Genomic DNA, 57,047 nt, shown 5'->3' on the forward strand with positions numbered 1-57,047 from the left:
TCTTCTTCGTCCTGTCGGGGTTTGTGCTGACCTGGTCGATGCGCCCGGGCACTTCCCGCACCACCTTTTATTGGCGCAGGATTTCGCGCATCTATCCGCTGCACCTCGTCGCGCTGGTCCTTGCGATACCTGTCTTCTATTCGCTACATCCCGACCCCGCCCAGTGGTGGGTCAAGCAGTGGTCGCTTCCGGTCATTGCCCTGTCGGTCGTTGTCCTGCAGGGCTGGTGGCGCGATCCCGTCATCCTCTTTTCGGGGAACCCCGCCGCGTGGACGCTCACCGCGGAATTCTTCTTCTACGCCTTGCATCCGTTCCTTGCCGCCATGTTGTGGCGGGTGCGCCGGCGCGGCGCATTCGTCGCGGTCGGCGCGATAGCGGCGCTGAGCCTGGTCGCCCGGATCGCCGCCATCGCCTGGCCCGCGGGTTGGTTCGCTAACCTTCCCTGGCCGGTCTTGCGAATGAACGAGTTCGCCCTGGGAATGGCGCTGGCGTGGGCGATGCGGTGGGGTTTCGCGGCGCGCGTACCGCCCTGGTTCGTCGCGGCCGGCGCGACAGCGGCGTTCGCGGCGCTGACGTACCTTCCCTCCCTGGGCGGAATCGGCCAATGGGTTCCCGAAGTTGCGACCGCAATCAGCGCGCTGGCGATCGTGTCGGTGGCGAGCCGCGAGATGGCCGGTGGCGCCCGGTGGCTGCGGTGGCGCCCCATCGTCGTTCTGGGCGAGTGGTCGTTCGCGTTCTACCTGATCCACGCCACCATCCTGTACGCGGTGCGGGAGGCGGGGGGCTTTCAACCGTGGGGAGCCCCCACCGCTGTCACCGTTGTCGCGTTGGCCGCGGTGGCGATCGCGGGCGCGGGCGCGCTGCACACACTGGTCGAGCGCCCCGTCGAATCCCGGTTGCGCCGCGTGTGGCCGGCGGCGCCGCGCCCCCGGTAGGAGCCGGTCGGCTTTGCTACGTTAGGGGCGTGCGCATTCTCATCGTCACGCCGTGGTTCCCCACCACCGCGCTGCCGCATTCTGGGGTCTTTGTGGTGCGCGACGCGGTCGCGCTGTCCGGGCGGCACAGCGTCCGCGTCATCCACCTCGTTTCCCCACAGCACCTGGGCCCCGATCCGCGATCCGCGCGCGTGCGCGACATCCCGGTCACCCGGGTCCCCATGTCCAGGGCGAATCCGCTGCACTGGTTGCGGGCGGCGCGCACCGTGCGCGCCGCCGCCCGGGCCGCCGACGTCGTGCACACGCAGGCCATATCGGGCCTGCTCCCGTTCGCGCTGGCGCGCCCGAGTCGCACGGCCGCGTGGGTGCACACCGAGCACTGGTCGGCGCTGACGACGCCGGGTACCCTGCCGCGTTGGGCGCGACCGTTCATCCGGCCGATCTCGCGCCTGCTGGCCCGCCCCGACGTGGTCACCGCCGTATGCGAGCGCCTCGCCGCCCCGATCCGCGCCGTCCGCACGGGGCCGGTTCGCGTCATCGGTTGCGTGGTAGCGGCGCCGGCGGGCCTCGTCGATCTTGCGCCCCAGCCCGGCCCGCTGGCGCTGGTTGGTGTCGGCGCCCTGGTGCCGCGCAAGGGTCCGCTGATGGCCGTAAGGACCGTGGCGGAACTGGTCGATCGGGGTGTCGACGCGCGCCTGACCTGGGTCGGCGATGGCCCGCAGCGGGCGGATGCGGTCGCGTTGGCGCGCGACCTCGGTGTCGGCGAGCGGCTGACGCTCACCGGCTCGCTCGACGATGCTGGGGTCCGCGCGCGCCTCGACGCGGCCCGCCTCATGCTCATTCCGACGCTGGGCGACAACTTCTGCACCGTTGTGGCCGAGGCCCTGAGCCACGGCCGACCGGTGGTTTCCGGGATAGAAACCGGGGCAAGCGAGTACACGGCACCCGCGGTCGGGGCCTTCGTGGCGGATCAGACCCCGGGCGCGTACGCGGATGCGGTGCAGGCCGTCCTGGCCTCGACAAGCAAGATGAGCGCGGCGGATGTTGCGGCCACTCTGGGCGATCAGTTCTGGCCCGCCAACGTGGCCGGCGCCTACACGCGCATCTACGAGGACGTGGTCGGCGGCGCTTTGCGGCCCGCACCGGGCGGCACCCATGCAAAGTGACGAAGACCTGGACGTCGATGTCATCATCGCCGTCCACAACGATCGCAGGCCCCTGGAGCGTGCCGCCGCCTCGGTGCTGGAGGCGACCCGCGCCCGCGTGCGGGTGACGGTGGTTGCCCACAACACCGACCCGCGGGCCATCCGGGATCGCCTCGGTGCCCTGTATGCCGACCCCCGCCTGCGGTTGCTTGCGCTCGAAGACGGGATCCCCAGCCCTTCGGGGCCATTCAACCTCGGGTTGGACGCCGCCACCGCGCGGTACACCTCACTGCTCGGATCGGACGACTACCTGGCTCCCGGCGCCGTCGATTCGTGGCTTTCGCGCGCGGCTCAATGCCGCGCGAATGTTGTTATCGCGGCGTTGCGACACGACGACGGGGCCCGCGTGCCCACCCCGGTTGTCCGTCCGCGCCTGCGTTCCACGCTCGACGTCAAACGGGACCGGCTCATGTACCGTTCGGCGCCGCTGGGTTTGGTCGACCGATCGGCCTTCGGGCACCTGCGCTTCGCGGCCGACCACCCCGTGGGGGAAGACCTGCCGTACGTGTGCCAGCTTTGGTTGCAGGGAAGGGTCGCCTACGACCGGCGCGGTCCGGCATACATCATCGGTTCCGAGGCAACCGACCGCGTAACCTTCACGCCGCGTTCGATCGCCGACGAATTCAGGTACTTACCGTCCATCCTCGCCGCGCAATGGTTCACCAGCGCCGCGATCCCCACGCAGTCCGCGATCGTCGCGAAGTTCCTCCGGATCCACGTTTTCGGCGCCATCTATTACCGCTCCGATCCCAGTTGGTGGGACGGCGCCGAACGCGAACACCTGGCCCAGGTCACGTGGGCGCTGATTCGCGAGGGACACGGGATCGAACGGGTACTGTCGCGCGCGGACAACGACGTCATCGCGGCCGCCCTGGACCCGGCCGTTCCCGCCGCCCGACTCGTGGCGGCCGCGCGGCGGCGACGCCGCTTCACCCGCCCCGCCGCGCTCATCCCCGCGCGCCCCGCCAGCCTGCTGCACCGCGAGGCGCCCCTGCGATTCATGGCCGCGTCCTACCTGGGCACGCTGTAGCCTCGCCGCCCGGCCCCAACCGGGGCGCCGCCGGGCACATGCCCCCTGCGTCGCCAACCGACCTAGGGCGCCGCGCTCAACCAGCTCTCCAGGGCCGCGCGCGCGCCGCGGCCCGTGTGGTATCCCTCCACAAACGCGGGTCCGGCTTGCGCGGCGCGCACCCGGTGCAAGTCGCGCTGCGCCGCGATACCAACCAGCACCTCGCGCAGCGAATCCACGCTCGCTTCGACTATGGGAAGTTCCTTCCCGGTTGTCTCGCAGACGTAACCGCGCACCGCCTCGCTCACGTGCCCCACGACCACGCGACCGGCGGCCATCGCCTCGCAGGCCGCCACCCCGTAGTCGCCAACCAGGAACTGGTCGACCACCACGTCCGCCGCCCCGTAGAGACCGGGCATTGCTCCGTGCGACACGCCCGTGGCGGGGCGGTAGTCGATGATGCCTTGCGCGTCCAGCTCTTCGAGGACCGGCGCGATTTCCCGCGTCCCCTTGATCCGGCCGGATGACGGAATATGCGCAACTATCAGCCGGCCGGTCGCATCGCCTAGGTTCCGGGCCCCCGCGCGCACCCACCGGTCGGTGGATATGGTCACGGGCAGCACGGTGGCTGCGGGTACATCCGCCAACAGCCCCGCCGTCGACACAAAGGTCGGCGCATCCACCTCGCGCAGCACACCCAGGTTGTGGCGAACTCCCGCCTCGACCTTGTCCAGGTCCGGCCACCCGGTGCGGAAGGGAGACCAAGGTTCATTGACCGCGTGGCGCGAGGGCAGGCGAACGTCGGTGCCGTGCGCAACCATGGCCACGTTCACGCCCCTTTCCCGCAGCGCCCCGACCTGCCGCACGACGTCCCCCCCAAAGGCGCCGCCCAGTATCCGCAATTCCGCCTCGATCAGCACGTGCGTGAACGTCCGGGCGATCCAATCCAGGGTTTCGCGTTGCCAGCGGCGCGAATGCGCGGAAATGCGGTTCGGCACCACCCAATCGGCAGCGAAAGAGAACGAGTTGCCCGTCCCCGTTACCATCGCGACCGCCGAGGTCAGCGGGCGCGCGCCCACGGCGCGCGCCCAGGCCGCTCCCTGTCCCGCAAAGTTGGCCGGCCCGATCAGTAGCCGGGTGTCCTCGCGGGCAACCCGCGGGGGCGCGGGGGCCTTTTCTCCCGCCCGCCGCGCCTGCACCAGACCGGCGCCGTCTCGCGCCCAACGAGGCAGGTAATGCCAGATCGCGGCCCTAGCGTTCACAGTCGAATCCACTCCCTGTTCAGGATCTGCGCGCTGCGCGGTCCGCTGTGCACCCCGCGGACAAAGGCTCGGCCCGCTTGCCCCAACTCTTGCCACGCGGCTCGCCGCTCGATCAGCTCGACAATGACGTCCGCAATCGAAGCGACGGTGGCCTCGACAATGGGTAGATCCGCGCCGGTTGCGGCACGCACCCGGGCGCGCACGGGATCTGCGACGTGCCCGACGACCACCCGACCGGCGGCCATCGCCTCGCAGGCGGCGACGCCGTACGACCCCAGGCGGAACTGGTCAATGACGATATCGGCGCTCGCGTAGAAGTCCGGCATTCTTGCGGTCGGGATGTCGCGGGCGGTCACGTAGCGGATCAGCCCGGAGCGATCCAGATCGCGCAGCGCGGGTTCCACCAGGTGCGTTCCCTTGATCGCCGCGCGGCTGGGGATGTGCACGACGGTGGGGATGCGATCTAGCGTCCCGGGCGCGGGCGCATCGGATTGCGCCCAGCGCTCCACATCGACGACGACCGGGCACCAGGTGGCGTACGGAACGTCCAGCAACAGATCTGGGGTTGACACGAAGACGGGCACCCCGAGGCGGTCGAGCAGGCGCCGGTTGGCCAGGGCATCGCGCTCGTATTTGTCGATGTACCAGTGGGGGTCCAGGTAGGGTGACCACGGGGTGAGGCGTTGGTGGCGCGACGGTAACCGGATGTCGGTTCCGTGGCACATCATGGCTATCGAAGCGCTGCCGAGCGCGGCGACTTCGCGTTCGATGTCGCGGTCGAATAGCCGCCCGAACAGCGGGCGCTGCGCCTCGAACATGACGTGGGTGAATCCGCGAGCTGCCCGCAACTGATCGGTTTGCCACCGCGTTGAGAGTTGATAGACCGGGACCGGCACCTCCCGATCTGCCGGGAAGCTGAACCCCGCGGGTTCATCGACGGCCAGGTTGCGGGCCGCCAGGGTTGGCGCGTAGGCGCTCTCCAACGCCCGCGCCCACAACCACCCTTGTCCCGCATAGTTGGTGGGTCCGATCAGCACGGAAACGTTCGCGTCCGGCGCCTCCAAGGCCGGCGGCACCGACCCCGGATCGACGCTCCCGTGAGCGCGCGCCGCCAGGCGCCCCAGCGGGCTCGCCGGATTCTCGGCAACCCAGTCGATCGCGCGGTTCACCGGTCGCGGCAGGTGCACGCGGTGCCGCAGGAAGAAGGCGACCGCGCGGTTGGCGGCCCTCGTCGCCGCAGCGCTGGCCCCGCCAACCCAGGCCCGGATCCCGCGCCTCACCGCGGCAGCGCCAATCGCACCAGGCGCCGCGCGCGGGAATCGACGGCGAGGGATAGCCACGGACGCGCCGCAATGAGTTGCGCAAACCGGGGGCTTCGCAGGCGCGCGGCCCGTGCCACATCGCGCGCGCTTGCCTCCGGTTCGTCGGCGTCGATTCCGCAGACCACACCCGCAATCATCGCTTCGGGAATCGACAGATAGCCCGTTGCGTCCGGGGCCAGTTCGCTCAGCCACTGCCCCACCGCCAGCAGCGATCTCACGTCGTTCTGCGCCCACGCAGATGCGTCAGGGCGCCCGCGCACCGCGGTGACGACGCTGGTGCGCCACAGCTTGATGGCGATCGCCCGGCGCTGGCGTATCGACAACTGCCACGGCCAGGGAGCGGCGGCCAGATGAACCAGCGCTATGGCCTCCTCGTGGAAGGGGCGCGGAATCAACGTGACGCGCTCGGGGGCGTCCCGGCCGATCACGTACGCGGGCATCCCCACGCCCGCGTCAACGTAACCCCGGTTGCAGGCGGCCAACCCCAATTCGATGTCCTCGCCGGTCGCCGCCGTCGGCGTCAGCCGCACGCCCAGATCGGCAACGAACTCGCGCCGCAGCAGCCCCAGCGGGGCGGTGCGGTAATCGAGCCGGTCCCGAACGGGATCCAACCGCCGCACGCGGCGGTACCGCAGCAGCGGTTCGCGCCACAGCGGGCCGCCATCTTCGCGGATCGCCGCCATGAGGTAATCGGGCCGCCACCTGCGCACATGCTGCGCCCAGGCGGCGATGGCCCCGGGTTCCAGGTAGTCGTCGGATCCCAGTAGCCCAACGTAGTCGGCCGTCGCCGCATCCAGGCCCGCGTTGAAGGGACCGGCCGGCGAATGCAGGCCATCGCTGAGTTCGATGACGCGCAGGCGGCGGTCGGTCGCGAACGCGGCGAGCGCCTGCCCGAACGCGGCGCGCGGCTGGTTGTGCGCCACGACCGTCACCCGCACGTCGTCTCCCGCGCGCGAACCGAGCACCGACCCCACCGCGCGCCCGACCTGCCGGCGCGGGTCGTGGGCGGCGACGACGATATCGATCAGCGGTCGGTTCACAGTTTCTTCCCCAGACCCGCCAGCGCCACCTGCTCACCGAACTGCGGCACGGACTTGGCCAGGCCGGCGAACGTGTCGTGGCCCAGGATCCTGCCGCCCGCGACGTACGCGACGCGATCGTAGTCGAGGATCGTGGACAGGCGGTGCGCCACCGAGATGATGGTCATGTCGCCCTGCAGCGCCTTGATGGCGCGGGTCACGGAATCCTCGGTCTTGGTGTCGAGCGAACTGGTGGCCTCGTCCAAAACCAACACCAACGGATCGGCATACAGGGCGCGCGCGATTCCCAAACGCTGCTGCTCCCCGCCCGAAAGCGCGACGCCGCGCTCCCCGATCATCGCGTGGATGCCGCCCGGCCGCTCCGCAACCATCGGCCCCAACTGGGCCATCTCAATGGCCCGCTCCACGCGCTCCGCATCGTAGTCATTTGTCCAGGTCAGTGCCACATTTTGGGCGATCGTCCCGTTGAACAGCGAAACCCGTTGGGGCACGTATCCCACGCGCGATCGCCACGCGCGCAGGACGTCGATGAGCGGCATTCCGTCTATCGCAATGGTGCCACCCGACGCAACCGAGAGCCCCAACAAAAGGTCCACCAGCGTCGATTTACCCGCGCCCGACGGCCCGACGATTCCCAGCGACGACCCGAACGGTATTTCCAGGTCCACCCCCTGCAGCACGTCATGGTGCGCGTTCGGATAGCGGAAGCGCACGTCGCTAAGTTGCAGGATTCGCGGGGAGGTGGGCAGTTGCGCGCGATCGGCGGCGGGTTCGGTGGCGGCCACGTCGGATTCGGACTCGCGAATGTCGGTCACCACGTCCTGGGCCGATGGGAGCGTGGCCGTGGCCTGCACAATGCTTGCCTGCACGCCGTTGATCGCCGGGATGAGCCGAAATCCGGTCGCGGCAAACAGCACGACGGAAATGATCGCCTGGTTCATATCGCCGATCGCGTACCCCACCCCGCCGATCAGCACAAAGCCCCCCACCAGCGCCGATTCGAACACGAAGCGAGGGACTACGGAAAGGAACGACGTGTTGGCGCGCGCGCGCACGGCCCGGCGCCTTTCGGCGGTGACGACGGCGGCCACCTCGTCGAGCCGGTTGCGCAGCGTGATTTCCTTGAGCGCCTCGACCATCTGGGTCATGAAGTTCGCGACCTTGTAGCTGGCGTCGCGGTTGACGCGGCCCGCCTCCATCGACCGCTTCGTGACGATCCGGTTGACCACGAACGTGACGAACCCCAGGTACACCACCGCGATTCCGGCGGTCACGGGCTGCGCGACGACCAGGATCGCGAGGATGAGGACGAACGTCAGGAAGTAGTTGGGGACCATGGCGATGGGCAGAACAAACCCCATGATGGCGTTGCCGATTGCGCCGTCGGCGATGCGCGTGATCTCCGCAACCGAACGCCGCGAACGTTGTTCCCACGAGGAGTGGATGTATGCGGCGAAGAGGCGGCGCCCGATCAGCAATTCGTAGTGCGCAAACCTGCGCGTGGCGACCCAGTGCAGCCCCACCGCCAAGACCCCCTTGGCGACGATGAGCGCGCAGGCGATCAGCACCAGCCACGGCGCAACGCCCGCGTCGAAGGTGCCGAGCAGCGGGATCGACAGCGTCGACGCCTGCGAGACGATCGGGGTGATCATCAGCGCCAGCAGCGACATTCCGGCGACGTCGAGCAGCGTCAGCGCGCTGGACGCACCGACATAGAGCATGAAGAATCGGCGCGCCCCGGCTGGGAACAACGGGATCAATTCGCGCAGGGTCCGCCACAGGACTTTCATGGGCGCTCCGTCTCAGCGGTTCGGCCGGAGGGCACCTGATCCACCAGCCCGTTGACGGCGCTCACCCAGATTTGCTCCTGATTGGCGGACGAGAGCTCCCTCGCCGCCCGCCCGGCTGCCCGCTTGTAGGCGGTAACCGCTTCGGGTGTCAGGGCATCGATCGCCGTTGCGAGGTCGCGGGCCGTGAACCCGTCCGCGATGACGCCCAGGCCGTAGTCGTTGACGTAGCGCGCCATTTCCGGCGATGGCCCGATCAGGACCGCCAGGCGCGATTGCACGTAGTCAAAGAGTTTGTTCGGCAGTGCCCAGGCGTTGTTGAAGTTGACGGGCGGCAGCAGGTGAACGCCGACGTCATACTGGTGCAGCGTCGCGGCCAGATCCTTGTAGGCGACGGGGTCGTGCACCGTCACCCTGGCGCTTGCCTGCGTTCGTTTGCGCAGGTCCTGCACGTACGCCGGTTCGTTCGGGACGAGGTATAGATCCAGCGTCACGTCGCTGGTCGCGTCCAGCACCGCCTGGACCATCACGTCCAGGTGCCGGTCGCGCATCCCCACGCCGGAATGGACCAGCCGCAGCGGGCTGCTGGCCGGTGTGGCTGCAAGGTCCTGGTACGGTGCCGCGTTGGTGACAACGGCGGGCGCGAATCCGAAGTTCTTTTCGTATTCCGCCGCCAGGCCGCCGCTGACGGTGGTGAATGATCGAGCGCGGGCCACGTACTTGGAGCATAGCCAGTTCAGGTACGGGGTTTGCAACCGGTGCCAGGCCGGGATCTCCTGGTGCAGGTACGGCGAGTATTCGTGCAGATCCGCGTGCACGCCGCAGCGCGGGCGCGCGGCGAGCGCAACCCCGACCGCCTCCACGTCATTGGCGATCACGACGTCGGGGCGGCGCGACCCGATCAGGCGCAGCGCGGCCCGCACGGACGGCATGAGCCAGTAGGCCATGCGGTACGCCCGCAGGCGCAGGTAGGGCCCGAAAGGACGGTTCGGTGTCCCGTCCGCAATCCGCAGGTGCGCGTGCGCGGCCTCGGGCCGGGGCCCGTACCCCACCGTCGTGACGCGGTAGGTGGGGGCGAAGGCGCGGACCTGCTTGAGCACGCGCGCGTCGGATGCGATGGGCGAAAAGGAGATGATCATCAGGTCGGGTTTGGTCACGCGCTGATCGCCTTTCGATCGAGGGCGGTCAGGATCACGCGCACCGGGTTCGACTCGCGGTCAAGGACGTGCGCGGGGTTGGGGGGCACGTGCCGGTTCCACATGTTCGCCGCCGCCCGGCGGTTCACCGCGTGCCCGATCGTGGACGCAGTCGCCCGGGGATTTAGCAATTCGCGTAGCACCCATAGATCGGCCCGGGAGAACGGTTGCGCCCAGCGGTCACTGAGCGCACAAATGGCCCGCATCGCGGCGCGCAGCGCCGCGATGTCCTCGTCCGAAAAAGCAATCTGCCCTGCTCCCTGGCCCAGGATCCTCGCCACCACGAATCCCAAGACGTGGATGCGGGCCAACTTCACCGCAAGGGAGCGCCGCACGGCGGCTGGCGCCGAACGCGTCCACGGCGCGGTAGCCGTCGACAGCACCGCCCGCATGACGCGTTCGACGGGAACGGGATCCATCGACACGCGTGAGGCGGCATCGGCGCCGATGATGTACCGCGGGGCCCCACGCGGATAGGCGATCTGGGCACCGCTTGCCCACAGCCGGGCGCTTGGTTCCATATCGATGCCCGCGTGCAGCGATTCATCGAAGCGGTAGGCGGATTGCCACAGCGTCCGGCGCAGCAATCCGAGCGGCGAGGTTCGATACAACACCCTGTCGCGCACCGCGTCTAAGCCATCCGTGCGTCCCGGACGCGGCAGCGGGTTGGGTATTTCCGTGCCGTCCTGGTGACGGATGGGGGCAAGTATCGCGTCCGGCGGCTTCGGTGCGCCGTCGCCGTGCCGCAGCAGCGCCTCGTAGCAGCCCGCCTCGACCATGTCGTCAGAGCCCATGACCGCCACCCATTCGGCCCGCGCGTGCGCGATGCCCGCGTTGAAGGGGCCTGCGGCCGACGCGATGCCGTCCACGTGCCGTATCACTTCGATCCGGCTTGGATCCAGTCCCGCGAGGTGGGGAGATAGGGCGTCCGGGTCGATTCCGTGCGCGACCACGATGACGCCGATCGGGCCGCCGCCGGCCAAGACGCTCGATACCGCCCGGCGCAGGGGGCGCGCGGGCGTGTGCACGGCGATGACTATCTGCGCGCGCGGGCGCGCGGGCGCGCTCACGCGCGGCCCCTCGGGGCGGGCTCCCGCGCGCCGGGTGAGGCCCCCAGGTCCCGGGTGCGGGTGCGGGTGCGCTCGCGCCGCACCGCCACCTGCTCCACGACGCCCGCGGCCAGTTCGGCCGTGCGCGCGATGGAGACGTTCTGCTCCGCCCAGTGCGCTATCCGCCGCCGCGTGGCGGGGTTGGGTGGATCGGCCAACGCATCGGTGAGAGCGGCAGCAACCTGGTCCGTTCCATACCCGCAAACCCAGCCCGCATCGGTATCGCGCACGACCCGCGCGGCGGGCCCCGGACCCGCGTACAGAACCCGGGTGCCGCAGGCAAGCGCCGCATTCACCTTCGTGGGATAGGCGAAGTCGTAGCCGATGTCCGGGCGGATGGATACCATCGCCACCCAGGCGGAGGCGAGGTAACGCGCGGCTGCGGCGGGAGGGACCGTCGGGACGAACTGCACCCGGTCGGCGATTCCCAGGTCGACGGCGAGGTGTTCGAGGCGCGACCATTCGCTGCCCTGGCCCACAAAAATGAGTTCGGCGCCGGCCACGTCGGTCTGCGCAAATCCGCGGAGCAACACCTCCGCGCCCTGCCACTCGGAGGTCGTGCCGACGTAAACGGCGCGCGGGAGCGAAGTCGGCGCCGCGGCGTGCGGCGTGAAGATCTGCGTGTCGACGCCGTTGCGCACCACCACGCATCGATCGTGCCCCGCCAAGTCGCGGACCCTGGCGGCCACGCCATCGGTCACCGCGATGACCGCGCCAGCACCCCGCAGAGCGAACCTTTCCATCGCGCGGACAACCGCAGTCACCAGGCGCGGCGCTCCCGTGCTCGCCGTGGCGTCCGACCAGATATCGGCGGCGTAGTAGACGTACGGGATGCGCCGCAGCGCACACGCGATCCTGACCGCCAAGCCCGTTGTCGGCGGCGGCTCGGCGACCACGACATCGGCGGGCCCCCCGGCAAGTACGCGAAAGAAAGCGGGGATGTCGAAGCTGAGGTACGGGACATAGCCGCGCACGTAGCCCGCCTTATCGCGTGCAGCGGGCCAACGTTTAACCCTCCCGGGCACTTTCGACGAGGCCCCCCTGCCCGTCGGCCCGGTCGTCGTGGTCGCGACGGTCACCGCTGCGCCCCGGCCTTCCAACGCCTGCACCAGGGCGGCGAGGCGAAAGGAAGCGGCCGCGGGTTCTGGCGCGTAGATTCGCGTGACCAGTGTGACCCTCATGGAGTAAAGGTTACCGGCTGCCCCGATCGTGCGGACTCCAAGAGGCCCTCAACCACCTGCAACGTGCGCAGGCCGTCGGCCATTGTCACGACGTCCGATGGCTTTCCGAGAACGGCGTCGCGGAACGCCTCGTGTTCGGTGCGCAGCGGCTCCCGCTTCGCGAACGCGAAGCGGGTCACATCGCCCTCGCTCACGCCACGGAAGGCCTGCATCGAATCCCACTCGACGGGTATGGTGCCGTTCGCGTAGAACGTCAGGTCCCCGGTCGCCGTATCCGCCACAAACGCCCCGCGCTCCCCGGTGACCACCGTCGTGCGCTCCTTCATCGGGCTGAGCCAGTTGACGATGTGATTCACGATTACGCCCGAGGCCAGGCGGCCGGTGGCCAGGACCATGTCCTCGTGCGGGCGTCCCGAACGACGCGTCACCTGCCCGCTAATCGCGGTGTACGGGCTCTGGGCGACCCACGCCGTCAGATCGACATCGTGCGAGGCGAGGTCCTTACCCACGCCCACATCGGCGATGCGCGCCGGGAACGGCCCCTGCCTGCGCGTCGCGATCTGGTAGACCTCGCCCAGATCGCCGTGCTCGATCCGGCGCCGCGCCTGCTGCAGCGCCGCGTTGAAACGCTCGATGTGCCCCACGGCCCCCACAAGCCCGCGCGATTCGAACGCCTCGACCATGCGCTCGCCCTGCTCGACGTCGGTTGCGATGGGCTTTTCGACCATGGTGTGCACGCCCGCATCCGCGAGCGCCAACGCGGCGTCCTGGTGAAACTGGGTCGGCAGAGCCACGACGGCGATGTCGATTCTCGCTTCGATCAGGGCGGCCACGTCCGGAAGCACTTCCAGATCCCCGGCCACGCCGAAGCGGTCCCCCCCGGCGTCGGCGACGGCAACCAGGTCAACGCCGTCGATTTCGCGCAAGACGCGCGCGTGGTGGCGGCCCATGGCACCGATCCCGATGAGGCCCGCGCGCAGGTTCGCCATCAGGCACCCGCCTTCGCGACCGCCGCTACGGCCGTGACGATCCGCTCCAGGTCCGATTCGGACAGGGACGGGTGCACGGGCAGGGAAATTACCTGCGCGGCGGCCCTCTCCGTCTCGGGTAGGTCCAACCCAGGCGCGAACTTCTCGAGGGAGGCGAGTCGGTGGTTGGGAATCGGGTAGTAGACGCCGGAGCCCACGTTGTACTCCTCGCGCAGCGCCTTGACGATGCGATCGCGGTCCTGCTCGACGCGGATCGTGTACTGGTGGTACACGTGGACCGCCCCGGGGGCAACGGGCGGTGGGGTGACGCCGTCGACCTCGGATAGGTACCGGGTCAGGTAGGCGGCGTTGTCCTGCCGCTTCTTGGTCCAGCCGCCCACCTTAGTCAGCTGCACGCGCCCGATCGAGGCGTGGATGTCCGTCATGCGGGCGTTGAATCCGACCAGCTCGTTGGCGTACTGGCGTTCCATCCCCTGGTTGCGCAGCAGCCGGACGTTGTGCGCGATCTCGCTGGTCGCGGACACCATGCCGCCCTCCCCGGACGTCATGTTCTTGGTCGGGTACAGCGAGAACATTGCGAATTGACCGAACGTCCCCACGCTGCGGCCCTGCAGGGAAGCTCCGTGCGCCTGCGCCGCGTCCTCGAACAGTTTGATGCCGTGTTCGGCCGCGATGCTCTCGAACGCGGGCGCGTCGTAGGGGTGACCGTACAGGTGAACCGGAAGGATGGCCGCGGTGCGCTCGGTGATCGCGGCACGGGCGGCGCGCGGGTCCAAGCAGAAGTAGTCCGGTTCGATATCGACAAACACGGGGGTGGCCCCCGTCAGCGCGACCGAGTTTGCCGTCGCGGCGAACGTGAAGGAGGGGACGATGACCTCGTCCCCCGGTCCAATCCCCGCGGCCAAGAGGCCGAGGTGCAGTCCGGCGGTCCCGGAATTGACCGCGACGCACTCGCGGCCCTGCACGAGCGCCGCGCTGAATTCCTCTTCGAAGGCCTTGACCTGCGGGCCCTGCGCGATCATGCCTGATCGCAGCACGGCGTCAACGGCGGCTCTCTCCTCGTCGCCGATGATCGGCTTGGCGGGTGGGATGAAATCGTTCACTTCGCAACCTCTCTGAGGTCGCCTTCAACGACCTCGTACCGAACCTCGCTGACCGGGCACACCCACTGGCCAGCTTCTTCTCGCAACGGGACCCCGGCTTTGCCCACCCAGCCGATGCGACGCGCGGGAACGCCCGCGACAAGCGCAAACGGTGGCACGTCCTTGGTCACCACGGATCCGGCGGCGACCGTGGCCCAAGCCCCGATCCGCACCGGAGCGACGCACACCGAGCGCGCACCGATGGCCGCGCCCTGCTCTATCGTGACGCCAACGGGCTGCCAGTCATGCGCTGACTTTGGGGTCAAGTCGGGGTTGACCGCGCGCGGGAAATGATCGTTGGTCAGGACCACGGCGGGACCGATGAACACGCCATCGGCCAGGTCCGCCGGTTCGTATACCAGCGCGTAATTCTGGACCTTGCAGCCGTTGCCCATGCGCACACCCGACCCGATGTACGCACCACGACCGACCACACAATCGTTGCCAATGTCTGCGCCTTCGCGCACCTGGGCAAGGTGCCAGATGCTTGAGCCCTCGCCGATTGATGCGTCCGGCGCGACGTCCGCGCTCTGCGCAATTCGCACGCCCACGTGGCCTCCCCACAGTCTCGTTTTGTCTAAACGTATCGCACGTTTCGCCGCGCGGCGTGTGACTAAGGGACAATTGATGCATGCACGAACCCGACCTCACCGATGCGTGGCTGGTGATTCCCCTGTACAACGAGGAATCCGTGGTCGGCGGCGTGATCTCGCAGGCGCTCGCCGTGTTTCCCCACGCGGTGGCGGTCGATGACGGGTCAAGTGACGGTTCCGCTCGCGCGGCGGCGCAGGCGGGGGCCGATATCGTGTCCCACCCGATCAACCTGGGGCAGGGCGCGGCCCTGCAAACGGGAATCGAATACGCGCTGCGCCAGGGCGCGCGGTGGATCGTGACGTTCGACGCCGACGGCCAGCACCGCGTTGCCGATGCGGCGGCGATGGTCGGGCTCGGACAGGCGGCGGGCGTCCCGGTCGTGCTGGGGTCGAGGTTCCTGGACGACCGCACCAAGGCCGGGTTCGTGAAGAGGATCGTGCTGCGCCTGGCGGTCTGGTTCACCAACGCGACCACCGGGCTGCGCCTCACCGACGCGCATAACGGACTGCGGGCGCTGCGGCGCGATGCCGCCTTGCACATCGATCTACAGCAGGCTCGCATGGCCCATGCGAGCGAGATAATCAGTCAGGTTGCCGCGGCCAAGCTGCCCTACCGCGAATTCCCCGTCCAGGTCCTGTACACCGATTACTCCCGGTCCAAGGGGCAATCGGTCCTCAACGCGGTCAATATCATCGTCGAACTGCTATTCAAGTAAGGGGACACAGCGAACATGTGGATCAAGGTGCTGCTTCTCATCGCAATCATGGCCGTCGCATTCGCGCTGACCCGCGCCACTGTCGGGGTTCGCCGCCAGGCTTTGCGCCGCCTGCTGCTGGCCTTCTTCGTGGTGGCCGCGGCCCTATCGGTGCTGTTCCCCGGCGCCCTGACGCGGATCGCGAACCTGGTTGGCGTCGGGCGCGGCACGGACCTGCTGCTGTACGCTCTGGTGATCGCGTTCTTGAGCTATGTGGCGACGTCCTACCGGCGCACAAGCGCGCAATCTCGCCAAATCGTGGCGCTTGCTCGGGAGATCGCCCTGTTGCGCGCGCAGATCGACCCGCGCAATCTCCACAACTCCTCCACGTCCCGCTCCCAGCGCGTGCCACCGAACTGCGATTCCAGGCAATACGATTCTGAATTGTGACTGAGGAAAACACCCCGCAAACTCGCCGCGCCCGCCGACTCATGCAGGAGGCGCAGCTGCGCGAGGAGCGGTTACGCAGGATGGACGAGGCCTATCAAAGCCCGCAGACCCCCGCCCCGCAACAGCCAGTCACTCCCGCGCCCTGGCAGCGCAACGATGAGCCGGCGACCATCGACGGCACCTCTACGGCGGGCGCGCCCGCAGCGGGCGGCGACGAGCCCCATTCGACGTCGGCTGGCAGCCCCGCCGAACCCGACTCCGCCGGCACCGCCGAACCCGGCGCAGTAGGCGGCCAGCCCGCTTCTTTCTCCGCTAGCGGCACCGGTCCCGTGCGCCGGTCGAGCGTTTTCGGCGCCGACGCTCGCGGTGCGCAGCTGCGGGATCCCTCGGCGCCGGCCCGCCCGGTAGCCCAGGATCGCGCTTTCGCGCCCGCGCAACCGGCTTTCGGAGGGGGCTCGGCTCCCGCGGCGCCAACCGGCTCGACGCAGGACCCCGCGGATAGCGCCGCCCAACCCGCATCGTTCGCCCAACCCGCATCGTTCGCGCCGGGCGCGGCCGGTGCACCGGCCGCCGCGGGTCCCGCCCTGGACCTGTCGGCGATGGAGGGCGACCGCACTTGCGGGCAGGTTCATGCTCGCAAGCGCAAAACCCGCAAGGCCCTGAAGATCGCGAGCCTGACGGTGGCCGCTGGTCTGGTGTTTTCCACGACGGCGGTCGCGGCCGTCTACCAACGCTTCCAGGGCAATATCAAGTACGTCGACGTCGGCAACCTGGTTGAGGACACCGAAGCCACATCCACGTTCCAGCCGCCCAGCGACCCGAGTTCCGGCAAGGCGCTCAACTACCTCGTCATCGGGGTGGATGATCGCTCTGGCAGCAACTCCAAGCTTTCGGATCACTCCGTGGAGGGGGCGCGGAGCGACACCACGATGGTTTTGCACATTTCGGAGAACCGCAAGCGGATGGAGGTCGTCTCGATCCCGCGCGACTCGATGCTCCAGGTTCCCTCGTGCAAGCTGAGCAATGGCAAGCGAACCACCGCCTACTTCGGAATGTTCAACAGCGCGTACGCCACCGGCTACGACCAAGGCGGCGACACCGAATCCGCGGTGGCATGCGTGTGGCGCACGATCCAACAGAACACGGGCGTCAAGCTCGATGGGGCGGTTATGGTCGATTTCGCCGGGTTCGCCGGTGTCGTCGACGCGATGGGGGGGCTATACATGTGCATCCCGGAGGAGACGATTTCCAAGGACGCGGGCAACCTGCACCTACAGGCGGGATGGCAGACCCTCAACGGAAAGAAGGCGTTGGGGTACGCCCGGGCGCGCAAGGGGACGGGGCAGAATTTCGATGGTTCGGACCTGTCCCGCACCGGACGCCAGCAGCAAATGGTCGCAGCTATGTTCAACCAGATCACGGAGGATGGGGTCCTGAACGACCCGACCAAGCTCTTCAAGTTCGTCGATGCGACGACCAAGACGCTTACCGTCACCGACACGCTACAGGACACCACTGGCTTGGTGGGATTGGCCTACTCCCTGCGCAGCATCCGTGCCAAGAACGTCACCTTCATGACGATCCCCTACGAGGCATACCCCCAGGATCGCAACCGCATCCAGTGGTCCGCGGCCGCGGACACGGTGTGGGCCAACATGGCGGCGGACAAGGCTATAGCCAAGACGGAAAAGTCATCGGACTCCACCAAGTCGGCGACCGGATCGACCAAGACAACAACCACGACGCCGACTCCGGGACGCGATGCTTTCAATGCGGACCAGACCACCGCCGTGTGCAAAACCACCGCCAAGTCGAAGAAGAACTGATTCTCAGTGACTGATCGTTCCAAGAAGGCGGGCGGCCCGCCGCCCAGTTTCGCACCGTCCTCGTCCCGTCGCCGCCCCGCGGACGACGACGCCACGGTCGTGGGGCCAAGCGACTCGGACCGCATCGACCAAACCAGGGTGATGCCCGCCGACAGCGCCGCGCGGCAGACGGATCGCCCACAGCGGCCGTTGGCGTCCGGCGCGGGTTCGCGGCCGGCTGCGAACCCGCGGCGCATCGCTCCGCACTCCGCCTCCAACCACGCCCCCCAGCGCTCGGAGCGTGGCCGCGACAAGCAAGTCAATGAGGGACGAGTCCGCCCCAGCGCGGACCGGCATGACCGCAGCGGTGCGCAGGGGCCTGCCGACCGGCCCGCGGGTCGCAACCGTGCGGAAGGTCCCGATCAATCGGGCCCGGCCGCTGCGACGCCGGAGGCGACCGCGCGGGCCGCGCAGGCGCGTCGCAAGCGTCGCCGGCGCACGGTGGCATCGATCGTCGTACTCGCGCTGATCTTGCTGCTCGCCTGGCCGATCGGGCTGGGCATCTGGGCCAATGGCAAGATTCAACACGTCGCCGCTCTCAGCGACGAGCCGGTGGGCCCTGCGACGACCTACCTTTTGGCCGGTTCCGATTCACGTGCCGAATACGCGCCCGACTCGACGGTGCAGGGCGCCCGATCCGACACGATCATGCTCTTGACGGTTCCGGCATCCGGGCCGACCTCGCTGATTTCGCTGCCGCGCGACACCTATGCTGAGATTCCGGGCCATGGGGCGGCGAAACTCAACGCGGCCTATTCCTACGGCGGGCCGAAGCTGCTGGTGGCGACGGTGGAAAAGCTAACCGGCACCAAGGTGGATCATTACGTCGAGGTCGGCTTCAACGGGGTGGAAAACATCGTCGATGCGGTCGGCGGCGTGCGGTTGTGCCTCGACTACAACGTGAACGACAAGCTCTCGAAGCTCAAGTGGAAGAAGGGCTGCCATCGCGCGGGCGGCAAGAAGGCGCTGGCGTTCGCCCGCATGCGCTATTCGGACCCCAAGGGCGATATCGGTAGGGCGGAGCGGCAACGCCAGGTCATCGCCGCAATCACCAAGAAGGTCAAGGATCCGTCACTGCTGTGGAAGCCGGTGCAGCAGGTTTCGCTCATTGAAGCGGGCACGAAGTCCGTCTCCGTGGACACCAATTCGAACATCGTCACGCTGGCGAAGCTGGCGCTGGCTTTCCGCGCCGCGAACGGTGACGGCGGGGTCCGCGGCACGCCACCGATCAAGTCCTTGAATTACCGCCCTGGCAATGTGGGCTCGACGGTGCAACTCGATCCCAAGAAGGCCCCGGGGTTCTTTAAATCCCTGCGCGAGGGAACCATCGAGCCCGGCGAAGTGGGCGGCCTGACCGCGTAGGAGCCGCCGCCAGCCGTGTCATCTGCGGGTTTGCGCTCGCAGCGCCTCACCCTTGTCGTAGGCCTGCTGCCGCAGCGCCGCTTGGAATTCGGTCATCGCGATGCGCAACCGCTCCGCCTGCGCATCCGTTCCGGCCGCGAGGATCCGCGCCGCCAGCAGCCCCGCGTTCCGGGCGCCACCGATCGAGACCGTGGCGACGGGAACCCCGGCCGGCATCTGCACGATCGACAGCAGTGAATCCATGCCGTCCAGATACTTCAGGGGAACGGGCACGCCGATGACCGGAAGCTCGGTGACCGCGGCGAGCATGCCGGGCAAGTGTGCCGCGCCTCCGGCGCCCGCGATTATCACCCGCAATCCGCGCCCCGCCGCGGCGCGGCCGTACTCGATCATTTCCGTCGGCATACGGTGCGCGGAGACAACGTCCGCCTCGTAGCGGATGCCGAATTCGTCGAGCGCTGCGGCGGCAAGCTGCATGACGGGCCAATCCGAGTCGGAACCCATGACGATGCCGACCTGCGCCTCGTTAGCGATACCCATCCGTCTCCCCTTTCGCCGACACGCGGGGTGCCGAGTAGATTGATGTTCTACGATCCCATGATGATTTCGGCGGCAGTTCGCGCCAGCGCCGCGACGGCGCCGGGGTCGTCGCCGCACACGTTGACGTGCCCCAATTTGCGGCCGGGCCTAATCTCTTTGCCGTACAGTTCCACCCGCGCGCCGGGCACCGCCGCCAGCGCCTCGGGCAGCGCGTCGCTGAGCGAGGCGCGGGTAGATCCCAGTATGTTCGCCATGACGGTCACCGGGGCCCGCAAGCCGGTCGGGCCCAGGGGAAGGTCCAGCACCGCCCTGATGTGCTGTTCGAATTGACTGGTTTGCGCGCCGTCGATCGTCCAGTGGCCCGAGTTGTGCGGGCGCATTGCCAGCTCGTTCACCAGCACCCCGGCGCCGCCGCGATCCGAAGTCTCAAACATTTCCACGGCCACAATTCCCGTCACCCCCAGCCCCTGCGCGATCGATAATGCAATCTCGCGAGCCCGGGTGGCGACCGCGGGATCCAGGTCGGGAGCGGGCGCGATGACCTCGGCACACACGCCGCCGCGTTGGATCGACTCCACGACGGGGTAGGTGACGGCCTGCCCGCTGGGCCTGCGCGCGACCAGCACGGCGAGTTCGCGCACAAAGTCGACGCGTTCCTCAACCAGCAGCGGGGTCTGCCCGCCGATCCAGTCCGCCACCTCTGCCGGCGCGTTCACGACCCGGACGCCCTTGCCGTCGTATCCACCGCGCGCCGTCTTCACGACCGCGCTGCCGTCGGCGGATTCGGCCAGGAATTGAACGAGTTCCGCCTCCGCCGTTCGCGCGTCGGCAGAAAGCGCACGCCATCGCGGGCAGGGCACGCCCAGCGCCGTCAGCCGCGTGCGCATTTGAATCTTGTCCTGGGCGTACAGCAGCGCCTCCGGCGGCGGCTGCACGGACACTCCTTGCTCGCGCAGGCCCCGCATCTGGTCGTTGTCGACGTGCTCGTGCTCGAAGGTGAGCGCGTCGGCGCCGTCCGTGAGGCGCCGTAGGTCGGCCGCGTCCTTGGCTCCGCCGACGATCGAATCGACAACGACCTGCGCGGTCGCGCCGTCGGGCGCCTCGACTAACGCGCGCAGGTGCACGCCGAGGCGCTGCGCCGCCGGCGCCATCATTCTGGCCAGCTGACCGCCGCCGATTACGGCGAGTATGGGAGTGCTCACGGACACCCAGCCTACCGAACCGCTCGTGCCAGCCGGGAATCTGCTGCCTCGCCGGCCGCGGCCACCCCCGCGAGCACACGCCCCCGGCCCGCAGTCATCCCCGCCAGCACACGCCCGGTCCGCGGCCAGGGGCCCGCGCTGAACCGGCGCCGGGCGCATTAGGCTGGGTGCATGCCCGTGAAAGTCGCGATCCGTAACCACCGAGCTTTTGCCTGGTTCCTGGAGCTAGCGCGGTTCGGCACCGTGGGACTGCTCGCATACGTCGTTGACGTCGGCGTCTTCAATCTGCTGCGGTTCGGGCCCGGCGACCTCTTGGAGGCCAAGCCGCTGACGGCAAAGGTCATTTCGGCGGCAATCGCGACGCTCGTCGCCTGGACGGGCAACCGGTACTGGACGTTCGCCGGCAAACGCACCAAGAATTCCCTCCGGGAGCTTGCGGGATTCGCCATCGTGAACGTGGGCGGCATGGCGATCGCGGTGGCTACGCTGTGGGTGAGCCACTACGTGTTCGGGTTCACGAGCGCGCTGGCGGACAATGTGGCCGCGAATGTCGTGGGGCTGGTGCTCGGAACCATTTTCCGTTACATCGCGTACCGGACGTGGGTCTTCACCGGATCCGAACCGATCGCTTTCGCGCAGAGCGACATCGCGGTGGAACTCGCAGAGCCGCACGCCCCTGTCGCGAAAGTCGCCCCCGCGGCGCGGGGACGCGAAGCATAGGGTCAATATCGGCGGGCTGGGCCGCGGCGGGCTGGGCCGCGCCGATCTAAGCCGCACCGCTCACGGGCGCCCGAACCGCCGCGCGGATCGGCTCAGAGCGTTGCCATGCACCGCTATCGCCCGGCCCGTGGGGAGCACGTCGTCGGGGTTTAGTCCCTTGGGCACACCCGCGAGGAATATCGAGAACACGGCCGGAACCCGCTGCGAAAGCTCCAGGCGGCCGCCGTCGGCGGCCACCAGGTCGCGCGCTAGCCCCAGCCCAAGGCCCGAACCGCCGCCGGATGTAACCTCGCGTTCGAACACGCGCGGGGCGATCTCCGCGGGCACGCCGTCGCCCTCGTCCGAAATCGACACGACGACCGCGCCGGTGGTCTTGCCCGCTGTCGCGCCGACGGTTGTCGTGCCCGCTCCGTGCTTAAGCGAGTTCTCGATGAGGGTGGCCAACACCTGCGCCAGGGCTCCGGGCGTCGCCAGCACCTGGACGTCTGGATCGACTTCCACGGCCAGCCTCCGATCCGCGGCGGCAAAGCTCGAGGCCCACTCGTCTGCCTGTTGGTCGATCACCTCCCGCAGGTGCACGGGCTCGGTCGTCCCGCCCGTGGTCTGCCGCGCCCGCATCCGCAGGTCATCGACGACTCCCGACAGCCGTTCGACTTGCTCAAGCGCCTTGCGGGCCTCTTCCTCGACGTATTCGTCGTCGCTGGCCATCATGATCTCTTCGACGCGCATCGCCAGCGCGGTCAGCGGCGTGCGCAGCTGATGCGAGACGTCGGATGAGAACTGCCGCTCGACCGCCAGACGCGCCGCGAGTCGGTCCGCGCTCCGCGCCAGTTCCTGGGCAACCAGATCGATTTCCTCGACGCCGGTGGGTTCGATTTTGGGCCTCACATGGCCGGACCCAAGGAGCTCGGCCGATGCCGCCAAGTACACCAGCGGGGCGGACAGCCGGTTCGCCTGCCATGCCGCCCACCACAAACCGACCAGCAGCGCCACGATGCTGAGCGCCCCGACCAGCATCACCACCTGGAAGCATCGCCAAAAGAAGTCCCAGTAAGAGGCGGCGAGCACGACGATGGTATTCGAATCGGTGCGCAGCGCGACCTCGACGGTCCGCCCCGACAGGGTCGATCCGGCGGTTACCTGTTCGCCCGCCGCCGTGACCACGACTATCGATACGGCCATTGATCCCGAGGACCCGGTTGCGAACCTATCGAGCAGCGAACTGTCGACGGACTCCCCCCGCTGCACTCGCCCATCGACGATGCGGCCTATTTCCTCCGCGCGAACCTCCAGGCGCCGGTGTTCGACGTCGGAGATCATTCTTGCCCCGAATATCGCAAGCGGCACGCCGAGGAGTACGACGGTCACCACGACCGAAACCATCGTGGCGAGGAGCACTCGTTGCCTCATTGTGCCCGCCCCCGCGCGGCGCGCACCGCGCTGCTAAGAATCACTCAGTCGGTATCTCGAACCGGAAACCCATGCCGCGAACCGTCGAGATGTAGCTCGGAGAATTAGCATCATCGCCCAGCTTGCGGCGCAGCCAAGAGACGTGCATGTCGAGCGTCTTGGTTGACCCGACGGGCTCCGACCCCCACACTTCCCGCATGAGCGTGTCGCGCAGCACAACAGTCCCGGCGTTTTGCACTAGGACCCGCAACAGTTCGAATTCCTTGGATGTGAGGTGCAGCTCGCGCTCGCCCTGGAACGCCCGGTGCGCCGCGACGTCAACCGTCACGTCCTGCCCGCGCAATTCCTCCACATCGATGGCCTCGCCATGCGATCGGCGAAGCAGCGCCCGCACCCTCGCCAGCAGCTCGGCAAGGCGAAACGGCTTGGTCACGTAATCGTCGGCGCCGGCATCCAACCCGACTACGAGGTCAACCTCGTCGGCCCGCGCCGTCAGCACCAAAATGGGTGTCGTGTAGCCCTTGCTACGAATCGCGCGCGCAGCGTCGAGCCCATCCATATCGGGCAGGCCCAGGTCCAGAATCAGAAGGTCGACATCGCCGGCGCCGGCAACGGCTCCTCCGCCGGTCCCCTGCACGTCGACTTCATAGCCTTCCCGCCCCAAGGCGCGGGCCAAAGGTTCGGCAATAGCGGGGTCATCCTCCGCCAGCAACACGCGAGTCATATACCAAATATAGGTCATGAATACGTATTCGGCAGATGACTTTGGGTCGCCAATGTGGTTCGTATGCAATATGAATACCGCGGTGGCCTACGGTATTGGTGTGACCGAATCGCCATCGACGCTGACCCGCCTGGTCACGTGGCCGGACCGCCACCGGGCTCAGTTCGACGCGATCCTGGCTCTCGTCGTCACCGCCTTCTCTTTGCTCGCCGTCGTGAGCAATGCCGCTTCGCTGCCCGCCGATGCCAAAAGCACCTTCACGGACTACGTGATCCCCATTGCTGCAACGCTCGTGATCTGCGTGCCGCTGGCGTTCCGTCGCTCCCACCCGACGCTCGCATCGGCGCTGACCTATTCGGGCGCGCTGGCGCACATGCTCGCCGGCGTTCCCCTAGTGTTCACCGCGGACCTGGCCGTGCCCATGGCGCTGTTTGCGGTCACCGCCTACGGGACCAAACGCGCGTACACGATCGCCGCCATAGGAGCGGGCGCGGGCTCGGTTATGGTCGCCGTGCTGTTCGCCGGGACCGCCGGCTACAGCGCCGCGCTAGCCGTGTTCGTCGCGATATTTGTCGGCCTCATTTTCGCGGCGGTCTTCGCATTCGCCCTGGTGCGGCGCTCCCGACTCGCGGAAATCTCGCAGCTTGCCGCCCGCGCCAAGACTCTGGAGCAAGAACGAGATGCCCAGGCCGTGCAGGCGGCGTCCAACGAACGTACCCGCATCGCCCGGGAAATGCACGACATCATCGCCCACTCGCTCACCGTCCTGATCGCGCAGGCCGACGGCGGCAGGTACGCGGCCGCCGCCGACCCGCAGGCGGCGGTGCGGTCCTTGGAGACGATAGGCGAGGTCGGGCGAGCTGCGCTCGCCGACGTGCGCCGCCTCCTGGGAGTGTTGCGCGACGGGACGCCGGACGAGAGCGCGGCCCCAGGCTCGTTCGCCGCACCCGACGCCACCATGGCGGGGGGCTTGGGCGTGGCACCAACCTCACCGCAGCCGGGCGTCGAGGGGCTCACCGAGCTCATCGAGCAAATGCGCACGGCGCGCCTGCGCGTCTCGTACGCCGTCACCGGTCGGGCGCGCAGGCTTCCCCCCGGAATCGGTCTCATGGCGTACCGGATTTGTCAGGAATCGCTCACTAACGTTCTCAAACACGCCGGCCCCGACCCGGCGGTGTCGGTCCTGGTGGCGTGGGGGGCCTCGTCCATCACTATCGAGGTCAGCGACGACGGCCGCGGCGCCTCGGCGCCCAGCGACGGCGTGGGCCACGGGGTCATCGGGATGCGCGAACGCGCGGCCATGATCGGCGCCAACCTGCAAGCCGGCCCCAAGCCCGGCGGCGGCTACCGCGTCCGCTGCGTCATTCCGGTCCCCACCGAACGCTCCCAACCGCAAAGCGAGGAAATCCCGTCCCTATGAGCACCTCGATCGCAGCCGCCGAGGCCCCCATCCGGGTCGCCGTCGTCGACGACCAGGCACTGGTCCGCGCCGGATTCTCCATGGTCATAGACTCGCAACCCGATATGCGGGTCGTCGCCCAGGCCGACAACGGTGCCACGGCCGTTGCTGAGCTCACGGCGGCGGACGTCGACGTGGTCCTGATGGACGTTCGCATGCCCGGGATGGACGGCCTGAGCGCGACGGGCGAGCTGGTCGCCGCCTGGCACCGGGGCGGCAACGATGCGCGCATTATCGTCCTGACGACGTTCGACGTGGATGAATACGCGATCGACGCGATCGAGCACGGTGCGTCGGGTTTCCTGCTCAAGGACGCACCTCCCGAAGAAATGCTCGCGGCGATCCGCAACGTGCATCGCGGCGATGCCGTGCTGGCTCCCTCGACCACCCGGCGGCTGCTCGACCGCCTGGGGCGGCAACGGCCCGACCTGCCGCCGGCGACCGCGCCGGACCCCCGATTGGGTGACCTCACGGACCGCGAGCGCGAGGTCCTCACGCTGATAGCGCAGGGCCTGACGAATCAGGAAATTGCCGCGCAGCTGGTCGTGGCGGAAGCCACCGTGAAGACGCACATCGGGCGGATCTTGGCGAAACTCGAGGTGCGTGACCGCGTCCAGGCGGTGATCTTCGCCTACGAGGTCGGGCTGGTCGCGCCGGGAGGCAAGTAGCGCGGCAGGCGGCACGGGGCACGGCAGGCGGTACGGGGGCCGGGTTGTACGACCGTGGTCGTACGCCACGATGCTGTGTGCGCCCATAGACCATCCTGTGGACTGATGTGCGGGGTCGATGGCTTCCTTAGGCTCGAACCATAACGTTCTTAAGACCCCAAGGGAGAATGACATGACCGCACCCGCTTCGCTGCGCACGACGCCGACCATAGCCGTCGCCGCCCGGAACCTGACCAAGACCTACGGGCAGGGCGCTGCCCAGGTGCGCGCTCTCGACGGCGTCAATGTCGACTTTGCGGAAGGCCAGTTCACGGCGATCATGGGGCCATCCGGCTCCGGCAAATCGACCCTCATGCACCTGCTCGCGGGCCTGGACACAGCATCCGGCGGCAACGCGTACATTGGCCAAACCGACGTGACACAGCTCACCGACAATCAGCTGACCGAGTTGCGCCGTCACCGCATCGGATTTGTGTTCCAGTCCTTCAACCTACTTCCGATGTTCACCGCCGAGCAGAACATCGTGTTGCCCGTCGAGCTTGCCGGCGGGAAGGTCAACCGCGAGTGGTTCGACACCCTCGTCACCACCCTCGGGTTGGGCAACCGTCTCGGGCACCGGCCCGCGGAACTATCGGGGGGCCAGCAGCAGCGCGTCGCCATCGCCCGCGCGCTCATCGCCCGCCCCGAGGTTATTTTCGCCGACGAGCCCACCGGCAACCTAGATACCCGTGCCGGAATAGAGGTGCTGAGCTTCCTGCGTCAGTCTGTAAGGGAGTTGGGACGGACCATCATCATGGTGACCCACGACCCTTCCGCTGCGTCGTATGCAGACCGTGTGATCTTGCTTGCCGACGGTCGCATTGCTGGCGTCATTGACCAGCCCACGCCCGATTCCGTGCTCGCGGGCCTCGACGCCCTGCGCACCGTGAGCGACGTCGCCACCACCGGGGTGCAGCACTGATGCTACGACTAACGTTGGCGCAAATGCGCCGCTCCATGGGCCGACTCGTCGCGGCCGGCATCGCTATCGCGCTCGGCACGGGGTTTGTCTGCGCGACCCTGTTGGCATCCAACGCTATGACGCGGGCCACCTACGACGCCGTGACCGCAAACTACGGCAAGGCGGACGTGGTTATCACGTCCAATGGCGAAGTCGAACTCAAGGATCTGGACAGGATCGCCAAGCTTCCAGGGGTCTCCGAAGTCGCGCCGGGCGGCACGACGGGGCTGGTCGTCGGGGCCCTAGATTCGGGGGCGTACCTGAACGTCGCCGCCGTCGCGAGCGGCGACTTGGCTCCCTACGAGCTGGAATCGGGGCGCCTGCCGACCGCCAGCGACGAGATCGCCGTGCCCGCTTCCCGCGCGGAAGAGCTCGACGCACAGGTCGGCAAGACCATCACCGTGACGTCCTACGACCAATCGGGCACGGACAGCCGCCAGCTCACAGTTGTCGGACTGGTCAACAACCATGGCGCCGCGTTCCTCGGGCAGGGCGACCTGGGCGTCATGACTCTCACCGGCATCACCGATACGCTCGCTGCCCTGGGTGTTGCTTCGCCCGAAAGCTACGTCGCGTCCGTCATGGAACCGACGCTGGTGAAAATTGCGGATTCCACCAGCCTCGACACGGCAACCACCGAATTAGCCACCGCCCTGCCCAGCGCCACCGTCAAGACCCGTGACCAGGCGGCCAGCGACGCAATGGCCTCATTCTCGGACGGGCAGGACGTGTTCACCGGATTCATCCTGGCTTTCGCCGCACTCGCTATGGTGGTGGCGGGCCTCGTCATCGCCAATACCTTCCAAGTCCTGGTCGCGCAGCGCACCCGGACGCTGGCGCTGTTGCGCTGCACCGGCGCCTCGAAGAGCCAACTGCTCCGATCCGTGCTGACCGAGGGAGCCATTTTGGGCTTGCTGTCCTCGATTGTCGGCGTCGTGCTTGCCACGGGGCTGGTGCAGGCGGCCCTGATGATCATCGGCCGTGTCCAGCATTCGTTCGAGGTTCCCCCCCGGGTGCAAGTCACATGGCCCTCGATCGTGGTGCCCATTGCCATCGGTATCGCAGTCACCGTAGTGGCGTGCTTCGTTCCGGCGCGGGAGGCAACGCGGGTGGCCCCGCTGGCCGCCTTGCGGCCCATGGAGGCGCCGTCGCTGCGCAAGCGCGGCGGGGTTGTGCGGCTGGTCTTGTCGCTGCTGTTCGGCCTGGGCGGTGCGGGTTTGCTCGCTTTGGGCCTTGCCGCGGGCAAGGACCAGGTCGATTACGGCTTGCTGCTGGGCGTCGCCGGTGGCGCCATCTCGTTCTTCGGGGTGGCCCTTGGCGCGGTGTTCTGGCTTCCACCGGCGGCTCGCCTCATGGCCTTTCTTTTGGCCAAGGCCGGGCCCGCCGCCCGCTTGGCGGCCGCGAACGGCGTGCGCAATCCGCGCCGCATCGCCGCCACCAGCACCGCCCTGCTGATCGGCGTCACGCTTGTCACGACCATGTCGGTGGGCGCCGCGAGCGCGCGAGCAACCATGAAAAATACCTTGGACCAGGCATTCCCCTTCGATATCGCGGTCACCCCGTTCGCGGTCAGTTCGGCCGAGGAACCCGGCGCCGCAGACGCGACCGCCGATGCGACGCAGTCGGCCGCGACCAAACAGACCGCCAAGGATCTGCTCGCAACAGTGACGAAGGTCGAGGGCGTCAGCCACGCGGCTATCGCCCGCGCCGCGACCTCGATCACTAGCACGGGGGGTGAGGCCAAGACGGCGACCACCTACATCGTTTCGACCGACCCCGCCACGGATGCGGGACTCGTCTTGCGCGGCACCCGGGATCTGGACAAGGTGAGGCCCGGCACGGTGGTCATGTCATCCGCCATGGCCGAATCCATCGCGGACTCGCTCGCAGAACCCATCAAGACCGGCACATCCCTTCGCCTGGGCGATGCCTCCAACGCGGGGCCCACAGTTACCGTCGCGGTCGTCGATGGGCCCTCCCAATTTGTGGTGGCCGACCCCACCGACATGGACAGGCTCGAGGCCGCACAGCCTTCTGCGGTCACCCGCCTGGTGCTGGCCTCCTTGACCCCGGATGCCGATGCGAGCACCGTCCAGTCGAAAATCCAGGACAATGCCAGCACCGCCGTGCAGGTGACTTCGCCCGCGGCCGAACGCGCCATGTTCGATACCGTCATCAACACGCTGCTCGCGATCATCGTGGGATTGCTTGCGATAGCAGTGGTGATCGCCCTGATCGGTGTCGCAAACACCCTCTCGCTATCGGTGATCGAACGGCGTCGCGAATCCGCGACCCTGCGGGCGATCGGCCTCTCGCGCGGCCAGCTGCGCTGGACGCTAGCGATCGAAGGTTCGTTCATAGCGGCCGTCGGCACCATCTTAGGGGCGTTGCTGGGGCTCGCCTACGGGTGGATCGGTTCGACGATCGTGCTTGGCGCGTTTGCCGAACCCGTCCTCATCGTGCCGTGGCGCGACCTGGGACTCGTGGCGCTCGTGTCGCTGAGCGCAGGCCTGCTTGCGTCGGTTGTGCCGGCGCGCGGCGCGCTGCGCCAGTCCCCCGTGGAGGCGCTGGCAGTCGACTAGGAAACGATGTCACTCATCGCGTGGCGCCTGCTCCGGCTCGGGGTAGGCGCCACGCATACGTCCCGCACTCGTCGTCGCGCGCACCACGCGGGGCAGGAAAAGCAGCACGAGGCTTGCCATCGCCGTCACGAGCAGCATCCCTGACATCAGGTAGGGCAGCGACGAGACCACCGACACCGTGGCCACCAGGACCAACAATTCGAGCGTAATGGCGGGGCCGCGCAGCCATGAGCGACTTTCGAACGCGGCACGGGCGAATGCGCCAAACGCCAATGCGATCCCCGCCGCCGCCACGCTCAGGCCCACGAGCAGGGAGCGTTCGTCGCTATCTGCGCCGATGGCCAGCCACACCCCAACCCCCGCTGCTGCCAGCGCCAGCAGGCCCTGCGCGCCGAAAACGGCCGCGAGCGCTCTGAGCTGCCACGTCGGCCGCTCGCTGGGCACCGTGCTCGGTTGCGCTTCGAGAATCGGTTCGTTGGATGTCATGGTCCTACCGTACCTAAGTCCCTACCGCAGTCGAACAAGCGGCTCAAATGTGACGAAGGCAACACTGGAGGGATCGGGTAGACCTTCCCGATCTCTTGTGATCTGCCGCCAGTCGTGTGAACCTAGATATCGGCTATTTTTACCCTCCGGCAATGCCAGAGCCTCACTTCGTTCACTCTTGGGTCCGAGTTGTGGTCAATAGCGAACCAATCGACGGCTGTCGATCGCGGGAATTGGCCCCGGGATCGACAATTCCGCGGACCGATTCGTGGCATTGTCTGACCGCTTAAGGAGCATGTTCATGGATTGGCGCAATCGCGCTGCGTGTCTGACCGAGGACCCGGAACTGTTTTTCCCCATTGGGAACACCGGCCCGGCCCTGGTGCAGATCGAAGAAGCAAAAAAGGTGTGCAACCGGTGCGAGGTCGTTGACGTGTGCCTCAAGTGGGCCATCGAATCCGGGCAGGACGCGGGGGTATGGGGCGGAATGTCGGAGGACGAGCGCCGCGCCTTCAAGCGCCGCACCGCTCGCGCGCGCCGCGCCGGCTAAAGCCTGTCACTAGTTCCTCAGAGCCGCTGGGTACCGATCGGGTGCCCAGCGGCTCTTTCGTTTTGCGGGCGCGGGAACCGCGCTAGTCGTCGAGCGGAACTTCGAGGTGAACCTCCGTGCCACCGCCCGGGCGGGCGCTCCAACTGATTGTTCCGCGCAGTTCGTTTGCGACAAGCGTGGATACGATCTGCGTACCCAGGCCGCCGCCCGGCCCCGCGTCGCCCATGCCCTGGCCGTCGTCGCTCACTAAGATGTGCATCCCGGCGTTGGTTCGCTCCGCGATGATTTCGACCGTCCCGCCGCCGACGGGGGCCAGCCCGTGCTCAACAGCGTTCGTCACCAATTCGGTCAGAACTAGCGCTAGCGCCGTCGCGGCGTCAGCCGGCACGTGCCCAAACTTGCCGGTGCACACCGTCCGCACGGGCGTGTCAGCGGCGGCCACATCCGCGGCAAGGCGCAGCACTCTGCCCACCATGGCATCGAATTCGACGCGCTCGTCGAGCGCCTGCGACAGCGAGTCGTGCACTAGGGCGATAGTGGCGACGCGGCGCATGGCCTCGTCCAATGCTGCGCGTGCTTCCGGCACCTTCATGCGCCGCGATTGCAGACGCAGCAGGGCGGCCACTGTCTGGAGGTTGTTCTTGACGCGGTGGTGTATCTCGCGAATCGTCGCATCCTTGGTGATCAATTCCCGCTCGCGGCGGCGCAGCTCCGAAACGTCACGACACAACAGCACGGCCCCTATGCGCGCCCCCGACGGCTCGATCAGCGGCACCGCTCGCAGCGAGAGGCAAACCCCGCGCGATTCGATTTCAGCACGCCAGGCGGCCTTGCCGAGCAAAACCAATGGCAACGATTCATCCACCGGCGACTTGTATTCGACGATGTCGGTAACGATCTCGATCAGCGAGTCGCCGACAAGCGGCCCCATGACGCCCAGGCGATGAAAGCAGCTCAGGGCGTTCGGGCTTGCGTACAGCACCTCACCCTCGCCGTTGAGTCGGATCAGCCCGTCGCCAACCCGCGGGGCGCCTCGCCGCGGCCCGGTGGTCCCGTCGGGAAGCGGAAAATCTCCGACGGACACCATGGTGAGCAGGTCGTCGGCCGCCTCGACGTAATTCAGTTCGAGTCTGCTCGGCGTGCGCCCGGACCCGAGGTTGGTCTGGCGCGCCAGGACTGCGATCACCGTGCTGCCCCGCCTAACCGGCACCGTGTCCTCACGCACCGCGTAGGTGCCGAACCAGCGCGGCTCGCGAATCTTGTGGATCTTGCCGGTGGCCATAGTCTCACGCAGAATCTCAACGGATCCTTCTGGCGCGAAGCTGCCCACAATATCGTCGTAATGCACGGTGGCGCCGGTGCTCGGCCGGCACTGCGCGACCGCCATGAAGGCGCCATCCGTCGTGGGCACCCACAGCACCAGATCAGCGAAGGCCAGGTCGGAGATGAGTTGCCAGTCTCCGATGAGAAGATGGAGCCAATCCGCCTGTGCAGGGTCAAGATCGGTGTGAGCGGCGACTAGTTCGCTGATAGTTGACACACAAGTAACCATACGCAGTAGCGGGCAGTCGGCCATAGTCCGGCATAGGCTTAGCGTGAGTGATTTTGCTCAACGTGATTGGAGGATCATGCAGGTCGATGTCGCAACGGCAGTTGCTTACTCAACGTCCGCGGTCGTCAGCGCTCTTTGCGACGAGGACTTCATCACGTTTGTGACTGCCAAGACGGGCGCGACTGTCACCCATATCACCACAACATCTCAGACGAATGGTGCCGCCACGGTGGTGGTCCGTCGCAATTTGCCGACGACGGTCATCCCCGCGCAAGCGCGTGCCTTCGTCGGGTCAAATCTTGAGTTGCGCGAGGTGGACGCGTGGGCTGAGCCCATGCAGGGAGCCGACGGTCCGCGTTACGGAACCATCGCGATCGAGGTCGCGGGAGTCCCCGCCCACGCGAGCGGACACGTGCGCGTGCTTCCCACGGAAGGAGGCTGCAACCTCCGCTACGACCTGACGGTGCGCGCAACTGTGCCGCTGTTCGGGGCCGTCATCGAGCGCCAGGTGGCCGATGGCGTGCGCACCGCGGTGGACGCGCTTTGCGCTGCGCTCGAGGAATGGCTCAAATCGAGATCGGGCGAGTAAGGGAGCTGCGGCGCGTCCGCAGCGAGAATCGTCGCTTTCATGCGCGCAGGCAGGATAACCTTAGTGGTGTTGTGCGGTCCGGCGCATCGTGATGCCTTACTTGGTGGACGCCGGCCGTCCGGTTTTATCTGTGCGCCGCTTTGCGGCCACTGCGATGTTGGCTTTGTCTGGAGTTACCAGACATGCATGGGGGCACGCCCAACGTCTTCGACCGGCACGGTTGTGATCGCACGCGACGAATAGCGACGGACCGGATCACGCCGTTTGAAGGAGCACGATGGAGCAGCGTCCCCCCACGCTCGATGAGGTTGCCATTGCCGCTGGAGTTTCCAGGTCAACGGCGTCACGCGTCATAAACGGCGCTGCTAGGGTCTCCCCCGCCACAAAACGAGCGGTCGAGTATGCCATTGAGCGCCTTGGCTACGTGCCCAACCATGCGGCCCGCTTCCTGGTGATGCGCAAAACGGGTTTCATCGTCCTCATTACGGACCAGGTTTCGCGGCCCACGCACCGCGACATCATCAAATCCGTGATCGACGTTTGTGATGCCGCGGGTCTGTCCGTGGTTCTGAAGCCGGCAAGCGCCGAACCGGAACGCATAGAAAGGCTGCGTCGGACACTACGCCCGGGGTTCGCGGACGGTGTCATCGTTGCAAGCGCGGGGGTCGACGCTAACACCGTAGGCGTTGTGCTCGACTCCGGGCTCCCCAGCGTTTTCATTGGCCGACCCGCCGTCGCGGGCCGTGTCCCCACGTACGCGGGCGTGGATTTCGACGAGGTCGTGCGCCTGGGGCTTGCCCAGTTCGCAGCGCGCGGCGCCACCAGGCCACTTTTGATCGCCGGTCCAACGAGCGATCTCGCCGAACCGTGGGCACGCTTGAGCGCGGCGCAAGGAATCGACGCACTACGCGTCGACGCCACTGGGCTGGGGATCGATGCGGGCTGCACGGCTATCCGTAAGGCCCGCGCCCAGGGGGCGGCCTTCGATGCGGTGTTGACGGAGAACGGTCCGCTCGCTGTGGGAGCGCTGCTTGAGCTTGGCGCGACGCCGCCCGCGGGGGCCGATGCGCAATCGCGACACGCGCGCATCCCGGTGGTGGCATTCGGTGCCGCCGATTTCACGCGGGTTCCGGCCAGCAACCTCGCGGTGGTCGTTCACCCGGCGGCAGACATTGCGCGGTTGGCCGCGACCATGTTGGTTGCGCAGCTCGACAAGGATGCGCAACCGGCCTGCGAATCCGACGAGCCCGGGTCGGCAACCCACCTGGTGACTCCGTGGATCGGCGATCAGGCAGTTTGACCCGCCGACCCACCGCGCGCCGCGCACCGGCCGCTACCGCTACCGCCGCAGGAGTTTACGGGCGATCGCGTTGCCGATGAACTGCACGACCTGGACCATGACGATGATGATGCCGACCGCGACCCAGGTGACGAGGTCGTTGTAGCGCTGATATCCCCACTGAATCGCGAAGGCACCCAACCCGCCGCCGCCAATGATGCCGGCCATGGCCGACATGTCGACGACGCCGACAAACAGGAACGCATACCCCAGCACCAGCGGCCCCAACGCTTCGGGAACCACGACTCGCATCAGCACGTGGAGCCGCGAAGCACCCATGGCGATGCCCGCCTCGATGACTCCAGGGTCCGTGGCGACCAGGTTCTGCTCCACGATCCGCGCGGTCGCGACCGTGCAGACGATCGTCATTGGGAAAATCATCGCCTCGGTGCCAAGCCCGGTCCCCATCACGGCCTGCGTTAGCGGGCGGATCGCGGCCAGGAAGATGATGAAGGGGATGGGGCGGATGAAGTTGATGAGGACGTTGACCAGTGCGTTCACCGGCCGGTTCGCGAAGATTCCGCCCTTGCGCGTGGCGAAGACGATGACGCCCAGGGCCAGCCCCAACAGACCCCCGATCAGGAGCGTGAGCGATACCATCTGCAGCGTCTCTTGGACCGCCTCGATGAGCTTGGGGGTGTACCGGTCCGAATCCCACTGATTGACCATGGGGAGCATTAGTTGCCCGCCTTTCCGGTTGCAGGTGCCGCTTCGTCGCCGTCGCCCAAGTCGCGCACGTCGGCATATTCGCGCAGCCGTTCGATAGCTGCGCGATTTTCGTCCGCGGAGCCTCTGAGCTCCAGGGTGAGAGATCCGAATGGTCGCTCTTCGACTTCGGTAATCGCCCCGTAGACAACGGATGCGGGGACGCCCAAGGCGGACAGGTCGAACGAATCGGTCCCATCTGCGCGCAGGGACACGACGATGAGGCGTCCCGCGTGGCTGCGCCGCAGGCGGTCGGTCACCGCCTCGCTCGGCTTGTCGGCCAGCGCCGAGGCGATGAACCGCCGCGTGGCGGGGTGCTCGGGGCGCGCCAGCACATCGTAGACGGCCCCGCGTTCAACGATTCGACCGCCTTCCATGACCGCAACTTTGTTGCAAAGATGCTGCACCACGCTCATCGAGTGCGTAATGAGCACGATAGTGACCCCCAGTTCGCGGTTGATGCGTCGCAGCAGGTCAAGCACTTCACGCGTGGTTTCGGGATCGAGCGCGCTGGTCGCCTCGTCGGCCAAGAGCACCGCCGGCGAGGTAGCGAGCGCACGGGCGATGCCGACCCGTTGCTTTTGGCCGCCCGAAAGCTGGGTGGGATATCGCTTGGCCTTGTCCGCGATGCCTACAAAGTCGAGCAACTCCGCAACGCGTTCGGCTCGCTTCTTCTTGGGCCATTTCGCGAGTTTGAGCGGATACCCGATGTTGGCCGCCACGGTGCGCGCATTGAAGAGATTGAAGTGTTGAAAGATCATTCCGATATCGCGGCGAATCTCGCGCAGCTCGCCCTGGCCGGCGGCCGTGACATCGCGCCCGTCGACGACGACGCGCCCGCTATCGGGTAGTTCCAGGGCGTTGATGACCCGCACCAGGGTGCTCTTTCCGGCCCCGGAGTAGCCGATAACTCCGTAAACGTCGCCCCGCTCCACATCGAGTGACACATCGTCGACGGCGCGCACCGCACCGCCATTGAACGTCTTGGTGATGCCGCTGAGGGAGATGATGGGGTCGCCGCTCGCGGTGGTCGCTGGATCATTCATCGGGACGCCTTTCATAGGAATTGCGGGGCGAACAACCGATCAGGCTGCTTGCCCCGCAATCTTTGGCAGAAGCTTACTTGTTGGTTAGTTGCGCCTCGGCGTCCGCGAGGTAGGTCGCAAGGTTCGCCGGGGTTTCGTGCACGATCACGGCGGTCCCGCCCGAGTTATCTTGCAGGTCGGCCTCGACGTCGGCCGACTGCGCGATCTCGATGAGCTTGAGGTAGACGGGGTTGTCCGCATCCGCCTCGCGCGCCGCCCAGATGTTGATGAACGGCTTCGCGGAATCGGCGCTCGGGTCGTCCTTGGCGATCGCGTCGCTCGGCTCAAGGCCCGTGTCGGTGACGTAGTCGTTGTTGACGATCGCCGCCGCGATCTGCTTGTCGCCCAGCGACCTGGCCGTCTGGTCGGCGGCCACGGGCGTCACGACGACCTTCGATGCGGCAGTGTCAACGTCATCCGGCGTCGCCACCAGCGCTCCGGTTCCCGACTTCAGCGTGATAAGGCCAGCGGATTGCAAGACGCCGAGCGCGCGCGCCTGGTTGGTGCCGTCGTTGGGAACGGCCACTTGGGCTCCCTGCGGGATTTCGGCAACCGATTTGTACTTCTCCGAGTACAGTCCGAGCGGGTAGATCGCCGTCGACCCGATTGCGGCCAGCTTCTCACCGGATTCGTTGTTGTACTGGGCCAGGAACAAGATGTGCTGGAACTGGTTCAGATCGAGCTGCCCGGCGGCGAGTTGCGGGTTGGGCTGCTGGTAGTCGCTGAAGTCGACCAGGTCGACGTAGATGCCGGCCGCGTTGGCGTCCTTTTCGAAGGTATCCCACTGCGGGCCGCTGGATCCGACGACTCCGATCTTGACCGGGTTATCCTTGCCGCCCTTGTCAGCGTCGCCGGGCGCGGTGAACGTGCCAGCGGCTGCCTCGGTGGTCGTCGTGGTCGCCGCCGAACTCGATGATGTCGATGAGCCAGAGCAGGCCGCGAGAGAAAGTACCGTGGCGGATGCGAGCGCTATGGCCGCAAGTGTTCGGCGAGTGCGTGACATTGAATTCTCCTTGTAGGAATAGCCGGGCAGGATTGGTGGACCTGATCCCGATGTGGTGTTGATTTTCCGACGAGTGCCCCGCGACCCGCGGGGACGGATTGCCTCAAGGTGCAGGCGTGGTGGTGCCCGGGCTGTGTGGTGCCGGGCGGGTTGTTGCTGCGTCACTAGTCACAGCACGGCAACGCCATGACGGGGCACATTCGACAGCAGTGCGCTGTCGCTACGCTCATCGCCGGTGTCGCGCGGCGGGCTCCCCTTGTCATGGGATCAATCTTGCCGCTCGGTCACCGGGATCCCAAGCGCGTCTCACGCCTTGGGATGCGCGACCGGGTCAGCCCGCGGACCCCAACGCCTGCGCCAAGTCCGCAAGCAGGTCGCCCACCGTCTCGATCCCGACGGAAACCCGCACCAGGTCAGCAGGAACTTCGAGCGCGGATCCCACAACGGAGGCGTGAGTCATCGCGTACGGGTACTCGATCAGCGATTCCACGCCGCCAAGCGACTCGGCGAGGGTGAAGACTTTTGTCGATTCAACGATGCGGCGAGCCCGTTCGGGGCTCCCCGCCCGGAACGAGACCATTCCCCCAAAGCCGCTCATCTGTCGCGTCGCGACCTCGTGGTGCGGGTGCGTATCGAGCCCCGGGTAGAGCACCGCCGCGTCGCCCAACTCCGCCACCAAGAAGTCCGCGATCGTTCGCGCGGACGCGCAGTGCCGTTCCATGCGCAGCTCCAGGGTCTTGAGCCCCCGCGCGGTCAGGTACAGGTCAAACGGCCCCTGGTTCCCGCCCACGGCCAACTGCTGGAATCGCAGTTCCTCGCTCAACGATCCGGAGCCCGCCATGCCCTCGCGCCCGCGCGGCAGCGTCGCGCCATCGCGGACCACGACCGCCCCACCGATCACGTCGGAATGTCCGGCGATGTACTTCGTTGTGGAATGGACCACCACATCGGCGCCCGACATCAGTGGGTTCTGCAACGCGGGGGTGGCGAACGTATTGTCGACGACAAGCAGCGCGCCGTGCGCGTGGGCCAGCTCCGAGAGCGCAGCGATATCGCTAATTCCCAGGAGCGGATTCGATGGCGTCTCGACCCACACCGCCTGCGTCTTTCCCGGCACGATCGCGGCCTCGACCGCCTCGAGCGACGCGGTTTGCGCGGGGCTGGCCGCCACGCCCCACTGTCCGAACACTCGCGATATGAGCCGATACGTGCCGCCATACGCATCCACCGGAATGACGATGTGGTCGCCGGGACGCGCGATGGTCCGCAACACCGCGTCCTCGGCCGCTAGCCCGGACGCGAACGCGTGCGCACTCGCGCCACCTTCCAGCGATGCAAGGGTTGCTTCCAGCGACGTGCGCGTAGGGTGCCCCGCACGCCCGTAGTCGTACCCCGCGCGCAGGTCCCCGACCCGTTCCTGGGCATAGGTCGACGACAGGTAGAGGGGCGCAATGACGGCGCCCGTGGTGGGGTCCGGTGCCTGACCGCTGTGTATAGCGCGCGTCGCGAAACCGGCTTCGCGGAACTCGTCCTTATTCGTCACTTGCTTACGCTCCCAGATATCCGAGCAGGTCATGGCGGGTCAGGACACCGACGGGGTTCCCCTCATCGAGCACCAGGACGGCGTCGTGTGTTTGCAAAATCAGTTGCAGGGCAGCTACCGATTCGCTCGATCCGATTTGCTGCAGCGGAGCGGACATGTGGTCGACGACGGGATCGCTGAGCGCGGCCGAGTCGGCGAATACCGCCTCCAGCAGGTCCCGCTCGGTGACCGACCCGACGACCTCCCCCACCACGATCGGCGGCTCCGCGCTTACCACGGGCATCTGCGAGACCCCGTACTCGCGCAAGATATCGATCGCGTCGCGAACCGTTTCGGTGGGGTGCGTGTGCACCAGCGCGGGCAACCCGTCGGCCTTGCCGCGCAACACGCTATCGACGGTCGACTCACCCTGCGCGGGCAAGAACCCGTAGGAACGCATCCACGAATCCGAGAAGATCTTCGACAGGTACCCGCGGCCGCTGTCCGGCAGCAGTACGACGATCACCGCGCGCGCGGCCGCCGCGGGGTCCTGCGATTCCAGGCGTTCCGCCAGTTCCAACGCACCCGCAACCGCCATCCCGGAGGAGCCGCCGACCAGCAGCGCCTCCTCGATCGCGAGACGCCGGGTGATGTCGAAGGAATCCCCATCGGAAACCGCGATCACCTCGTGCGGGACGCGCGGGTCGTAGGCGGCGGGCCAGAAGTCCTCGCCCACGCCCTCAACCAGGTAGGGGCGCCCGGTGCCGCCCGAATAGACCGATCCGCGCGGGTCGATGCCCACGATCCGCACCTCGCCACCGTCCGCCTCGCTGCGGTCCTTCGACACATCCCGCAGAAATCGACCGGTTCCGGTGATCGTGCCGCCCGTGCCAACACCCGCAACGAAGTGGGTAATGCGCCCATCGGTATCCTCCCAAATTTCCGGGCCGGTCGACGCATAGTGGCTGGCGGGGCCCGCCGGATTGGAATACTGGTCGGGCTTGTATGCCCCCGGTATTTCGCGGACAAGACGGTCCGAAACCGAGTAGTACGAGTTTGGGTCGCCGGGCGCGACGGCGGTTGGGGTGATGACGACCTCGGCGCCGTAGGCGCGCAAGACGTCGCGCTTGTCCTGGGAGACCTTATCGGGGCACACGAAGATGCAGTCGTAGCCCTTGCGCTGCGCCACCATGGCTAGCCCGACCCCGGTATTGCCGGAGGTCGGCTCCACGATCGTCCCGCCGGGAAGAAGCTTGCCTGCGGCCTCGGCCTCAGCGATGATTCGCTCCGCGATCCGATCCTTCACGGACCCGCCCGGGTTCATGTATTCGACCTTGGCCAGGATGGTGGCGCTCAGGCCCGCGGTGATCGACCCGAGCCTTACCAGCGGGGTGTGGCCGACCAGCTCGGAGATGTGTGAGGCATATTTCATTGCTCCACCGTAGCGACGACCCGGCCGTAGCGCTAACTGCGGCCGGGTCGTGGACAACGTTTACTTACCGTCGAGTTCGGCCTTGGTGGGCGGATCCGCCCCCGGACGCGAGACGGTGACGGCCGCCGCCTTTGCGCATCGGCTCAGCACGGCCTCCAGCGCATCGCGATCGAGATTGACGAGTTCTCCGTGCTTGCCGGCGCCCAGCGCCCCTGCACCGAGCAGGCCATCGATCAGCGCGCCCATGAAGGTGTCGCCGGCACCGACCGTGTCGACTACCTCGACCTTGACGCCGTCGATCTCGTGGATGTTCTGCCCGTGGACGGCGAGCGCCCCGCTGCCGCCGCGGGTGACGACGACCAGGCTCGGGCCCGAGGCCGCCCACCGCTTGGCCACCGAGAGGTAGTCCTCGCCCGGAGACGACCATTCGAGGTCCTCATCCGAGACCTTGACGACGTCCGAAATCGCCACCAACCGCTCGAACTTGGCCGCCGTGACCTCGGGGACCTCCATGATTGCGGGGCGCGCGTTCGGGTCGTACGAGATCGTTGCCCCCGCCGCGCGGGCCTTGAGGAGGAACTCGTAGATCGCGTCGGCGGCCGGTTCCAGGACCGCGCCGATCGATCCGAGGTGGACGTGCCCTACGCCCTGCGGGCTGTAATCCGCCGGGAAGTTCCACTCGATGTCGAAGATGTACTTCGCTCCCCCATCCGCACCGAGCACGGCGGTGGCGCTGGAAGTGTGGTCGGCGCCCTGCGACTGCGGAACGACCTTCACTCCGGATGCACGCAACCATTCGACGATGCGCTGCCCGGCTTCGTCCGTCCCAATCCACGTCAGCAACTCTGGTTCGTTGCCGAGGCGACCGAGCGTGATCGCGACGTTGGCGGGTGACCCGCCGGGCACGCGGTCCACCGTGCCGTCGAGGCGGTGGACGACATCGATCAGCGCCTCACCGATAATGAGCAATTGGTTGTCCGTCATCGCAGTTTCCCTTCAGCGACCGCGCTGGCCAGCGACGGCGTGAGCGGAAGCCGCGGAATCAGTGTCGCCTGGAACGCGTGATACAGGTCCGGCTTGCCGGGCCACACCAGGGCCGCCGGAACGTTCTTTTCGTCCAGTTCGTGGAACCACGAACCGAGCTTGTGGTCGATCAGGTGCGTATCGACGTAATCCCACCACAATTGGTACGCGTCGGCATACTGTTGCTCGCGTGTACGCTCCCACAGGGCGGCGGCCGCGCCGATGCCTTCGGCGGCCACCCAGTGCATGCGGCCTCGCACGACGGGTTTGCCTTCCCAGTCGGTTGTGTACACGAAACCGGGTTCCCCGTCCACATCCCACCCCTTGTCGACGGCGGCCTGGAACAAGGCGGTCGCCGCACCGAGATAGTCGCCGTGCGGAAGCGACAGCGCATCCAACGACGCCTCGAGGTGGAGCATCAGGCGGGCCCACTCAAGCGAGTGTCCGATGGTGACGCCGTACGGTTTGAATTGGTCGTCGCGCTGGTCGTCGTTGTATTCGAGCTCGGCGTTCCAGTTCACATCGTAGTGTTCGGGAATCTGCCAGTTGTGGGCCTTCGCCTGTTCGATCACGAAGTCAACGACGCGCTGGGCACGCAGCAGCCACTTGTCGTCGCCGGTGACGTCGGCGACGGTGAGCATCGCCTCGACGCCGTGCATGTTGGCGTTGATGCCCCGGTAGGGATCGGGGGTGGAAAAGTCGGTGCTCCACGTGTCGATGAGCTTGCCCGCGGCCTCATCCCAGAAGTACTTTTCGAAGACCTCAATGGCCGCGTCGAGCAGTTCGCGGCCGCCCTCGAGGCCCGCGCGCGTGGCAGAGGTCCCCGCCAGCAACACGAACGCGTGGGCATAGGCCGATTTGTCCGCCTCGGGGGTGCCGTCAGCTGCGACCGAGGAGAACCAGCCGCCGGCGGCCTCGTCCTTGAGAATCCCGGTCAAACCGGCCAGCGCTCCCTGCGCCACAGGCTTGCTCCCGGGGATGCCCAGCAACGTCCCAATGGAGTAGACGTGCACCATGCGGCACGTTATCCACGTGAAAACCGGCTGGTCGACGAGCGGCTGGCCGTCATCCGACAAGACGCTGGCGCCACCGCCGCTGCGCACAACGTTGCGTCCGAAGTCCAGCAAATCGACGCTCTGCTGCTGCAGCCACAGGCGATGACTGGGCAGTTCGTACCACGGTTGCATTGATGTTTACCTCATATCTAGTGATCCAGTGCGGGACGGCAAACGCCCCTATACCTCAAACAACGTTGTCATACCAAACGCTACTACCTTCCCAGACGCCGCTCCCTAACGGAATAGGACCGAAGTGCCCGAAGAAAGTCAACCCGGCGAAATTCGGGCCAAAACGCCTCGCAAAAATAGAATTCCGAGTGCGCTGACTGCCACAGCAGGAACCCCGAGAGCCGTTGCTCGCCCGATGTGCGGATGACTAGGTCCGGATCGGGCTGCCCCTTGGTGTAGAGGTGCGCGGCGATGTCGACGGCGTCGATGTCGGCCGCGACCTGCGCAAGCGTGGCCCCGTGCGCTTCGCGTTCGCGCAACACCGCCCGCACCGCGTCGGCGATTTCATCCCTGCCGCCGTAGCCGACGGCGATGTTGACCTGCATCGGCACATCGAGCCCGGCCGTACTGGTTTCGGCTCGCCGTAGCGCGTCGGCCAGCCCCGCGGGGAGCATGTCGAGTCGGCCCATCACCCGTATCCGCCAGCGCTGGGCGGCCGCCAGGTCCGTCACGGATCCCTCGATGACGGCGAGCAGGTCCTGTAGTTCGTCCGCCGAGCGGCTGAGATTGTCCGTGGACAGCATCCACAGCGTTGCAAGTTGAATGTCCAGTTCCTCGCACCAAGACAAGAACTCCGCTATCTTGTCGGCCCCCCGCTGGTGACCGGTGAGGGCAGGTTCCCCGAACGCCTTCGCCCACCGGCGGTTTCCGTCGAGGATCACCCCGACGTGGCAGGGCCGCCGTGCTTGCGGCAGGCTCGCCAGGATTCTGCGTTCGTAGAGCCCATAAATCGGTCGGGGAAGCCGCAATCGCCGACGCTGTCCGCGCCTGGATCGCAAGGCGTCGATGCCGATGCGGTTCTTGAGCCAACTCACCAATTTAGGTTACCTGAGGTTGTGGCATGCCCCCTTAAGTTACGGTAGCGTAGGTTATTAGGGCATCGCCGCTTCGGCATTTCACCGATCCGGGTCACTAATCGATCGCAGGGAGTGTGTGTGACACCGACCTCAGGGGTCTCCGACCTCAAACCGCGCCTGCGCGGGTGGCTCCACGCAGGCGCTGCGCCACTGGCCCTGGCTGCTGGCATCGTCCTGGTCTGCCTGACACCGACGGTTCCGGGAAAGCTTGCCTCCGCCACATTTGCGCTGGCGTCGGTCATGCTCTTCGCCACCAGCGCCACCTATCACCTCGGCCGCTGGTCCGTGCGTACCAAAGCCGTCCTGCGTCGGCTCGACCACTCCAACATATTTTTGCTCATTGCCGGCACTTATACCCCGTTGGCGGTGCTGCTGCTGGATCGACGCAACTGCATCATTTTGCTGTCAATCGTGTGGGCGGGGGCGATCGCCGGGCTCCTCGCCCGCGTGCTGTGGCTCACCGCGCCGCGGTGGCTCTATGTACCGATCTACGTGGCTCTCGGCTGGGTCGCCGTCGCCTACCTACCGTCCTTTTGGCGAACCGGCGGCCCCGCGGTCGTGTGGTTGGTGGTGGCCGGGGGGCTGGCCTACACGCTTGGCGCCGTCGTCTACGGGTTCAAGAAGCCGAACCCAAGCCCCACCTGGTTCGGATTTCACGAGGTCTTCCACTCCCTGACCTTGGCCGCCTTCGCGTGCCACTGCACGGCCATCATGATCGCCGCCACAACGGTCACGGCGGCCGCCCGCTAATTGCCTGGCCTCGCTCGCCGTCAGGCGGGCCGGACCCGCAAACGCCGCCAGGCCCACACCGAGCCCAGCCCCCTTTTTTTCGCCGTCAGGCGGGCACCACGCGGAACCTGCGGTTGCGCAGGGACGGATTAGCTTCCCGCATCTGGGCTACGGCCGCCGTATCTATATCGATTGTGCGCAGTTGCGGCTGCGCACCGCACGCTAGCCCGACTGCTCCGTCCGGCGTGATCACCTGCGATGCGCCGATGGCACCCTTGCCCGTAAGGCCCACCCCGATCAGGATTGCCACGTTTTCGATCGCTCGGGCGCGCAGGAGTATTTCCCACTGCTCGGCCTTGCCCGGCCCGGGTGCCCATGCGGCGGGAACCACTATCACCTCGGCTCCGGCGTCCACCAAGCGCCTGGCACTTTCTGGAAAGCGCAGGTCATAACAGGCCATAACGCCCACCGAAACGCCAGCAATTTGCACCACCACGGGGTCGTCCTGCGGGTCACCCGCGACCAATCGATCTGATTCGCGGTGCCCGAACGCATCGTAGAGATGGACCTTACGGTAGGTCGCGCGGTCCAGCCCGTCGGGGCCAACTACAACGACTTCGCTCGCGGCCTTTTGCCCAGCAGCGGCAAACGAGGTCACTCCCGCAACAATCCACAGGGCATGTTCTCGCGCAATACTCCGCAGTTCTGCCCTGTAGCGCCCGTCCGGGCCCTGCGCCAGGTCCACCCCGACACCTTGAGGATCGAAGGCGCTCGCGTATTCCGGCAGGATTAGGAGGTCGGCGTTACGTTCCCCGGCGTATCTACCGGCGTCGCGCGCTACTACCGCGTTCGCTCCAGTGTCTGCCCCCGCCTCAATTTGGGCAATCGACACCCTCACGCGTCGGCGTCCTTGCCAACGCGCTCGCTGCCGGAACCGAACGCGACCGCACCGTTCTGGGCGACCGCACCGTTCTGGGCGACCGCACCGCCCCCACCAGGGGCCGCACCACCATCCCCTCCGGAAACCACACCACCCCCACCAGAGGCCACGCCACCATCCCCTCCGGACACAGCAGCACCATCAGGGCGCGGATCCGGGAGCAAGGCGGCCTCGACCATGTGATCAGCGTGCGCGGAATGCTTGATCCTGCGGATCCGCTTGGACAACGACACCATCAGGAAGATAACTACGATGACCATCAGGAAAGTCGCAGCGAACCCGATTAGGCCGGGAGCCACGTCCGTGGATTTCAGATCGTCGCGCAGCACGGGTTCCGGTGACGTCGTGGTGCCGGCGCCTTGTGCCGCCAACACGAAACCGTAGGCGGTGTGAAACATCGCTGCCCTCAATTCGTCGTGGTGTTATCGGGTTCGATGCCGGCTGGCAACAGAAAATCAATGGCAGACTCCGTGTCCTCATATCCCGCGATGGGCGGCTCGCCTTCGCCAGCAGCCGCGGCTTGGAGTTCAGCGTCACTTGCCTCCGGGTCGATGCCGGCGAAAAGGTCAACCTCCGGTATAGAGGCTGGCACACGCGTGGACGCCAACTCGAATTCCTCCCACGGCCAAACCTGCGATTCGAGTTCGCGAGGCACCGCGAAAAAGAATCCCCCCGGATCGATCTGGCTAGCGTGAGCGCGCAGTGCCGCGTCTCGCCGGTTCCGCCACGGGTCGACATCTATGCGTGTTGTTGCGTGGCGTTCCAGGATCGGATGCTCATTTCGCCGATCGATCCAGGGACCGAATGGCGATTCGAGCCCAGCATCAAGCATTGCTTCGTGGAGCGCCAACGAGCGGGCGATGGAGAAGTCGTGGTTGTAGTAGAGCTTGAGGACGCTCCACGCCTCCCCGAGATCGGGTCGGTAATCGGGGTGCGCGGCCAGGATGTACGCCGCAACCGATATTTGGTGGGTGCGGATGTGGTCCGGGTGCGGGTACCCGCCCATGGGGTCGTACGTGGTCATAACGTGGGGGCGGAACGATCGAACCAAACGCACCAGCTCTGGCACCTCGGTGGCCAAGTCACCGGCGGCGAACGATCCCGCGGGCAGCGGTGGTAGGGGGTCGCCTTCGGGCAACCCTGAATCGACGAAACCAAGCCAGACTTGCGAAACCCCGAGCGCCTCGCGCGCCTGCGCCATCTCGCGTTGCCGCAGTTCGCGCATTGCTTCCAGGCCCTTATAGTCCCCGGTGAACGTCGGGTTGAGCACGTCCCCGCGTTCCCCACCCGTGCATGTGACGATGAGGACTTCGGCGGACTCGTCGGAATATTTTGCGGTCGTCGCGGCGCCCTTGGACGATTCGTCGTCGGGGTGCGCGTGAACGGCCATAAGCCTGCGTTGGGGGGCCACTTGTTACCTCCGGAGGATTCAACTCCATCGATTATCGCCGAGGATCGGTGCGGAATGCGGCATGCCAGGGCAAGATGCGACACTGGTAGCGGTAAATCGTGGCGGGCGGAGGATGCATGACAGGCGACGATGTGACACAAATGCTTGACGAGGAGGGCGCAGACACTGCCGGCACCGACGGGCGACGCTCCCTTTCTTTGCAGCAGAAAATCGCGATCGGAGTTGCTTTAGCGCTCGGGTGTGCGGGGGCTGCCTGGGCAGCATTTGGGGACGAGTCCACCTCCGTCGACTCGCAGGTAATTTCGTTTAAGGTGAACAATTCCGAATCCACGACGTTGACCTTCAACGTTACGAAGCCGGAGTCGATGACAGTGCGATGCGAGGTCGAAGCCCTATCCCACTCCTATGTCCAGGTCGGGTTCGTCGCCCTGGATGTAGGCCCCAGCGACGCCGCGCGGCAGATCGTTTCGATCGACATTCCAACGACAGAGACGGCCGTGTCAGCTGTCGTGCGTTCGTGCGAACCCGCGTCTTCGTAGTCGCTAGCCCACCATCGACGGTTACGTTCGACCCCGCTGGTCGAGTTGCCCGCGCAGCGGGCGTATCGAGACCACCCCCGCACCAAAGATTGATCTCGATACACGCCTCCGGCGCACTCGATCAATGAACACAAACCACCGCACTCAGCGACCCCGCTGGTCGAGTTGCCCGCGCAGCGGGCGTATCGAGACCACCCCCGCACCAAAGATTGATCTCGATACACGCCTCCGGCGCACTCGATCAACGAACACAAACCACCGCACTCAGCGACCCCGCTGGTCGAGTTGCCCGCACAGCGGGCGTATCGAGACCACCCCCGCACCAAAGATTGATCTCGATACACGCCCCCGGGCGCACTCGATCAACGAACTATCCCACACCAGGCGACCCTGCTGGTCGAGTTGCCCGCACAGCGGGCGTATCGAGACCACCCCCGCACCAGGCCGACGGGCGACGACACCACACCAGATTGATCTCGATACACGCCTCCGGCGCACTCGATCAACGAACACAAACCACCGCACTCAGCGACCCTGCTGGTCGAGTTGCCCGCACAGCGGGCGTATCGAGACCACCCCCGCACCAAAGATTGATCTCGATACACGCCTCCGGCGCACTCGATCAACGAACACAAACCACCGCACTCAGCGACCCCGCTGGTCGAGTTGCCCGCACAGCGGGCGTATCGAGACCACCCCCGCACCAAAGATTGATCTCGATACACGCCCCCGGGCGCACTCGATCAACGAACTATCCCACACCACGCGACCCCGCTGGTCGAGTTGCCCGCACAGCGGGCGTATCGAGACCACCCCCGCACCAGGCCGACGGGCGACGACACCACACCACCGCGGATCCGCTCGCTAGCGGCCCGCATCCCTTCAGATTCCTCGGCACCGGAGATCATTTGGCCGCCCCGGCGCCACCCGGGGCTTTCCGTTCGATGTATGCTTGTTAGTTCATGCGCTGGAGACTGCGCACCACATCAGGCACCATGAAGGGAGTTGGCTATGGCCGAAAACGCCGGAACCTGGCTAACACAAGACGCGTTCGACAAGTTGAGCGCGGAACTCGAAAACCTACAGGGTCCAGTGCGTGCCGAGATCACTCGCCGCATCGCCGCGGCACGTGAAGAGGGCGACCTGAAGGAGAACGGCGGCTACCACGCGGCACGTGAGGAGCAGGGCAAGAACGAGGCCCGCATCCGAGAGCTCACTGAGAAGCTGCGCACCGCCCAGGTCGGTACGCCTCCCGACGATGGGATCGTCGAACCGGGGATGCTGGTGGATGCGGTCGTTGCTGGCAAGAACCTCACGTTCATCCTGGGTTCACGCGAGATTTCCGAAACGACATCGATTTCCGTGTTTTCTCCGACATCGCCGCTGGGTGCGGCAATCAACGGCAAGAAGGTCGGTGACAAAGTTTCGTATCCGGCGCCGAACGGCAACGAGATCGCGGTCGAGATCGTTTCTGCCAAGCCCTTTACCGGCTGACAACCCGGCAGTTGAGTGACCCGCGGGCGGTGTGACCAATTGGTCCCCGCCCGCTTTGTCGTCCCAGGAGCAACGCGGCGCGTACCCGCAACAGCAGAGCGCAACCGCAGGACCGGCGCGCACCCGCGCCACCAGCACAATTCACCACCCCGCGCTGCCTTCACCGCACAGCGCGCTGCTCAAACCCCAAACCACAGCACGCAAAGGGATGCGCCCGGACGTCAACCGGCCTACGCAGCGCGCGGATCCTCCACTGCGGCCGTCAGCGCCGTGGCGTAAAGGAGCCACCCGGCATAGGGAACCAGCAGCGCCGCTGCAACCCTGTCGCGCCGCGCCAGCACGACGATCTCGGCGATGACCGCGGCATCGAGCGCCGCGATGACGCTCAGCGCGGCGCGCTGACGGCGCCTTCCGAAGAACAGCGGCGTCCAGGCAGCATTCAACGCAAGCTGCGCGGTGTGCAGTATTTTCTCGGTCGCAGTGGCGCTGCGCAGGCCAGCGCCCACATTGGCGAGGTAAAGGAGCCCCCAAGCGGGCCCAAATAGCCACGCGGGCGGCGCCCAGCGCGGCTTATCGAGCCTCGCATAAACGTCCGCCGCGTCAGCGGCCGCAAGCCGCCCAACAGCGGCAGCCCCCGCGACTGTCCCGACGGCCCAGAACCGATGCGCGAGTTTTCCCACGGCTTACCTCCCAGATGGCGGTGTTACACCCCGCTGCCACCGCGCCGATCCCCGGCGCGGTCCTGCCTACAGTACCCGGTAGCCGTGCGCCCGCAACCCGGCCAACAACTCGGCGCAGTGCGCGGGCCCCTTGGTCTCGACCTGGAAAGTGACCTCGACCTCGTCGATCGCCAGATCCGGCCCGGTACGCACGTGGTCGACGTGCATCACATTGCCGCCGTCACGCGCGAGTTCGTCCACAAGCTCCGCCAACGCCCCCGGCCGGTCGATCAACCGCACCCTGAGGTTGAGGTAGCGCCCGGCCGCTGCCAAACCGTGCCGGATCACCCGCAACAGCACGGTCGGATCGACGTTCCCGCCGGACAATACGATGCACACCGGACCTTGGGAGAATCGCTCCGGGTGTGCCAAGAGGGCGGCGACGCCCACAGCTCCCGCTGGTTCGACGACCAGTTTGCTGCGCTCCAACAGATGCAAAAGTGCGCGAGAGATGTCTTCTTCCTCCACTGTCGCGATCTTCGCCGTGCCGACGATGATGTCAAAGGGCACCTGCCCGGGCTCCGAAACAGCGATGCCGTCGGCCATCGTTGTGCTGCCGTGCACCAGTGTGGGTTGGCCCGCGGCAACGGAAGCGGGGTACGCCGCGAAGCGCGCCGCCTGCACGCCGACGACATCAATACCGGCCTGCTGCGGCGACAAATCGATTTCCCTCACGCCGCGCACCAGTCCGGCGACCAATCCACCCCCACCCAGCGGAGCAATGATTGTCCGCACGCCGGGTATCTGGTCCACGATCTCGCGGGCGATGGTGCCCTGCCCCGCGATGATGTCGGGATGGTTGAAGGGATGGATCAGAACTCGTCCTGTATCTTGCGCATCCTGCGCGGCCGCTTGCAGCGCATCGGCCACATTGACCCCGACCAGCTTGACCGTGGCACCGTAGGCCTCGGTTGCGGCCACCTTGGGCAATGCGGCGCCCTCTGGCATGTAGATCGTGGCGTCGATCCCGAGCGCGGCGGCCGCCAAGGCGACTCCCTGCGCATGATTGCCGGCACTTGCGGCGACGACGCCGCGCGCGCGTTGGTCGGCATCCAAACCTTCCATTCGGACGAGCGCCCCGCGAATCTTAAATGAACCGGTTCGTTGCAGATTCTCGCACTTAAGCCACACCTCGGTTCCCGCTAGCTCGCTTAGCGCGCGCGAGTACGCGACCGGCGTGGTCGTGATCCGCCCCGCCAGTATGGCCTGCGCGTCTGCAACGGTGGTCTCGCTCATCGGAGTCTCCGGAAGATCGGTGCCTGGAACATCTCGACAATACCGCCCCGCATGTTTCGTTCGTTTTTTCCTGCCACACTGGAAAGAAATACCCGGTGGAAGGACTGAGCAATGGCATTTGACGATGTGTTTTCGCGTTTGTTTTCGCGACCCGCGCCCATCGCAGTTACGCGCGAGCGGGCACTGCCGGGACGGACGGCTCCAGTCTTGCCCGTCCCCGGGCGCCATGCCGCCCTCGGCACGCCGATAGATGGCCCCTTCCCCGCCGGTACGCAGGTCATCGGCCTGGCGTTGGGATGCTTCTGGGGCGCCGAAAGGGCGCTGTGGGAGCTGCCCGGCGTGTTCACGACGGCCGTCGGGTATCAGGGAGGCTTCACCCCGAATCCGACCTACGAGGAGGTGTGCAGCGGGCTCACCGGGCACGCAGAAACAGTGCGCGTCGCGTACGGCCCCGACCTTGCCACGCGCGACCTGCTTGCCCGCTTCTGGGAACTGCACGACCCGACGCAGGGGTTCCGCCAGGGCAACGACGTGGGGACCCAATATAGGTCGGCGATCTACTGGACCGATGAGGCCCAACGGGATCTGGCTATAGAGACACGCGACGTATTCGCCCCGCGCCTCGCTGCGGCCGGGTTCCCGCCGATCACCACCGAGATCGTGTCGGCTGCTCAGGCCGGCCCGTTCTACCTGGCAGAGGATTACCACCAGCAGTATCTGGTGAAGAATCCGAACGGGTACTGCCCGGTGCACTCGACCGGGGTGTCGTGTTCGTAGGCGGCCAATGCAGGTCCGCGCTCAATGGCGTCGGTTCCTAGCGGCGGTGGCCCTACACCCAACTCGGTGATCCGCTAGTGGCGGCTCGACCGCGCCCCTTCTACGGGAGCGGCTGCCCCTAGCGGCGGCCCGACGTGCCCTTGCCACGAGAGCGGCTGCCCCCGGCACGCCGTCCGCCCGCAGAACCTCTGCCGGTTCCGCGCGCTGATCCGCCACGCGCAGATTCGCCGCGGCCGCCACCGGTGCCCTCTGCCCGCTGTCCGCCTTTGCGGGGCTGTTGCCCACCATCAGCCTGCCCGCCATCCGTTCGCCCACGATCGGCGTTCCCGCCATTCGCCCGCCCCGCATCCCCCCGCGAGCTGCGCGCGCCGCGCCCGCGCACGATCCCCGCCAAGTCGTCGCATAGCGGGTGTGCGGCGCGCCGCGACCACACCAGCCCCACCGATGAGGTTGGTGCATCAATCACCGGCAAGTGGGCGACGTCTTTGCGATGGTACAACCGGGCCAACGACATCGGTACAACCAGCAAACCGGCGGATGCCGCGCACCATTCGATCGCGTCCTTGACCGTCGGCACGTCCAGGAGCGGCCGCCGCCCTCGGATCGTTGACTCGCCCCACACCAGGCCGGTGTCCGGCGGCGTCAGGACCACGTCATCGGATAGATCGGCGAGCACGCATTCATCCAAGACGGTCAACGCGTGATCGACGGGCGCGACCACGACGGTGGCCTCTTCGTACAGTGTTATGGTGTGCCATTGGTCTCCCGGGACCGGCACCCGTACCAGCGCGGCGTTGAATTCACCCGCGCTGAGGCCGCCGACGGCCCTCTCCTGGCTCTCCAAAGAGGCCGACAGCGGGGTCGCGGGAACCAATTCCCGCCACACCCGCTGCCACTTGCCCGGTGTCACCCCGGGTACATACGCAAGTTTGAATGGAGCGCTCAGTGCTTGACCCCGAGCAGGTCCACCACGAACACCAGCGTGTCGGTGCCGCCGATACCGGCCTGCGGCACGCCGCGGGCGCCGTACCCGAATTCCGGTGGGATGGACACCAGCACGCGCGACCCCACCTTCTTGCCCACCAGGGAATCGTCCCATCCCTTGATGACCATGCCGACGCCGATCGGGAAGTCGATGGACGAACCGCGCTTAAACGACGAGTCGAAGATGCCGCCATTCCAGATCTGGCCGTGGTAGTTCACGTCGATCGCATCGCCGGCGTTGATGACCTGCCCGTCCCCTTCGGAAAGAACCTGGACCTGCAGGCCGACGGGCGCATCCGGGGTCGGGAAAGTGAGGGTTGGTTCGTCGCCGAATTGCCCGGAAACGGTAGGTAGTTCTACAGACACGTTTTCTCCTGAGATTGTCGATGCCCACGGTTGCGGGCGGCTAGGAAGCCTATTTGACTAGTTGTTGCGCAAGATGGCGAGCAGGCGCAGGAATTCAAGGTACAACCAGACCAGGGTGACGATCAGCCCAAACGCGGCGGTCCACGCAACGTTCCGCGGCGCACCGGAGCTAATCGCGTTCTGGATCGAGTCGAAATCCGAGATGAGCGACATCGAGGCCAGCCCCACGGCGAACAGCCCGATTCCGATGCCGAGGGGACCGCTGAACATTCCCCATCCGCTCAGTACGCCGGTCCACATGAGAACCAGGTTGATCAGCGAGAACAGCGCGTATCCGGCGATCGCGATCAACAGGAACTTGTTGAACTTGGGAGTAACGCGCACGCGGCCTGACTTGAACAGGAAGAGGCACGCCGCGAAGGTCGCAAAGGTCGCCAGTACCGCCTGCAAGACGATGCCGTCCCACGCCGCGTTGTATGCGGCGGATATGGCACCCAAGAACACGCCCTCGGCGACCGCGTATGCCAGGATCAGCACGGGGCTCGGTTTGCGTTTGAAGGAATTCACCAATCCCAGCACCATGCCGATCACCAGCGCCCCGAGCCAGACGGCGGGCATGGTCTCGGCAATCTGCCAGCCAATGACGGCGGCCACGACCAGTAGTCCGAACACACCGGCCGTCTTCACGATGACGTCGTCGATCGTCAGCCGGTTCGTGTCGAGCGGTGAGGCCGCCGGGGCCTGGTACATCGTGTCGAGCTGGTTCGCATCGATCGTGCTGCCGGCGCCCACCGTCTGATCCGGGAATCGCTGCACGGTCGTGCCCGCGGTAAAGGTCTTGTTGTTACTGAAGATTGGGTTGCTCACTGATGGCTCCTGGTTGGTCGATGATCGGCCAAAGGGACGCGCTTCGGACGCGAACCTTACAGGACACTCTAATGGGTGCCCCTGCATACCGGCTGAGTGGGACGATAGAAGGCATGGATTCGCTCGACGCTCATAGCGAACACGGCTCCGTCGGCCCGCGCAACCCGCTCCAGGCATCTGTCCTGTCGCGCCGGCTGCTCTCGGGCACCGGTTCGAGAAAGCAGGTGTGGCAAGTCGCCCTCTCTGCTTCATCCGCGGATCTGGGCGTGGTCCCGGGCGACAGCATCGGCGTCCTAGTGCCGAACCGCCCCGGGCTGGTCGATGCGGTCTTGGAAGCGCTCGGTATGCACGGGGACGAGGGCTCCCCCGCCCCGCAAGCATCCCTGCGCGAATGGTTGAGGTCCGACCGGGAACTGTCCATCCCCCCCGCGCGCCTGCTGCGGGTGGTGGGCGGGGCCGGCCCCTCCCACCACCGGACCGCACCCGCCGACCCGGCGCAGGGGATCGACCACCTCCCCCGTCCGGACCTGCTTGACATCCTTTCGGACGCCGTCGCCGCAATCGGCTCGGCGGCCGCGATCAAGGCCCTGCGGCCTTTGCGTCCGCGCGCGTATTCCGTGTCGAGCGCCGCCGGACCGGCGCAACTGACCGTCGCCAGGCTCACCGCGGATTGGGCGGGGCGCAAACGGGTGGGGGTAGCCTCGTCGGTGCTCTGCGACGCCCGCAGCGACGACCCGCTGCGCCTGTTCGCGCTGCCCAACCCGGCATTTCACCTGCCCGCGGACGGCCGTCCCCTGATCATGGTCGCGGCCGGGACCGGCGTCGCGCCGTTTCGCGGATTCATCCAACAGTTGGCGGCCGGGGCGCCCACGCGGCGCAGCTGGTTGATGTACGGCGAACGCACGCGCAGCCACGATTTCATTTTCGAGGACGAGTTCCGCGCCTCCCTCGCGGCCGGCATCCTATCCCGCATGACCACCGTTTTCTCGCGCCAGGGCGACCCCGTGCGCTACGTCCACGAGGCGATTGCCCAGCACGGCAGCGACATCGATGATTGGATCCGCGCCGGGGCGCGCGTCTTTGTGTGCGGGTCGCAGGGCGTCGTATCGAATGTGCGCGACGCGCTAGTCGCCGCTATCGGGGCCAGCCGCGGGTGGTCGCCGCTGCGGGCCGAGGCCCTGGTGGCGCAGCTGGAGGCCGACGGCGCCTACCTCGCCGACTCCTTTGGATAGGTGCCTGCGGCGCATGTACCAGATCGCTGCCAGCACCCCGCTGGCAGCGACCGCCGCTCCGGCCACGATCACCGCGTCGGGCACGCCGGCGAGGCCGCTCAGGATCCCTGACTCCATGCGCGCCTGCGCCGACGCCCCGACGATGGAGGGCAGGGCGGCGGTTCCGTCCGTCATCAGCAGCAGTGCGCCCACCGCGATGGTCAACAATCCGGCGACGACCTGCGTCACCGAGTTCTGCCACCCGCCGATCCGGATCATGCGCGGGCGAGCCAGCCAACGCACCTTTTCGACGCGGGTCCATGCGACCGCCATGATCAGCAGCGGGACTATCATTCCCGCCGCGAAGATCGCCAGCACCAGCCCGCCGTACAGGGCGTTCGCGCCCGCGGCGCTGATCGCCAGGATCGCTCCGAGGATCGGGCCGGCGCACACGCCCGCCAGCCCATAGATGGTGCCGAGGAAGAAGACGGCGGCAATCGAGGTGCCGCGCACGGCGTGCCCGGTGTCCACGCCCGGGATCGTGATGCCGCCGACCTGCGCCGCCCCCAGCACCATGACCAGCGCCGCCAGCACCGCCATGACTGCCCCGCGGTGGCTCTGCACCGCCGCGCCGAAGCTGCCCGCCAGGACGCCCATCGGTACCAGCGTCGCCAGGAGCCCGAGGTAGAACACGCCCGTGCGTGACAGCAGCTGGCCCACTCCCATGAACGCGTAGGCGAAGAATGCGGGCAGCAGCATCACCGAACAGGGGCTGACGATCGTGAGCAGGCCCCCAGCGAATGCGGCCGCGAACCCTATCTCCACCTACTGGCCCGCCTGCCCCAACTGCGCCTCGATGACCTGCCGGAAGGTGTCGATCGATTGCGCTCCCGACAGGACCTGGTCGCCCACGACGAAGTACGGCACGGCGGTGACGCCGAGCTGCTGCGCGGTTGCTGTTGCCGCGTCGACCTGCGCGCCCAAGTCCGCACTACCCAGATCGTTGCGGAACGCATCGAGGTCGGGCATCTGCGCCTTTTGCGCGAAGCCGACCAGCTTGTCGGTCGGAAGGTCCGGGTGCCCCGATTGCGGCGCCGCCGCGTAGAGCACCTCCATGAATTCGAGGAAACGGCCCTGCTTCGCGGCCGCCCGCCCCGCGATCGCGGCGGCCCTGGAGTCCTCGCCGAAGAAGACTACATCGTGGAATTCGTAGCGGACCTTGCCCGTCTCGATGTATTCCTTGTAGAGCGTTGGGAAGGTGTCGTTTGCGAAGGCCGCGCAAAACGGGCACCGATAGTCGGCCCATTCGACGATCGTGACCGGGGCGTCCGCCGAGCCGAAAGCCATCGCGTCGCCGTCCTCGGCGCGGGCGACCGTGGCGGCCGTGAGGTTCGCCGCGGCGGTTTGGTCGTCGCTCGCTGCCGCCGTTGCGTCGCTTCCGTCCCCCGCCTGACCGCTCGCCCCGGAAGTCTTGGCGGCGCCTTGGGTCATTTCACCGGCCAGAACCACCGCCAGGAACGCGGCGATCACCCCGAGAATGAGGGCGACGGTCTTCCACCTTCGCACCTGTCGAACCAGGTCTTGAGCCGACACTTCGATACGGGTGGGGGTAATCACGGTTCCACCCTAGTCTCGTCGGCGAAATAGCGCCAAAAGGCCGTGCTGGCGGGGCGGCCCCCGATGCGGGGCGACCCTCAGGTGCGGGGCGGCCCCCGATGCGGGGCGACCCTCAGGTGCGGGGCGGCCCCCGATGCGGGGCGGCCCCAAGTGCGGGGCGACCCCCGGTGGCGCGACCCCCGGTGCGGGGCGCCGTTCTCCACGGCGCGTCGCCGCGCCGCGCGCGGGCGATCGTTGAGCACCCGTGCCCCCAGTGGGATTCGAACCCACACTGGACCGATTTTAAGTCGGTTGCCTCTGCCGATTGGGCTATGGGGGCGACCGCGGATGTCGGGCGCCTGGCGACAGGCACCCGACACGCGGGCCGTGATCTTTGCGAACGGGTCGCGTTCGCAAAGATCGTGTCGAGTTACTTGGCGGGAGCCGCATCCTTGGCGGGCTCGGCGGGAGCCGCATCCTTGGCGGGCTCGGCGGCGGCCGCTGGCTTCGGCTTGGGCGCCGAGGCGACACGGAAGCTGGCACGCGGGTCGGCCGTGGCGCTGAGCGGCAGCAGTTCGCGGCCCAGGAACGTTGCGGACATCCACCCGAACACGATGCGCGTCTTGCGGCTCGGAGTCGGCATCGCCATGACGTGGTAGGCGCGGTGCGCCATCCAGGCCGGCCAGCCCTTTAACTTCACGACGCCGAACAGCACCGCGACGCCCTTGTGCAGGCCCAGCGAGGCGACCGTTCCCAGGTTCTTGTGGCGGTATTCCTTGACGGGACGGGCCGACAGGCTGGCGGCGAGGTTATCGGCCAGGACCTTCGCCTCGCGGATCGCGTGCTGCGCGTTGGGCGGGCAGAACTTGCCCTCGTTGTGCAGGTCGGGGACCGCCGAGCAGTCGCCGGCGCCCCACGCCCCGGGAATCACGTTGCCGTCCTCGTCAACGACCTGCAAGGTCGCGCTCACCGTCAGGCGGCCCAGCTTGTCGGTCGGCAGATCGGATTCGCCGATGACCGGGTTGGCGCGCACCCCAGCGGTCCACACGATCGTGTCGGAATCGAATTCGACACCCGTGGACGTCACAACGTGGCCCTCGATGCAGGACGAAAGGAAGGTCGAAAGGTGAACCTCGATGCCGCGGCGGCGCAGGTTCGCAAGCCCGTATTGCGCCATTTCGAGGGGCAACTCGGGCAGGATCCGGTCGGCACCTTCAATCACGACGAACTTGAGTTCCGACTCATCGATCGAGTCGATGCGACGCACGGCGGCGCGGGCCATGTCTTCGGCCTCGCCCACCG

The 57,047-nt window shown here is 67.0% G+C and carries 55 protein-coding genes and 1 tRNA gene (2 of these 56 cut by a window edge); 20 read left to right on the forward strand and 36 right to left on the reverse strand.

Annotation, left to right across the window (positions count from 1 at the left end; translation table 11 throughout):
• The 3 genes in view from FB389_RS04375 to FB389_RS04385 are tightly spaced (at most 29 nt apart) and all read left to right on the forward strand, a layout consistent with a single transcriptional unit that may run on beyond the window.
• A protein-coding gene (locus FB389_RS04375) for an acyltransferase family protein (protein ID WP_246043514.1) crosses the window boundary here: on the forward strand, positions 1 to 935 show its 3' portion. The gene continues 163 nt to the left of window position 1, outside the view; the window shows 935 of its 1,098 coding nt (coding positions 164-1,098); its start codon lies off the left edge, out of view; the stop codon is at positions 933 to 935.
• 29 nt (positions 936 to 964) lie between these two features.
• Positions 965 to 2,101, forward strand: coding sequence for a glycosyltransferase (locus FB389_RS04380; protein ID WP_170207871.1), 1,137 nt, complete (start codon positions 965 to 967; stop codon positions 2,099 to 2,101).
• Entirely contained in the window at positions 2,091 to 3,170 is a 1,080-nt protein-coding gene (locus FB389_RS04385) for a glycosyltransferase family A protein (RefSeq protein WP_170207872.1), read from the forward strand. The genes FB389_RS04380 and FB389_RS04385 overlap by 11 nt, the downstream gene beginning before the upstream one ends.
• A 62-nt stretch (positions 3,171 to 3,232) precedes the next feature.
• On the opposite strand, the gene FB389_RS04390 is transcribed toward FB389_RS04385, so the two are convergent.
• Genes FB389_RS04390 through FB389_RS04435 form a run of 10 tightly spaced genes read right to left on the reverse strand, consistent with a single transcriptional unit; the run spans position 3,233 to position 14,728 of the window.
• Positions 3,233 to 4,411 carry a glycosyltransferase gene (locus tag FB389_RS04390; protein ID WP_142111544.1) on the reverse strand — a complete coding sequence of 393 codons (1,179 nt, stop codon included), beginning with the start codon at positions 4,409 to 4,411 and terminating at the stop codon, positions 3,233 to 3,235.
• The gene (locus tag FB389_RS04395; RefSeq protein ID WP_142111545.1) at positions 4,408 to 5,691 is read right to left on the reverse strand and encodes a glycosyltransferase; all 1,284 of its coding nucleotides are present in this window, start codon (positions 5,689 to 5,691) and stop codon (positions 4,408 to 4,410) included. The genes FB389_RS04390 and FB389_RS04395 overlap by 4 nt, the downstream gene beginning before the upstream one ends.
• Positions 5,688 to 6,773: a glycosyltransferase family 2 protein gene (locus FB389_RS04400; protein ID WP_142111546.1), complete on the reverse strand. Its 1,086-nt coding sequence runs from the start codon at positions 6,771 to 6,773 to the stop codon at positions 5,688 to 5,690. The genes FB389_RS04395 and FB389_RS04400 overlap by 4 nt, the downstream gene beginning before the upstream one ends.
• Positions 6,770 to 8,563 (reverse strand): ABC transporter ATP-binding protein, encoded by a 1,794-nt coding sequence (locus FB389_RS04405; protein ID WP_142111547.1) that lies wholly within the window; start codon positions 8,561 to 8,563, stop codon positions 6,770 to 6,772. The genes FB389_RS04400 and FB389_RS04405 overlap by 4 nt, the downstream gene beginning before the upstream one ends.
• On the reverse strand, positions 8,560 to 9,717 hold the full coding sequence (locus FB389_RS04410) for a glycosyltransferase (RefSeq protein ID WP_142111548.1): 1,158 nt from the start codon (positions 9,715 to 9,717) through the stop codon (positions 8,560 to 8,562). The genes FB389_RS04405 and FB389_RS04410 overlap by 4 nt, the downstream gene beginning before the upstream one ends.
• A complete protein-coding gene (locus FB389_RS04415; RefSeq protein WP_170207873.1) occupies positions 9,714 to 10,826 on the reverse strand; it encodes a glycosyltransferase family 2 protein in 1,113 nt (370 codons plus the stop codon). Before FB389_RS04415 ends, FB389_RS04410 begins: the two co-directional genes overlap by 4 nt.
• Positions 10,823 to 12,046 (reverse strand): glycosyltransferase, encoded by a 1,224-nt coding sequence (locus FB389_RS04420; protein WP_142111550.1) that lies wholly within the window; start codon positions 12,044 to 12,046, stop codon positions 10,823 to 10,825. The genes FB389_RS04415 and FB389_RS04420 overlap by 4 nt, the downstream gene beginning before the upstream one ends.
• Complete coding sequence (locus FB389_RS04425; protein WP_142111551.1) at positions 12,043 to 13,035, reverse strand: Gfo/Idh/MocA family protein; 993 nt, start codon at positions 13,033 to 13,035, stop codon at positions 12,043 to 12,045. Before FB389_RS04425 ends, FB389_RS04420 begins: the two co-directional genes overlap by 4 nt.
• The gene (locus tag FB389_RS04430; RefSeq protein ID WP_142111552.1) at positions 13,035 to 14,138 is read right to left on the reverse strand and encodes a DegT/DnrJ/EryC1/StrS family aminotransferase; all 1,104 of its coding nucleotides are present in this window, start codon (positions 14,136 to 14,138) and stop codon (positions 13,035 to 13,037) included. Before FB389_RS04430 ends, FB389_RS04425 begins: the two co-directional genes overlap by 1 nt.
• Positions 14,135 to 14,728 (reverse strand): acyltransferase, encoded by a 594-nt coding sequence (locus FB389_RS04435; protein ID WP_142111553.1) that lies wholly within the window; start codon positions 14,726 to 14,728, stop codon positions 14,135 to 14,137. The genes FB389_RS04430 and FB389_RS04435 overlap by 4 nt, the downstream gene beginning before the upstream one ends.
• Positions 14,729 to 14,808: 80 nt before the next feature.
• Between FB389_RS04435 and FB389_RS04440 the strand changes: the two genes are divergently transcribed.
• From FB389_RS04440 to FB389_RS04455, 4 genes are read left to right on the forward strand one after another with little or no spacing between them, the layout of a single operon-like run.
• Positions 14,809 to 15,486 carry a glycosyltransferase family 2 protein gene (locus FB389_RS04440; protein WP_142111554.1) on the forward strand — a complete coding sequence of 226 codons (678 nt, stop codon included), beginning with the start codon at positions 14,809 to 14,811 and terminating at the stop codon, positions 15,484 to 15,486.
• A 15-nt stretch (positions 15,487 to 15,501) separates the two neighbouring features.
• A complete protein-coding gene (locus FB389_RS04445) occupies positions 15,502 to 15,915 on the forward strand; it encodes a DUF2304 domain-containing protein (RefSeq protein WP_142111555.1) in 414 nt (137 codons plus the stop codon).
• Positions 15,912 to 17,741: an LCP family protein gene (locus FB389_RS04450; RefSeq protein ID WP_142111556.1), complete on the forward strand. Its 1,830-nt coding sequence runs from the start codon at positions 15,912 to 15,914 to the stop codon at positions 17,739 to 17,741. Before FB389_RS04445 ends, FB389_RS04450 begins: the two co-directional genes overlap by 4 nt.
• Before the next feature lie 6 nt (positions 17,742 to 17,747).
• Positions 17,748 to 19,142, forward strand: a complete 1,395-nt coding sequence (locus tag FB389_RS04455; RefSeq protein WP_246043515.1) for an LCP family protein — start codon at positions 17,748 to 17,750, stop codon at positions 19,140 to 19,142.
• Between the two features lie 18 nt (positions 19,143 to 19,160).
• Here the strand turns inward: FB389_RS04455 and purE are convergent, their stop codons facing one another.
• Entirely contained in the window at positions 19,161 to 19,682 is a 522-nt protein-coding gene (gene purE / locus FB389_RS04460) for a 5-(carboxyamino)imidazole ribonucleotide mutase (RefSeq protein ID WP_142111557.1), read from the reverse strand.
• Between the two features lie 47 nt (positions 19,683 to 19,729).
• Complete coding sequence (locus FB389_RS04465; protein ID WP_246043516.1) at positions 19,730 to 20,884, reverse strand: 5-(carboxyamino)imidazole ribonucleotide synthase; 1,155 nt, start codon at positions 20,882 to 20,884, stop codon at positions 19,730 to 19,732.
• Between the two features lie 171 nt (positions 20,885 to 21,055).
• Between FB389_RS04465 and FB389_RS04470 the strand changes: the two genes are divergently transcribed.
• A complete protein-coding gene (locus FB389_RS04470; protein ID WP_142111559.1) occupies positions 21,056 to 21,604 on the forward strand; it encodes a GtrA family protein in 549 nt (182 codons plus the stop codon).
• 60 nt (positions 21,605 to 21,664) lie between these two features.
• Here FB389_RS04470 and FB389_RS04475 read toward each other — a convergent pair whose 3' ends face one another.
• Positions 21,665 to 23,002, reverse strand: coding sequence for a sensor histidine kinase (locus FB389_RS04475; RefSeq protein ID WP_342776017.1), 1,338 nt, complete (start codon positions 23,000 to 23,002; stop codon positions 21,665 to 21,667).
• A gap of 52 nt (positions 23,003 to 23,054) precedes the next feature.
• Positions 23,055 to 23,738: a response regulator transcription factor gene (locus FB389_RS04480; RefSeq protein ID WP_142111561.1), complete on the reverse strand. Its 684-nt coding sequence runs from the start codon at positions 23,736 to 23,738 to the stop codon at positions 23,055 to 23,057.
• 100 nt (positions 23,739 to 23,838) lie between these two features.
• Here FB389_RS04480 and FB389_RS04485 point away from each other — a divergent pair, with 100 nt between their 5' ends.
• The 4 genes from FB389_RS04485 to FB389_RS04500 all read left to right on the forward strand — a co-directional run bounded on the left by FB389_RS04485 (position 23,839) and on the right by FB389_RS04500 (position 29,447).
• A complete protein-coding gene (locus FB389_RS04485) occupies positions 23,839 to 25,158 on the forward strand; it encodes a sensor histidine kinase (protein WP_246043517.1) in 1,320 nt (439 codons plus the stop codon).
• Positions 25,155 to 25,865, forward strand: coding sequence for a response regulator (locus FB389_RS04490; protein ID WP_142111562.1), 711 nt, complete (start codon positions 25,155 to 25,157; stop codon positions 25,863 to 25,865). The genes FB389_RS04485 and FB389_RS04490 overlap by 4 nt, the downstream gene beginning before the upstream one ends.
• A 172-nt stretch (positions 25,866 to 26,037) precedes the next feature.
• Positions 26,038 to 26,826 carry an ABC transporter ATP-binding protein gene (locus FB389_RS04495; protein ID WP_142111563.1) on the forward strand — a complete coding sequence of 263 codons (789 nt, stop codon included), beginning with the start codon at positions 26,038 to 26,040 and terminating at the stop codon, positions 26,824 to 26,826.
• Positions 26,826 to 29,447, forward strand: a complete 2,622-nt coding sequence (locus FB389_RS04500) for an ABC transporter permease (RefSeq protein WP_142111564.1) — start codon at positions 26,826 to 26,828, stop codon at positions 29,445 to 29,447. The genes FB389_RS04495 and FB389_RS04500 overlap by 1 nt, the downstream gene beginning before the upstream one ends.
• A 9-nt stretch (positions 29,448 to 29,456) precedes the next feature.
• Here FB389_RS04500 and FB389_RS04505 read toward each other — a convergent pair whose 3' ends face one another.
• Complete coding sequence (locus FB389_RS04505) at positions 29,457 to 29,933, reverse strand: hypothetical protein (protein WP_142111565.1); 477 nt, start codon at positions 29,931 to 29,933, stop codon at positions 29,457 to 29,459.
• Positions 29,934 to 30,234: 301 nt separating this feature from the next.
• Here FB389_RS04505 and FB389_RS04510 point away from each other — a divergent pair, with 301 nt between their 5' ends.
• Positions 30,235 to 30,483, forward strand: coding sequence for a WhiB family transcriptional regulator (locus tag FB389_RS04510; RefSeq protein WP_142111566.1), 249 nt, complete (start codon positions 30,235 to 30,237; stop codon positions 30,481 to 30,483).
• Positions 30,484 to 30,565: 82 nt separating this feature from the next.
• Here the strand turns inward: FB389_RS04510 and FB389_RS04515 are convergent, their stop codons facing one another.
• Positions 30,566 to 32,023 carry a sensor histidine kinase gene (locus tag FB389_RS04515; protein ID WP_246043518.1) on the reverse strand — a complete coding sequence of 486 codons (1,458 nt, stop codon included), beginning with the start codon at positions 32,021 to 32,023 and terminating at the stop codon, positions 30,566 to 30,568.
• Between the two features lie 55 nt (positions 32,024 to 32,078).
• Here FB389_RS04515 and FB389_RS04520 point away from each other — a divergent pair, with 55 nt between their 5' ends.
• Together FB389_RS04520 and FB389_RS04525 are read left to right on the forward strand one after the other, a co-directional pair.
• Positions 32,079 to 32,624 carry a DUF2505 domain-containing protein gene (locus FB389_RS04520; RefSeq protein ID WP_142111567.1) on the forward strand — a complete coding sequence of 182 codons (546 nt, stop codon included), beginning with the start codon at positions 32,079 to 32,081 and terminating at the stop codon, positions 32,622 to 32,624.
• Between the two features lie 277 nt (positions 32,625 to 32,901).
• A complete protein-coding gene (locus tag FB389_RS04525) occupies positions 32,902 to 33,924 on the forward strand; it encodes a LacI family DNA-binding transcriptional regulator (protein ID WP_142111568.1) in 1,023 nt (340 codons plus the stop codon).
• A gap of 39 nt (positions 33,925 to 33,963) precedes the next feature.
• Here the strand turns inward: FB389_RS04525 and FB389_RS04530 are convergent, their stop codons facing one another.
• The 8 genes from FB389_RS04530 to FB389_RS04565 form a co-directional block, all read right to left on the reverse strand.
• Positions 33,964 to 34,641, reverse strand: coding sequence for a methionine ABC transporter permease (locus FB389_RS04530; RefSeq protein ID WP_142111569.1), 678 nt, complete (start codon positions 34,639 to 34,641; stop codon positions 33,964 to 33,966).
• Entirely contained in the window at positions 34,641 to 35,714 is a 1,074-nt protein-coding gene (locus tag FB389_RS04535; protein WP_142111570.1) for a methionine ABC transporter ATP-binding protein, read from the reverse strand. Before FB389_RS04535 ends, FB389_RS04530 begins: the two co-directional genes overlap by 1 nt.
• A 73-nt stretch (positions 35,715 to 35,787) precedes the next feature.
• The gene (locus tag FB389_RS04540; protein WP_142111571.1) at positions 35,788 to 36,756 is read right to left on the reverse strand and encodes a MetQ/NlpA family ABC transporter substrate-binding protein; all 969 of its coding nucleotides are present in this window, start codon (positions 36,754 to 36,756) and stop codon (positions 35,788 to 35,790) included.
• Positions 36,757 to 37,087: 331 nt separating this feature from the next.
• Positions 37,088 to 38,332 carry a cystathionine gamma-synthase gene (locus tag FB389_RS04545; RefSeq protein ID WP_142111572.1) on the reverse strand — a complete coding sequence of 415 codons (1,245 nt, stop codon included), beginning with the start codon at positions 38,330 to 38,332 and terminating at the stop codon, positions 37,088 to 37,090.
• On the reverse strand, positions 38,304 to 39,710 hold the full coding sequence (locus FB389_RS04550) for a cystathionine beta-synthase (protein WP_142111573.1): 1,407 nt from the start codon (positions 39,708 to 39,710) through the stop codon (positions 38,304 to 38,306). Before FB389_RS04550 ends, FB389_RS04545 begins: the two co-directional genes overlap by 29 nt.
• 60 nt (positions 39,711 to 39,770) lie before the next feature.
• On the reverse strand, positions 39,771 to 40,694 hold the full coding sequence (locus FB389_RS04555) for a carbohydrate kinase family protein (RefSeq protein WP_142111574.1): 924 nt from the start codon (positions 40,692 to 40,694) through the stop codon (positions 39,771 to 39,773).
• On the reverse strand, positions 40,691 to 41,920 hold the full coding sequence (locus tag FB389_RS04560; protein WP_142111575.1) for an AGE family epimerase/isomerase: 1,230 nt from the start codon (positions 41,918 to 41,920) through the stop codon (positions 40,691 to 40,693). Before FB389_RS04560 ends, FB389_RS04555 begins: the two co-directional genes overlap by 4 nt.
• Before the next feature lie 83 nt (positions 41,921 to 42,003).
• Complete coding sequence (locus FB389_RS04565; protein ID WP_142113543.1) at positions 42,004 to 42,768, reverse strand: isoprenyl transferase; 765 nt, start codon at positions 42,766 to 42,768, stop codon at positions 42,004 to 42,006.
• Positions 42,769 to 42,954: 186 nt separating this feature from the next.
• Here FB389_RS04565 and trhA point away from each other — a divergent pair, with 186 nt between their 5' ends.
• Positions 42,955 to 43,626, forward strand: a complete 672-nt coding sequence (gene trhA / locus FB389_RS04570) for a PAQR family membrane homeostasis protein TrhA (RefSeq protein ID WP_246043519.1) — start codon at positions 42,955 to 42,957, stop codon at positions 43,624 to 43,626.
• A gap of 85 nt (positions 43,627 to 43,711) precedes the next feature.
• Here trhA and FB389_RS04575 read toward each other — a convergent pair whose 3' ends face one another.
• The 3 genes from FB389_RS04575 to mca are packed head-to-tail and all read right to left on the reverse strand — an operon-like array spanning position 43,712 to position 45,935.
• Positions 43,712 to 44,503 (reverse strand): nitrilase-related carbon-nitrogen hydrolase, encoded by a 792-nt coding sequence (locus FB389_RS04575; RefSeq protein WP_142111577.1) that lies wholly within the window; start codon positions 44,501 to 44,503, stop codon positions 43,712 to 43,714.
• Positions 44,500 to 44,943, reverse strand: coding sequence for a hypothetical protein (locus FB389_RS04580; RefSeq protein ID WP_142111578.1), 444 nt, complete (start codon positions 44,941 to 44,943; stop codon positions 44,500 to 44,502). Before FB389_RS04580 ends, FB389_RS04575 begins: the two co-directional genes overlap by 4 nt.
• Before the next feature lie 8 nt (positions 44,944 to 44,951).
• A complete protein-coding gene (gene mca / locus FB389_RS04585; RefSeq protein WP_142111579.1) occupies positions 44,952 to 45,935 on the reverse strand; it encodes a mycothiol conjugate amidase Mca in 984 nt (327 codons plus the stop codon).
• Positions 45,936 to 46,072: 137 nt separating this feature from the next.
• Here mca and FB389_RS04590 point away from each other — a divergent pair, with 137 nt between their 5' ends.
• Complete coding sequence (locus tag FB389_RS04590) at positions 46,073 to 46,495, forward strand: DUF4307 domain-containing protein (RefSeq protein ID WP_142111580.1); 423 nt, start codon at positions 46,073 to 46,075, stop codon at positions 46,493 to 46,495.
• A 1,011-nt stretch (positions 46,496 to 47,506) separates the two neighbouring features.
• Positions 47,507 to 47,989: a transcription elongation factor GreA gene (gene greA / locus FB389_RS04595; RefSeq protein WP_142111581.1), complete on the forward strand. Its 483-nt coding sequence runs from the start codon at positions 47,507 to 47,509 to the stop codon at positions 47,987 to 47,989.
• A gap of 230 nt (positions 47,990 to 48,219) precedes the next feature.
• Here greA and FB389_RS04600 read toward each other — a convergent pair whose 3' ends face one another.
• Positions 48,220 to 48,669, reverse strand: a complete 450-nt coding sequence (locus FB389_RS04600) for a TspO/MBR family protein (RefSeq protein ID WP_142111582.1) — start codon at positions 48,667 to 48,669, stop codon at positions 48,220 to 48,222.
• 66 nt (positions 48,670 to 48,735) lie between these two features.
• Positions 48,736 to 49,944 (reverse strand): threonine ammonia-lyase, encoded by a 1,209-nt coding sequence (gene ilvA, locus FB389_RS04605; protein WP_142111583.1) that lies wholly within the window; start codon positions 49,942 to 49,944, stop codon positions 48,736 to 48,738.
• A 111-nt stretch (positions 49,945 to 50,055) separates the two neighbouring features.
• Here ilvA and msrA point away from each other — a divergent pair, with 111 nt between their 5' ends.
• Complete coding sequence (gene msrA, locus FB389_RS04610; RefSeq protein ID WP_142111584.1) at positions 50,056 to 50,721, forward strand: peptide-methionine (S)-S-oxide reductase MsrA; 666 nt, start codon at positions 50,056 to 50,058, stop codon at positions 50,719 to 50,721.
• Between the two features lie 118 nt (positions 50,722 to 50,839).
• On the opposite strand, the gene FB389_RS04615 is transcribed toward msrA, so the two are convergent.
• The 3 genes from FB389_RS04615 to FB389_RS04625 are packed head-to-tail and all read right to left on the reverse strand — an operon-like array spanning position 50,840 to position 52,938.
• Positions 50,840 to 51,631, reverse strand: coding sequence for a LysR family transcriptional regulator substrate-binding protein (locus FB389_RS04615; protein WP_170207875.1), 792 nt, complete (start codon positions 51,629 to 51,631; stop codon positions 50,840 to 50,842).
• 32 nt (positions 51,632 to 51,663) lie between these two features.
• Complete coding sequence (locus FB389_RS04620) at positions 51,664 to 52,071, reverse strand: FKBP-type peptidyl-prolyl cis-trans isomerase (protein ID WP_142111586.1); 408 nt, start codon at positions 52,069 to 52,071, stop codon at positions 51,664 to 51,666.
• Between the two features lie 57 nt (positions 52,072 to 52,128).
• Positions 52,129 to 52,938 (reverse strand): Bax inhibitor-1/YccA family protein, encoded by an 810-nt coding sequence (locus FB389_RS04625; RefSeq protein WP_281282023.1) that lies wholly within the window; start codon positions 52,936 to 52,938, stop codon positions 52,129 to 52,131.
• Between the two features lie 71 nt (positions 52,939 to 53,009).
• On the opposite strand from FB389_RS04625, the gene FB389_RS04630 reads away from it, so the two are divergent.
• Positions 53,010 to 54,170: a flavodoxin domain-containing protein gene (locus tag FB389_RS04630; protein ID WP_246043520.1), complete on the forward strand. Its 1,161-nt coding sequence runs from the start codon at positions 53,010 to 53,012 to the stop codon at positions 54,168 to 54,170.
• On the opposite strand, the gene FB389_RS04635 is transcribed toward FB389_RS04630, so the two are convergent.
• From FB389_RS04635 to FB389_RS04650, 4 genes are all read right to left on the reverse strand, one after another.
• Complete coding sequence (locus FB389_RS04635; protein WP_142111589.1) at positions 54,063 to 54,974, reverse strand: cytochrome c biogenesis CcdA family protein; 912 nt, start codon at positions 54,972 to 54,974, stop codon at positions 54,063 to 54,065. The genes FB389_RS04630 and FB389_RS04635 overlap by 108 nt on opposite strands.
• Complete coding sequence (locus FB389_RS04640; RefSeq protein WP_142111590.1) at positions 54,975 to 55,766, reverse strand: DsbA family protein; 792 nt, start codon at positions 55,764 to 55,766, stop codon at positions 54,975 to 54,977. It abuts the gene before it with no gap.
• A gap of 245 nt (positions 55,767 to 56,011) precedes the next feature.
• Positions 56,012 to 56,085, reverse strand: a tRNA-Leu gene (locus FB389_RS04645).
• Positions 56,086 to 56,175: 90 nt separating this feature from the next.
• Positions 56,176 to 57,047: the 3' portion of an NAD(P)/FAD-dependent oxidoreductase gene (locus tag FB389_RS04650; RefSeq protein ID WP_142111591.1), read on the reverse strand. It continues 550 nt past the right edge of the window; the window shows 872 of its 1,422 coding nt (coding positions 551-1,422); its start codon lies off the right edge, out of view; its stop codon occupies positions 56,176 to 56,178.

The sequence above is a fragment of the Rarobacter incanus genome (assembly GCF_006715765.1).
In the GTDB taxonomy this organism is placed as follows: Bacteria; Actinomycetota; Actinomycetes; order Actinomycetales; family Cellulomonadaceae; genus Rarobacter; species Rarobacter incanus.

What these genes read in the sequence shown, in the direction of transcription:
- FB389_RS04445 (WP_142111555.1), top strand. Translation starts at nt 15,502, where the DNA reads ATGTGGATCAAGGTGCTGCTTCTCATCGCAATCATGGCCGTCGCATTC.
- FB389_RS04420 (WP_142111550.1), bottom strand. Translation starts at nt 12,046, where the DNA reads ATGAGGGTCACACTGGTCACGCGAATCTACGCGCCAGAACCCGCGGCC.
- purE (WP_142111557.1), bottom strand. Translation starts at nt 19,682, where the DNA reads ATGGGTATCGCTAACGAGGCGCAGGTCGGCATCGTCATGGGTTCCGAC.
- FB389_RS04545 (WP_142111572.1), bottom strand. Translation starts at nt 38,332, where the DNA reads ATGACCTGCTCGGATATCTGGGAGCGTAAGCAAGTGACGAATAAGGAC.
- FB389_RS04470 (WP_142111559.1), top strand. Translation starts at nt 21,056, where the DNA reads ATGCCCGTGAAAGTCGCGATCCGTAACCACCGAGCTTTTGCCTGGTTC.
- FB389_RS04555 (WP_142111574.1), bottom strand. Translation starts at nt 40,694, where the DNA reads ATGACGGACAACCAATTGCTCATTATCGGTGAGGCGCTGATCGATGTC.
- FB389_RS04495 (WP_142111563.1), top strand. Translation starts at nt 26,038, where the DNA reads ATGACCGCACCCGCTTCGCTGCGCACGACGCCGACCATAGCCGTCGCC.
- FB389_RS04530 (WP_142111569.1), bottom strand. Translation starts at nt 34,641, where the DNA reads ATGCTCCCCATGGTCAATCAGTGGGATTCGGACCGGTACACCCCCAAG.
- FB389_RS04525 (WP_142111568.1), top strand. Translation starts at nt 32,902, where the DNA reads ATGGAGCAGCGTCCCCCCACGCTCGATGAGGTTGCCATTGCCGCTGGA.
- FB389_RS04550 (WP_142111573.1), bottom strand. Translation starts at nt 39,710, where the DNA reads ATGAAATATGCCTCACACATCTCCGAGCTGGTCGGCCACACCCCGCTG.
- FB389_RS04405 (WP_142111547.1), bottom strand. Translation starts at nt 8,563, where the DNA reads ATGAAAGTCCTGTGGCGGACCCTGCGCGAATTGATCCCGTTGTTCCCA.
- FB389_RS04490 (WP_142111562.1), top strand. Translation starts at nt 25,155, where the DNA reads ATGAGCACCTCGATCGCAGCCGCCGAGGCCCCCATCCGGGTCGCCGTC.
- greA (WP_142111581.1), top strand. Translation starts at nt 47,507, where the DNA reads ATGGCCGAAAACGCCGGAACCTGGCTAACACAAGACGCGTTCGACAAG.
- FB389_RS04630 (WP_246043520.1), top strand. Translation starts at nt 53,010, where the DNA reads ATGGGTGCCCCTGCATACCGGCTGAGTGGGACGATAGAAGGCATGGAT.
- ilvA (WP_142111583.1), bottom strand. Translation starts at nt 49,944, where the DNA reads ATGAGCGAGACCACCGTTGCAGACGCGCAGGCCATACTGGCGGGGCGG.
- FB389_RS04425 (WP_142111551.1), bottom strand. Translation starts at nt 13,035, where the DNA reads ATGGCGAACCTGCGCGCGGGCCTCATCGGGATCGGTGCCATGGGCCGC.
- FB389_RS04590 (WP_142111580.1), top strand. Translation starts at nt 46,073, where the DNA reads ATGACAGGCGACGATGTGACACAAATGCTTGACGAGGAGGGCGCAGAC.
- FB389_RS04535 (WP_142111570.1), bottom strand. Translation starts at nt 35,714, where the DNA reads ATGAATGATCCAGCGACCACCGCGAGCGGCGACCCCATCATCTCCCTC.
- FB389_RS04510 (WP_142111566.1), top strand. Translation starts at nt 30,235, where the DNA reads ATGGATTGGCGCAATCGCGCTGCGTGTCTGACCGAGGACCCGGAACTG.
- FB389_RS04560 (WP_142111575.1), bottom strand. Translation starts at nt 41,920, where the DNA reads ATGCAACCGTGGTACGAACTGCCCAGTCATCGCCTGTGGCTGCAGCAG.
- FB389_RS04580 (WP_142111578.1), bottom strand. Translation starts at nt 44,943, where the DNA reads ATGTTTCACACCGCCTACGGTTTCGTGTTGGCGGCACAAGGCGCCGGC.
- FB389_RS04540 (WP_142111571.1), bottom strand. Translation starts at nt 36,756, where the DNA reads ATGTCACGCACTCGCCGAACACTTGCGGCCATAGCGCTCGCATCCGCC.
- FB389_RS04500 (WP_142111564.1), top strand. Translation starts at nt 26,826, where the DNA reads ATGCTACGACTAACGTTGGCGCAAATGCGCCGCTCCATGGGCCGACTC.
- msrA (WP_142111584.1), top strand. Translation starts at nt 50,056, where the DNA reads ATGGCATTTGACGATGTGTTTTCGCGTTTGTTTTCGCGACCCGCGCCC.
- FB389_RS04385 (WP_170207872.1), top strand. Translation starts at nt 2,091, where the DNA reads ATGCAAAGTGACGAAGACCTGGACGTCGATGTCATCATCGCCGTCCAC.
- FB389_RS04440 (WP_142111554.1), top strand. Translation starts at nt 14,809, where the DNA reads ATGCACGAACCCGACCTCACCGATGCGTGGCTGGTGATTCCCCTGTAC.
- FB389_RS04480 (WP_142111561.1), bottom strand. Translation starts at nt 23,738, where the DNA reads ATGACTCGCGTGTTGCTGGCGGAGGATGACCCCGCTATTGCCGAACCT.
- mca (WP_142111579.1), bottom strand. Translation starts at nt 45,935, where the DNA reads ATGGCCGTTCACGCGCACCCCGACGACGAATCGTCCAAGGGCGCCGCG.
- FB389_RS04505 (WP_142111565.1), bottom strand. Translation starts at nt 29,933, where the DNA reads ATGACATCCAACGAACCGATTCTCGAAGCGCAACCGAGCACGGTGCCC.